Raw genomic sequence first — 56,066 nt, 5'->3', positions numbered from 1 at the left:
GGCGTTGGCCGGCACGCTCAGCATCGTCACGACGAGGCCTGACGAAGCGGCGACGACAGCGGTACGACGGCCGACGGTCCCCATCTGCTCCGACGCGGCCGAGGCGAGCTCGGTCAGGGGCGTCGACGGTCGACGCGCTGCGCGATGGCGGGCGCGAGTGGTGCTCACGGTCACGTGGTGCCTCTCCTGTCGCCTGCGAGGTGAGCTGTCGGGTTCGGGTGGGAGAACACCCGGCCGCCGTGACGATGGAGCTGTCACTGCGACTTCACCCCAAGGACACCGAACTTCCGGTGCCCGAACTTGGGTCCCCCGCCCCTGCCGGCGGTTGTACGGAACCTCGAAACGGCGGCAGGGCTAGGCGTTCCGCTCGAGGGCTTCCACGGAGGAGGGTTCCGGGAAGCAGGTCGAACGTACAGGACCCCTCCCGCGATTGTCACGTTCCGATCACGAACCTGTGCGGCGTAACTGGACGCTCGTCCTGAACGGACATGGCTGACCTGCGCAGATGCACGTCACAGCCGTGGGAGCGCGCACATCCGGGCACGTCCGGACATGTCGCCGGAGGGTCGGATGTCCGCCATCCGGGCGTCATCGGGGCGTCGCACGTGCGTCATCTCACACACGACTCGCCGCCCGCCCCCGGGACGCAGGACGGCCCCGCTCCCGTCGGGGAGCGGGGCCGCCGGCGGCTCTCGGCAGGGTCAGGGCGCGCCGACGAAGATGTGCCGCGCGACGTCCTCGGGCAGGTCCAGCACGGTCTGCGAGCCCGGCGCCCCGACCGTGACGACGCCCACGCCGCGCTCGATCGCGATCTCGCTCCCGGGACGCACGCCCGCCTCGGCCAGCCGGGACAGCAGCTCGACGTCCACCTGGAGCGGCTCGGCGATGCGAGCGACGACCGCACGCGCCCCGTCGCCGTTGCCGTCACCGTCGTACGACGTGAGCGGCGTGACGCCGTCGAGGAAGCCGACGCGCGTGACGTCCTCCCCGATCTCGGCCAGACCGGGGATCGGGTTGCCGTAGGGGTCGAAGTGCGGGTGGTCCAGGAGCGACGCGAGCCGCTTCTCGACCCGCTCGCTCATCACGTGCTCCCACCGGCACGCCTCCTCGTGGACGTACGGCCACTCCAGGCCGATGACGTCCGTCAGCAGGCGCTCCGCGAGCCGGTGCTTGCGCATCACGCGCACCGCCTTGGCGTAGCCGGCGTCCGTGAGCTCCAGGTGCCGGTCCCCCGTGACGACCACGAGCCCGTCGCGCTCCATCCGGGCCACGGTCTGCGAGACGGTCGGTCCCGAGTGGCCGAGCCGCTCGGCGATCCGCGCGCGCAGCGGCGTGCGACCCTCCTCGGTGAGCTCGTAGATCGTCTTGAGGTACATCTCGGTCGTGTCGATCAGGTCGCTCACCGCACTGCCTCCCGCGTCTGTTCTGCACGGCTCGCTCATCACGAGCCACGCGCTGTGCACAGGTTAGTTGGTCGGACCGACGCTCCGGGGGCAGGACGGCCTATTCTCGGGCCGTGCCTGCTGCTCACGACGCCCCGCCCGCGATCACCCTCCCCGCGCACCTCCTGCCGCGGGACGGCCGGTTCGGCTCGGGGCCGTCCAAGGTGCGCAGCGAGCAGCTCGACTCGCTGGCCGGTGCCGGTGCCGCCCTGATGGGGACGTCGCACCGCCAGGCGCCCGTCCGTGCGCTCGTGGGCCGGGTGCGCGCGGGTCTCGCGGCGCTGTTCGACGCGCCCGACGGCTACGAGGTCGTGCTCGGCAACGGCGGCTCGACGGCGTTCTGGGACGTCGCGACGCTGTGCCTCGTGGAGCGGCGCAGCGCGCACGCCGCGTTCGGCGAGTTCGGCGCGAAGTTCGCCGCCGCGACGGCGCGCGCGCCGTTCCTCGACGAGCCGGTCGTGACGACCGCCCCTCCGGGCCAGGTCGCCGTGCCGGCGCACGCCGAGGGCGTCGACGTGTACGCGTGGGCGCACAACGAGACGTCGACGGGTGTCGTCGCACCCGTGCGGCGGGTCGCCGGCTCGCGTGACCAGGGCGCGCTCGTGGTCGTCGACGGGACGTCGGCGGCCGGCGGGCTGACCGTCGACGTCGCACAGACCGACGCCTACTACTTCGCGCCGCAGAAGTCGTTCGCGTCCGACGGCGGCCTGTGGCTGGCGTTCCTGTCGCCCGCCGCGGTCGAGCGCGCCCGGCGCCTCGAGCTGTCCGACCGGTGGGTGCCCGAGTTCCTGTCGCTGACCGCCGCCGTCACGAACTCGCGGCTGGACCAGACGCTCAACACCCCGGCGATCGCGACCCTGTGGCTCCTCGCGGAGCAGGTCGACTGGATCCTCGCGCAGGGCGGGCTCGCGTGGGCCGCGGAGCGGACCGCGACGTCGGCCGGCCACCTGTACGGCTGGGCGGAGGCCCGCGACTGGGCGACGCCGTTCGTCACCGACCCCGACGCCCGCTCGACGGTCGTGGCCACCGTCGACCTCGCACCGGAGATCGAGGCGGCCACCGTCGCATCGGTGCTGCGGGCCCACGGGGTCGTCGACGTCGAGCCCTACCGCAAGCTCGGCCGCAACCAGCTGCGCGTCGCGATGTACCCCGCCGTCGACCCGGACGACGTCCTCGCGCTCACGGCGTGCATCGACCACGTCGTCGACCAGCTCGTCTGAGCCGCACCGTCCCCCCGGCTCACGGCCGGACGACGACGCCCGCCCCGTGGATCACGGGGCGGGCGTCGTGCTGCTGCAGGCCCGTCGGCGCCGGCGGCCCTGCGAGGGGCCGCCGGCAGTCACGGGGTCAGGCGGAGTGCGAGCCGCGGCGGCGGGCGACGAAGGCGAGCACCAGGCCGCCCACGGTCACGAGGGCCACGGCACCGATCAGGAGCGGCGCGGCGTCGGTGCCCGTCGCGGACAGGACCTCGTTGCTGGCCGCGAGGACCTCTGCACCGGGCGGGTTGGTCGCGCAGTTGGGGCTCGACGGCGGGTACGCGACCGACACGGTCGCCTCCGGGTTCACCTGGAAGAGCACCGAGACGGCCGGGCGCACCCAGTCGAACTCGTCACCCTGGACCCAGGTGCCGTCCGCGAGCTGCCGCCAGCCCGGCCAGTCTGCGCCCTTCCCGTCAGGCCCGACGACCGCACCCGGCCACAGGACCGTGCCGCTCAGCGGCAGGCCGGACTGGACGACGTTCGCGCCACCCGGGTTGAGCCACGTGATGGTCACGGTGGTGTTGGGGCTGCCGATGGCCTCGGCCACGTAGCGGAGCTTCGGCACGTCGTTGTCGCAGACCGGCGACAGCAGCGTCAGGTGCAGCTCGCACGGCAGCGGGACGCCGTAGTCGTCGGTCTCCCCGAGGCAGCCGAACTGGCCGCCCGTCGGCGTGACCGCCGGCGTCGTGGCCTTCGGCGTGGCGGACGGCGAGGGCGCCTGGGTGGCCTCCTGCGATGGGTCGACGGCCGCGAGCGCGACCCCGGGGGCACCGAGCGCGACGCCGGCGGTCAGGGCCGCGATGACGCACGCCCTCAGGATCTTGCTCATGACGAAACCCCCTGCGGAGGACCGGAACTGACCGAATTGCCCTCATCGTCCCGTGCGTAGGCTCCGGCAGACAGGGGCAGAACGGGTGATTTCGGACGACGACCGGGCGATCTCTGGCCCGCAGCAGGTCAGGGGCGTGCGGGCGCGCGTCAGGGGGCGGAGCACGACGCCGAGACGAACCCCGGCGACGCCACCGTCGGCGTGGTCCACACGTCGACCCGGCCGTCCCGCACGGGGACGTCGAACCGGAACGTCTGCCGGGCGCCGGGCGCCAGGACCGACTGGACGACCTCCACCTCGCGACCGTCCGTCTCGGCGGTGGCACCGCCGACGTACCCGTCGTCGAGCCGCACCGCACCCAGGTTCGCGCCGACGGGCGCGTACACGGACACCGTCGAGCCGGCCGAGCCGGGTGCGACGGCCGCCGAGTGGCCCAGCACGTACGGCGGTGCCGACATGATGTCGGCCGGCGGGTCGTACGACAGGTCGACGCGGATCGTCGCCGTCGGGTCGTCACCGGTGCACCGCAGGTCCTCGACCGTCACCGTGCTGCGCAGGTAGTAGTCGACCTTGCCCATCGTGGCGTCGTTGAGGAAGACGCCCGTCGCGTCGCCGGCGTCGCCCGTGAGGAAGGCCGCGCCGAGGTTCGTGGCGGCCAGGCGCCGCTGCTCGTCGGGGTGCGCGGACCAGACCCGGATCCGGCCGTCCTGGCCCTGCTCGGCGGCGGCCTCGGCGAGGCGCAGCGGGTCGGCGGTCGTCGTCGTGAGCTTGCTGAAGATCGTCGCGGCGACCGACGTGAAGAAGCGGTCGCCGTCGAGGGCGTCCGGGAAGCGCAGGTAGGAGTCGCGCAGGACCGTCGGGATCATCGTGTCGGCGGTCAGGCGCGTGCCCTTGCCGCCGTCGGGGACGGTCACCGGCCCGAGGACCCTGAGCAGGCCCGCGACCGCCACCGGGTCGGTCGCGACGACGCCGTCCACGTCGTCGCCGACGCTCAGCTTCCAGCGGGCGGCCAGCAGCTCGGCCGACCGGGGGAAGTCGGGGGTCTGGACGGCGTTCTGCACGTTCTTGCCGAGGCCCGGGCCGGCGGTCGCGAGCTCGGCGTCGGTGAGCGGCAGGACGGGCTCGGCGAGCCCGCGCAGGTCGTTCGTCGAGAGCTGGGTGCCGATCGACAGCAGACCGTCGTCCGCGTGCACGAGCACGAGGCTGCCGACGATCCCGCCCGCGCTGCGCAGCTCGGCCGAGTTCAGCGCCACCACCAGGTAGGTCCGGGGACCGTCCGCGCCGAGCATCGACGGCAGGAGCGCGGTGGCCTCCGCCCCGCCGCCGAGGACGCCCGAGAGCTTTGCGAGCGCGTCCTGCGCGTCGCGCACCGGACCGGCGAGCGCGCCGACGAGCTCGTCGGTGTCGATGGCGTCCACGCGCGTCTGGGCGGACCGGGCGACCGTCGCGGCGTCGGCGAGCGACGGTGCGGCGGCGGCCAGCGGCGCGAGCACGATGCGTCCGTCGGCGTCCCGGATGCCCGTCCCCTCACCGACGAGCGCGGTCAGGTCGGCGGCCGCGGGCAGCGCGTCGTGCGTCACGTCGTCGAGCGCCGCCGACAGCGTGCTCACCGCGGCCAGCTGCGGTCCGATGCGTGGCAGGTGGGAGGCGGCGCGCCACACCGGGTCGTGGGACGCGGCGCGGGCCCGCGCGGTGGCGTCCTGCGCGGCGGCGAGGTCGGCGCCGAGGCGGGTGGCGTCGCCCTCGTCGATGCCGTGCTGCACGTCCGCCACGACCGCCTTGGCGTCGAGGAGCCCGGCGGCCGCCTGGTAGCCGCGGAACATGAGCCACCCGGCCAGCAGGGCCAGCACGAGCAGGACGAGCGCGACCACGAGGACCACCCGTCGCAGCCGGTGGCGACGGGGCGGCGGGGCCGTGTCCACGACCCCGCCGTCGTCCCCGTCGACGTGGGGGCTCTCGGCCGGCCCTGGTCGACCCTCCTCGACCACCACCGGGCCCGCCCCCTCGTCCTGACCACCCACGGGGCGATCGTGACATGTCGGGCAGAAAGGTCGATACGGCAACCGGGCATGTTCACCCGGACCGCCGCACAGGTTCAGCCGGGCGGCGGCGACCCGGTGGTGTCAGGCCGCGGTCTGCGCGTCGGCGGCCTCGAGGGCGCCGCGCGGCTCGGGCACCCGGCCGACGCCCGGCTCGTACCGGTACACCTCGAGGTGAGGGCGGGCGAGCACGTGGTAGCGGACCCTGACCTGCCAGTGCCGGCGGGCCCACAGCGCGGCGCCGCTCGCGACGAGCAGCGCGGAGATCGAGCCGACGCCGATGGACCAGCGGGCGCCGAAGGTCTCGCCGATCCAGCCGACGATCGGGGAGCCGATGGGCGTGGCCCCGAGGAACACCATCATGTAGAGCGACATCACCCGGCCACGGACGGCCGGGTCGGTGCTCATCTGGATCGTGGCGTTGGCCGCGGTCATCATCGTGAGCGACGCGAGCCCGACGGGGATGCACGCCACCGCGAACGACACGTAGGTGGGCATGAGGGCCATCACGCCCGTCGCGAGCCCGAACCCGAACGCGGCACCGATGACGAGACGGACGCGCGGGCGGTCGCGCCGGGCGGCGAGCAGGGCGCCCGTGAGCGACCCGATCGCGAGGATCGAGCCGAGGATCCCGTACTCCCCCGCGCCCTTGCCGAACTCGGTGCGCGCCATCATCGCGCTGGTGAGCTGGAAGTTGAGGCCGAACGTCGAGACCACGCCGACGACGACCATGATGACGAGGATGTCGCTGCGGCCGCGCACGTACGCGATGCCCTCGCGGAGCTGGCCCTTCGCGCGGGTCGTCGTCGGCATGCCGTGCAGCTCGGAGGTCCGCATCCGGGTCAGCGACAGGATCGTCGCGGCGAACGTGACCGCGTTGATGAGGAACACCCAGCCGGTGCCGACGGCGGCGATGAGCAGGCCGGCGACGCCGGGACCGATCAGCCGGGCGGCGTTGAACGAGGCGCTGTTGAGGCCGACCGCGTTGGCGAGCTTGGCGCCGGGCACGAGCTCGGCGACGAACGTCTGGCGCACGGGCCCGTCGATCGCGGCGACGCAGCCGAGCAGCGCGGCGAACACGTAGACGTGCCAGAGCTCGGCGTGCCCGGACATGACGAGCGCACCGAGCCCGGCGGCGAGCAGCCCCATGCCGCCCTGCGTGGCCATGAGGAGCTTGCGGCGGTCGACCCGGTCGGCGAGCAGCCCGGCCCACGGGGACAGGACGAGGACGGGCGCGAACTGCAGGGCGGTCGTGATCCCGACCGCGACCCCGGAGTTGTCCGTGAGCTGAGTGAGCACGAGCCAGTCCTGCGCGACGCGCTGCATCCAGGTGCCGACGTTGGCCACCAGTGCGCCGGCGAACCAGAGCCGGTAGTTGCGGAACCTCAGGCTGTCGAACGTGCTCACGACTGGGCGATCCTCCGGAGCAGCTCGATGGCGTCCGTGAGGAGCCGGCGTTCGTCGGCGCTCATCTCCTGGAGGCGCGCCGTGAGCCAGGCGTCGCGGCGGCGGCGGGTCTCGGCGACCTCGGCGACGCCGTTCTCGGTGAGGCTGACGACGACCTGACGACCGTCGGTGGGGTGCTCGGCCTTCTGCACGAGACCGAGCTCGACGAGGCCGTTCACGGTCCGCGTCATGCTCGGCGGCTGGATGCGCTCGATCTCGGCGAGCTGGCCCGGGGTGAGCGGGCCCTTCTTGGTGAGCCAGAGCAGGACGTTGTACTGGGGGTCCGTGAGGCCGGCGGCTCCGCGCTCCTGCCGGATGCGGCGCGCGGCCTGGCCGAGGGCGACCCGGAGCTCTCCGGCGAGGGCGTTGGTCGGGGGCATCTGCTTAGCGTAACTCATTACCTTGCGTAATGACAGGCGGCCGGCGAGTGGCGCCCTCCGGCCAGAAGTGGCGCGGCCCGTCCGGCGCGCCCAAGGTGGATCATGACCGTCGCGAGCGCGATCAAGGCCCGGACGCCGGTCCCCGTGCGGCGCGCGCTGCGACGCGTCGAGCGCCGGGTCCGGCCCGTCACGACGGCGGTCACGGCGCCGGTCCGGCGCCACGTGCTCCGCACGGTGATCCGCGACCTGACGGCCCAACGCCCGCGGATCCCCACCGCGCGCCAGGCCCGACGGCTCGCCTGGGGGTGGGACAACCCGCGGGCGGCGGCGAACGTCGACTACGTCCGGGCGGTCGCCTGGCTCGCCGGCAGGTCCGACGGCCCGATCCTCGAGTGCGGGAGCGGCCTGACGACCGTCGTGCTCGCCGTCTACGCGTCGCAGCCCGTGGTGTCGCTCGAGAGCGACCCGGGATGGCACCGCAGGATCCGGACGCTCCTCGACGACATCGGGCTGGCCGCCGACGGCCTCCACCTCGCTCCCGTCGAGCAGCACGACGGGTTCGAGTGGTACCGGGTGCCGTCGGGCCTCCCGGAGCGGTTCGCGCTCGTGGTGTGCGACGGCCCGCCGGGGCTCGGTCGCGAGGGCGGTCGCGTCGGCCTGCTGCCCGTCATGCACGACCGGCTCACGCCCGGCTGCCTCGTGCTGGTCGACGCCCACATGCAGCAGGCGGAGACGTTCGCGCTGACGACGTGGCAGGACGAGTACGGCCTCGAGCCCGCGCGGCGGTTCGGCACCGCCCTGGCCCTGCGCGTCCCCGGCTGACCAGCCCGTGCGACCGTCGTGGACGGGCGCCGCCTGTCAGCCCGCCACCGGCACCCCGACGGTCCGCGGCGCCGCCGGGTCCGCGAGCAGCCCGCCGTACCCCCGGACGCGCTGGGCCGCGTCGGCGGCGGCACCGAGGATCTCCGCACGGCGGCCCACCGCGTCGCACAGGAAGTCCGCGACCTCGTCCGCGCTCATGCCCGAGGCGTCGGCGCTCACGCCGTCGATCCCCGCCGCCGCCATGCTCCGCCCGATCTTGAGGTCCGGGTGGGAGAACACCGAGACGGGCACCGCCCCCTCGGTCGTCCCGAGGATGAGCGCGTGGAGACGGTCGCTCAGGACGAGCGCGGCCGTCGAGAGCTGCGCGCGCACCCGCACCTCCTGCCCCCGGTGCTCCACGTCCGCGGGCCACGGCAGGTGCTCGCCGCCGAGCCGTGCCGCGAGCTCCTCGTTGACCGGGCCGTCCCGCCTGACCTGGACGAACGTGAGCGGACGCAACGACAGCCGACGGCACGCCAGACGGACCCCGTCCACCCAGGCGTCCGACACCCCGGACCCGCCGGACCGCAGCGAGACCGCCAGCACGTCGCGCGGACCCGGCTCCCGGACGACGCCGAGCTCGCGCCCGTCCTCGCCGAACGCCCAGTCCGGCCCCGTCGTCCCGCCCAGCACCCGCGACGACTCGGCGTCCCGCCAGATCATCGGGGACGCCACGAGCGCCAGCCGGCGCACCGCGGCCAGACGCTCGTCCGACGGGTTCCGCGCCCCGACCCCGACCCAGGCGAACCGGCTCCCCCGCCGGCGCCGCAGCCAGTCGATCACCCGCTCCCGCAGCAGCCGGACGGCCCCCTCACGGTCCCCCCGGCCCTCACCGTGCACCTCGCCGGCCGGGCCGAGATGCAGGACGCGCCCTCGGCACAGCGCAGCGAGCAGGGCCAGGCCCCACCTCCTGCGCGACGAGTACAGCGCGACCCCCGGCGGTGCGGCGAGCCCGTCGACGTAGCCGGCCGACTGCCCCACGACGAGCGCGTGGCACCGGCCCAGCCCCGCGACGTCGTGCAGCAGCCGTCGCCGCAGGACCACGTCCCCGATGTTGTCGTCCTGCCCCGTCAACGAGAGGAAGACCGCCCGCCAAGGGGTTGTCCGACCGACCACCGTGCCTCCAGCGCGTTCGGGAACGTCCACTTGACCCTATGGTGTGGAGTTGTGGCGCAACAGGGTGCGCCGCACGGATCCTCGTCGGTCGCACGCCGCCGCGCGGGCGTCGGCGAGGTCCGGACAGGGGGGCCTGTTGACCACGTCCGACGAGGGCACCGATCCGCGCACCCGCACGCCTGCGGACGACGAGCAGATCTCCTCCTCGACGACACCCCCAGCGACGACCGCGACGACGACCACCCCCGCGCTCGCCGGTGTCGCCGCGCGCGGCGCCGCCGTCACGATGGGCAGCCAGGTCGCCGGCGCCACGATCCGGTTCGCGAGCCTCGTCGTGCTCGCGAGGATGCTGACCCCGCACGACTACGGCCTCGTCGCCATGGTCGCCGCCCTGATCGGCATCGGTGACCTGTTCCGCGACTTCGGGCTGGGCAACGCGGCGATCCAGGCGCAGCAGCTGTCCCGTCCGCAGCGCGACAACCTGTTCTGGATCAACACCGGCCTCGGGCTGCTCGTCGGCGCCGTCATCGCGGCCTGCGCGCAGCCGATCGCCCGCTTCTACGACGAGCCCGCGGTCGCGCCCGTGGTCGTCGCGCTGTCGGCCACCCTGCTGCTCAGCGGGCTGAGCACCCAGCACCGCGCCAGCCTGATGCGCGCGATGCGCTTCACGCGCGTCGCCGCGATCGACCTGGTCGCGCTCGGGCTCGGGCTGGCGGCCGCCGTCGTCGCCGCGCTCGCCGGGCTCGGGTACTGGGCGCTGGTGATCCAGGAGCTCGTCCGGGCGTCCGTCGCCTGCCTCGGCGTGACGGCGTCGGCGCGGTGGTGGCCCGGCCTCCCCCGCCGGGGCGCACAGATGCGCGGCCTCGTCTCGTACGGCGCGAACCTGCTCGGGACCTACCTCGTCGCCTACGCGAGCCGCAACGTCGACTCGGTCGTCATCGGCGCCCGGTTCGGCCCGACCGCGACCGGCCTGTACAACCGGGCGTTCGGCCTGATGAGCCTGCCGATGATGCAGATCAACGCCCCGGCGACGCGCGTCGCCCTGCCGGTGCTGTCCCGCCTCGTGCCGGACCGCGCGAAGTACCGGCGCTACCTCCTGGCGGGCCAGACGATCCTGCTGCACATCACCGTGCCCGTCTTCGTGCTCGGCATCGTGCTCGCCGAGCCGCTCGTCCGGCTCGCCCTGGGCGAGACGTGGATGGGTGCGGTGCCGATCCTGCGGGTGCTGGCGATCGGTGGCCTGTTCGACATCGTGGCGTTCCCGACCGGCTGGGTGTTCCAGTCGTCCGGAGCGACCCGCTCGCAGCTGCGGTTCGTGCTCTCCACGCGGCCGCTCATCATCGTCGCGGTGCTCGTCGGGTCGCACTGGGGCGTGATCGGCGTCGCGGCCGGGTACGCGGCGGCCACCACCGTCGTCTGGCCCACCGGCCTGCTGTGGGTGACGCGAGCCGTCGGGGCGCCCGGGCGGGCCCTGTTCGCGAACGGCCTGCGCGCGGTCGCGGGCTACGTGGTCTGCGGCGCGCTCGCCTGGGTCGTCGTCGAGCAGGTCCCGTCGAGCGCGCTCGTGACGATCCCGACGGCCCTCGTGACGTTCGCCGCGGTGGCGGCCGTGCTGGCGCTCGTCTGGCGACCGTTCGGGAGGGACCTCAGGCTCATGCTCTCCAGCCGCACGCTGCTCGCACGGCGGGGCGAGGTCGCCGTCGACCGGCCGGCCACCGCCGGGACGGCCGGAGGTGCCCGGTGACCGGCGTCCCCGACGTGCTCGTCGTCCTGCACACGCTGCGCGCCCCGGACGGCACGACGCGCTACGTCGACCACATGCTCGAGTCGGCGCCCACCGGGGTCGAGCCGTGGACCTTCTCGTGGCGCCGGGCGCTGCTCGCCCGCTACGACGTGCTGCACGTGCACTGGCCCGAGACGCTCGTCCGGCACCCGTCGCGCCCGCTCCGGGCCGCCCGGTACGGGCTCCTGCTGCTCCTGCTGCGCCGTCTGCGCGCCCGCCGGGTCGCCGTCCTGCGCACGGTCCACAACCAGCAGCCCCACGAGTCCGGACACCGGTGGGAAGGGCGAGCCCTGCGCAGGCTCGACGAGCGCACCGACTTCTGGATCACGCTCAACGACTCGACGGACGTGCCCGCCGGTGCGGCCGCGATGACGATCCCGCACGGTCACTACGTCGGGCGGCTGGCCGACGGCGAGCTGCCGGCCGCCGAGCACGGCCGGCTCCTCTTCTTCGGGCTGCTCCGCCGCTACAAGGGCGTCGAGCGGCTCGTCGACCTCGTCCCGGACCTCCCGGACGACCTCACGCTGCGCGTCGTCGGCAAGCCCGTGGACGCCACCGTGGCGGACCGGGTCCGCGACGCGGCGCGACGCAGCGACAGGGTCACCGCGAACCTGGCGTTCGTCCCGGACGACGAGCTGGCGGCCGAGGTGAGCCGCGCCGAGCTCGTCGTGCTGCCCTACGAGGAGATGTTCAACTCGGGCGCCGTCCTCGTCGCCCTGTCCCTGCGACGGCCCGTGCTCGTGCCCTGCTCGCCGACGACCCGCGCGCTCGGGACGGAGGTCGGACCCGGCTGGGTGCACCTGTACGACGGTGAGCTGCAGCCCGACGACGTCGTCCGAGCCGTCGCCGCGACCCGCGCGGGCGAGCGGCCGCCGCCGGACCTCACCGCCCGGTCCTGGGCGGACGTCGGTCGGCGGCACGCCGTCGCGTACCGCCGCGCGCTGGAGCTCCGCCGAGCGACGCCGCGCGGGGCGTCCCTGGTCCGCGACGGGGACGGGTGACGTGACCCGCAGCGACGTGCAGGTCGTGCACTGGAACCCGCGCCGCTGGACACGTGCGCCGCTCGGCGTCCTGATCAGGCACCGCGGCCGCGTCGGGAACTTCGGGGACCTGCTCGGGCCGGCGATCGTCCGGAGGCTCGTCGCGGACGCCGGTCTCTCGCACGCCCGGCCGGCACCCCGCCGGCTGGTCACCGTCGGGTCGATCCTGCGCCTCGCCCAGGACGGCGACACGGTCTGGGGCACCGGGGCGAACGGCAAGTCGGTCGCGGAGCCGTACCCCTTCACCCACCTCGACGTGCGCGCCGTCCGCGGGCCGCTCACGCGCGCGCTGCTCGAGAGCAAGGGGATCGACGCGCCGGCCGTGTACGGCGACCCCGGGCTGCTCGTCGGCATGCTGTGGCCCGACCTCGCGACGCTGCGCGACCCGTCCGGGCCGGTGCTCGTCGTGCCGAACTTCCACGAGCTGGCGACCCGGCGCCTGCGGCCCGGCGAGCTCGACCCGCGGTCGGACCTCGACGTCTGCCTGCGCCGGATCGCCCGCAGCTCCCTCGTGGTCGGGTCGTCGCTGCACGGGCTCGTCGTCGCCGAGTCGCTGGGGATCCCGGCACGGCGCGTCCGGTACGTCTCCGAGCCGTCGTTCAAGTACGACGACTACTACGCAGGGACCGGACGGGAGCAGCACACGCCCGCGAGCTCGGTCGCCGAGGCGCTGGAGATGGGCGGCGAGGCCGGTCCGCGCTGGGACCCGGCCGCGCTCGTCGCCGCGTTCCCCCGCGACCTGTGGCTCAGCTGACGGCGCGCCGGCAGGCCGCCTCGAACGGCGGACGCGCCGCCTCCACCGTGAAGGACGCGAGCGCGTGCGCACGTGCCTGCCCGCCGATCGCCTCCCGCACGGCGGGGTCCGCGAGGACGCCGAGCGCGTCCGCCAGCTCCGCCGCCGACCCCGGGCGCACCAGGACGCCCGCACCCCCGAGCGCCCACCGGACCGCGGGCAGGTCGGTCGCCACGACGGCGCGCCCCAGCAGCATCGCGTCGACGAGCTTCGCCGGGAGCTGGCCGCGGGCGAAGACGGAGTCGAGGCTCGGCACGACCACCACGTCGGCCGAGGCGGCGAGGTCGAGCCCGCGCGTCATCGACGTCTGACCGATCCACTCCTCCCACGGGTGGGCGTCGCGTGGCGGGTCGGCCGTGACGACCAGCCGGTACCCGTGCGACTGCGCCCGCTGCACCGCGTGCCGGAGCACCGGCAGCCCCTTGTGCGGCCGGTTGGTCCCGATGAACGCGATGACCGGCGCGGACTCCCGCGGGCTCGCGCCCGGGCCGGGGTCCACCCGGGCGTGCGGCACGACCTCACCGCCCCACGTCCTCCTCAGCACCGGGTTGCTGACGGTCGTCGGGACGCGCCGCGCGGCGGAGCTCATCCTCTTGAGGTCGGCGACCCGGCGGTGCTGCAGGAGGGAGCGGGCGGACCGGACCGCGGGTCGCTCCCAGGACAGGACGTACTCGATGTCGGGGTCGTCGATGTCGAGGAGCAGCGGCCGGTCGAGCTCCTCGCAGACCCGCAGGGCGGCACCGAACGACCACGGGAACGGCTTCACGGCGATCGTGAGGTCGCTGTCCCGCACGACCTCGCGCAGCACGCGGTCACCGGCGACGGCGGGGGTCCGGCAGTCGTCCGCGAACGGCGTCCCGCGCAGCGGCGCCCAGACGTCGTCGCCGCGGGTGGACACCACGGTGACGTCCCAGCCGAGCGCGCGGCACAGCAGCCACAGCGCGTACGTCCGTCCCAGCGAGTTGGACCCGAGGTCGGGCGTGACCATGGCGACGCGCATCGGCTGCGCCGTCATCGGCTCACCTGTCCGGGGTCGGGGGCCGCGATCGCGGGTCGGACGTCGAGCGGGCGACGTCGTCCGCGCACGGCGTCCCCGGCTGCCGCCACGGTGGTCAGTGCGACGGAACGCAGCGCCGTCAGGGTCGCCGGCAGCCCCGGTCGCCCGAGGTGCCAGCCGGTGGCGACCGCACGGACCGCCTGCCACGGCTGGTGGGACCGGCGCGCGTACGCGACCGGCTTCGTGAGGAAGAAGTCGCCCCGGGCCCGCGCGCTCACGTCCCGCAGGTGCGCGACGGCCCACCGCCGCGACTCGTCGGCGCCGATGCTGCCCGACACGGTGCTGCTCCTCTCGACCGGCACGTGGTACTCGACGCACGGCTCGGCCGGCTGGACGACGCGGACGTCGGGGAACCGCCGCTCGACGTCGACGAGCCACTGCAGGTCCTGGTGGAACCGCAGCGACGTGTCGAACGGGACCTCGACGGCCAGCCGCCGCGGGAACAGGAGGGTCGACGCCTGGACGAACCCGCGCCCCTCGACCAGCCGCCGCTTGCACAGGACGTAGTCGGTCAGCCGCTCCCCGGGCCGCATCGGCTCGGCGGGCCAGACCTTCGGCGCGGACCCGTCGGCGAACACCGCCCGGACGCGGGCGGTCACGAGCCACGGGACGGCGCGGGCGTCGATCCCGGTCGCGCGCAGGTGGCGGAGCTGGACGTCGACCTTCCCGGGCAGCCACGCGTCGTCGTCGTCGAGGAGCGCGACGAGGCTCCCCTGCGCCGCCGCGATCCCGGCCGCCCTCGCCGCGTTCCCGCCGGCCCCCGGGCCGACGCGCAGCGTGCGGACCCGCGGGTCGTCGGGCAGGTCCAGCGGTGCCGCGGTGTCGGCGGCGACGAGGACCTCGCGGACGGGCGGCCGCTGGTCGAGCACGGAGACGACCGCGTACAGGAGCGACGCCCGGCCCGTGGTCGGGACGACGACCGAGATCTGCGACGCCTCGAGGCCCGTGTCATCCGGCGTGTCATCCGGCGTGTCATCCGGCATCTCATCCGACACGTCATCCGGCAGGTCATCCGGCACTGCGCCACCCCCGGTCCGAGTCGACGTCCGTGCTGCCCGCGGACGCTCCGCGGGCGAGCTCCTCGACGGCGTCGTCGAGCTGCCGCAGCGTCCGGACGTCGGTGAAGGCGGACGCCCGGTCCCGGGCGCGGCGGCCGAGCGCCGCCCGACGCTCGGGGTTCACGCAGAGCGCCCGGGCGGCCGCCGCCAGGGACTCGGGCCGGCCCGCCTCGTGGTACGCGGCACCGTCCGGCCCGGTGATCTCGACCTGACCCCCGACGGCCGAGGTGACGACCGCCATCCCGGCCGCCGCGGCCTGGGCGACGACCTGGCCGAACGGCTCGGGCCGGACCGTGGTGTGCAGGAGGACGTCGTGGGACGTGAACAGGCCCTCGGGCCGCGGCACGTGGCCGGCGAAGGTCACCGGCAACCCCTCGGCGGCCGCCCGCAGGCCTGCCGCGTAGGCGCCGTCGGCCGGTCCGGGGGCGCCCGCGACCGTGAGGTGCACCGGCGGCACCGCGCCGTCCCCGGTCAGGCGCCGCACCAGGTCGACGGCCAGGTGCGCCCCCTTCCAGGGGGCGAGCTTGCCGACGAACAGCAGCCGGACGTCGCCACCGTGCGTCGTCCGCTCCGCCGCGAGCAGCGGGTCGAGCCCGCAGACGGGGTACGCGACCCTCGTCGGGACGCCGCCCAGCCGCGCCGGCACGGTGCCCGCCGTCCAGCGGCTGTTCGCGAGGAACCCGTCGAACCGGGGCAGCACCGCGCGGAGGGCGACCTGACGCTCGACGCCGCCGAGCGACGCGGGGCTCAGGTCCATCCGGAGGTAGCAGAGCGTCGTCACGCCCCGCGGTCGCGCCAGCGCGACGGCGACGGCGGCCCGGAGCCCGTTCGCGACGACGACGTCCGGGCGGGCGGCCTCGATCTCCCCGCGCAGCGTCCGGGACCCGAGCACCAGCCGGCCGACCGACGACGCCCCCACCGCGCTGCGCCGCACCGCAGCGCCCGCGGCCTCGAGGTCGTCAACCACGGGTCCGCCCTCCAGGAACAACGCCGAGTGCGCGTGCCCCGACGCGCCGGCGAGCACCCGCGCCAGGCCGAGCTGACCACCGCCGGGCGTGCCGCTCGGGTCGACGTGCAGCACGGCGAGGCCCGTCACCGGCGCGCACCCGTCTCGTGGGCCTCCCGCGCACCCGGCAGCTCGTCCGCAGCTCCATCGCCCTCCGGCGGTCCTGCCGCGGCGACGATCGGCAGCGCGGCCGCGAGCGCCGGGATGAACCACGTCGGGAAGTAGGCGTACGTCGAGTCGACGGCGGCGAGGGCAGCAAGAGCGGCGAAGACCACGCGCCACTGCGGGCGCCCCACCACGAGCACCCACGCCGCCGAGAACAGCAGGGCGATGCCGACGAGCCCGTGGGCCGTCACCAGGCCGATCGCGCCGTCGGCCCCGTAGGGCGTCCGGGCCCCGACGAGCCAGTCCGCGGGCGACATCGACTCCATCGCCGCCGACCACGTCGCCACCCGACCGGCGCCGCCGCTGCGCACGAGGCCCGAGACGGCGTACCGGTCGGTGAGTGCGGGCTGCAGCACCAGGCCGGCGACGGCGGCCCCGGCGACGAGCGCGAAGATCCGCACCTTGCGCAGCGTCGACCCCCGCGCGAGCGCCAGGAGCGCCAGCCCGACGACGGCCGCGAGCACCGCGGCCCTCGACCCCGACAGGACGATGGCGAGCGCGGCGGCCGCCGCGAGCACGCGGTCGTGGGTGCCGGCCCGTCCGCGCGCGATCCGGGTGACGGCGACGAGCAGGAACACGACGGCCGTCGCCCCGAAGATGTTGCCGTTCTGGTACGTGCTCATGATCTTGCTGTAGTCGGTCTCGCCGCCCGAGATCACGTTGTGCTTCTCGCGGTACGAGTCGCCCCACGCGATCGTCAGCCCCGGGACGGCCGTCCGTTCGATCCCCCAGAAGAACTGCACGACCGCGAACCCGGCGGCGAGGAGGAAGCCGCGCTCCATCCACGTGGCGAGCCTGCGGTCGCGCAGCTCGATGCTCGTCGCCACCAGGAGCATCACCAGCGGGATCGTCGACCACGCGACGTACGCGAGCTTGTCTCCGAGCTCGGTCGTGCCGAACGTCCGCGCGACCCGCACGAGCACCCACATCAGCGCGCAGAACACCAGGAGGACCGTCGTCGGGCGCCGGCGGGTCCGTCGCTCCGCCGTCAGGGCCAGCAGCCCGAGGGCGAGGACCGAGCCGAAGAGCAGCACCGGGACGGGGAAGTCGCCGACCTTGATGCCCGCCTTGGGGAAGGCGACCGTGAGGAACGCGAGCGCCAGCGCGGTCTCGTACGGCCGGGTGGCGCACGCCAGCACCCCGACGAGCACGACCACGAGGCCCACGGCGAGGAACGGCTGCCCGGCCGCCATCGCCAGCAGCCCGGCGACGAGCACGAGCCCGCCGAGCACATCGGTGACGAACCGGTGACCGCCGCCGCCCACCCGCCCGGCGCCGACCGCGAGAGCGCCCGGGGCGCGCGTCAGGGGCCGCGTCACCGCTCCTGCTCTCCGTCGAGCCGGGCGGGGCCGCCGACCGGTGCGCCGTGCGCGGACAGCCACGTGCGGATCTCGTCGATGAACCGTTCCCGCCGGAACCGGACGGCGTGCTCGCGGACCCGTCGCCGGTCGAGCGCGGCCGCCCGCACGAGCCCGTCCCGGACCGACGCCGGCGAGGCCACGTCCACGAGCTCGCCGGACACGCCCGGTCGCACGCTCTCCGACGCGCCGCCCTCGCGGTTCGCGACCACCGGGCACCCGCACGCCATGGCCTCGACCGGCATGATGCCGAAGTCCTCGACGGGCGGGAAGACGTACACGGTCGCCCGCTCGTACAGGGCGAACAGCAGCGCGTCGCGCGGGGCGTCGACGAACCGGACCGGGACCGTCGCCCGCGCCGCCCGCTGCACGAGCTCGTCGCGCAGCGGGCCCGAGCCGGCGATCACGACCGGCACCCCGGCCGACTCCCCGGCGGCGATGACGAGGTCGAGCCGCTTGTAAGGAACGAACCGCGACGCACCCAGGACGAACGTGCCCGGCAGCGAGTCGAGCAGCTCCCGCTCGTCGGCGGCGAGCTCGTCCGCCCACGACGGGACGCCCTGGATCAGCTCCACCTCGACCGGCGGGTGGATGACGACGGCGTCGCGGTCCCACGCGGCCGCGATCCGCTCGCGCACGAAGGCGCTGTTGGCGGCGAGGGCGACGGGCTCCTTGGCCCGCCGGCGGTCGAGCGGTCGCAGCGGGGCGGACACCGCCCGGACGGCCCACGCCGACCCGCGCGCGTCGAGCTCCGGGTTCCAGATGTAGCGCGCGGGCGTGTGCACGTAGGCGAACTTCGGCGCCGCCGGCCCGGCGAACGAGACGTGGTGCGCGAACAGGTGGGTGCTGGCGAGGACCCAGTCGTACCCACCGGCGGGACGGCCGCGCCAGACGAACGGCATGATCGGCAGGGCCATCGCCTTGTGCCGGCGCAACGGGGAGCGGCCGAGCCACGTCTCCCGCACCGGGCGCGTCCCGAACCGGTCGGGGGCGTCGTTCCACAGGCACAGCAGGTCCGCGTCCGGGAAGCCGGCGGCGAGCGTCTCGAACACCTTCTCCGAGCCGCCGGTCCGGGCGAGCCACTCGTGCACCAGCACGCCGCCCACGTCAGCGGACCCCGGGCGCGCCACGCCGCCGCCTGCGGATCCATGCCCTCGTCTCGAGCATCATCGACAGCCCCCCTGATCGCCCTGGGTCTCCCCCGTTGCCAGCGCGAACTCTCGTCAGGGTAACGGCCTGCCGCGCCGCCGGCACAGCAAGCGGAGCGGGGCACGGTCTCCCGTGCGGGAGCGGTCCGGATCGGACGGATCGGGCACAGGACGCCGCCGGGAACGCGTGAGAGCATGGGCCGACCAGCGGGGGTTGGCCGGTGTCGGCCATGGCGGGGGGAGCTGCCGGGTGGAGCTGCGCGAGTACGTCTCGATCCTGCGTGACCGATGGTTGACGGTGGTCCTGTTCACCGTGCTCGGGCTGGTCGGCGCGATCGCCGCGACCGCCGTCGCCACCCCGGAGTACACCGCGACGACGAAGACGTTCGTGTCCGTCCAGGCGGGCGACTCGGTGGGCGACCTGGTGCAGGGGTCGACGTACTCCGCGAACCAGGTCAGGTCGTACGCGCAGCTCGCGACGATGCCGGCGGTGCTGGACCCGGTGATCGAGGAGCTCGGCCTGAGGACGGGTTCCCGGGCGCTCGCGGGCTCGATCACGACGTCGGTGCCGCAGAACACCGTGATCATCTCGATCGCGGTCCGCGACGGCGACCCGCAGCAGGCCGCGGCGATCGCGAACTCGGTGGCCGACCACCTCGCCAAGGCCGTGGCGGAGCTCGCACCGACCCCGGCCGGCGGCAACGACCCGATCCACATCTCGACGGTGTCGGAAGCGGTGCCCCCGGCCTCGCCCAGCTCCCCGGACCCCGTCCTCAACATCACGATCGGCCTGCTGCTCGGCCTGGCCGTCGGGGTCGCGGTCGCCGTCGGGCAGGAGCTCCTCAACACCCGCATCCGCACCGAGGAGGACCTGCGCCGGGTCACCACCGCGTCCGTGGTGGGGTCGATCCCGCTCGACGCGGGCGCGGAGCTCAGCCCGCTCATCGTGCAGGGCAGCCCGCAGAGCCCCCGGTCGGAGGCGTTCCGCCGGCTGCGGACGAACCTGCAGTTCCTCGACGTCGGCGAGCGGTCGCGCGCCATCGTGCTGGTCTCCGCGATCCCGGCGGAGGGCAAGTCGACGACCGCGATCAACCTGGCGATCACGCTCGCGGACGCCGGCACCCGCGTCGCGCTCGTCGACGCCGACCTGCGCCGCCCGAGCGTGGCCCGGTACCTGGGCCTCGAGGGCGCCGTCGGGCTGACCACGGTGCTGATCGGCCGGGCCGCGCTCGAGGACGTCCTGCAGCCGTGGGGCAACGGCCACCTCGACGTGCTGCCTGCGGGCGAGATCCCGCCGAACCCGAGCGAGCTGCTCGGGTCGCAGGCGATGTCGACGGTGCTGAAGGAGCTCGTCGGGATGTACGACGTCGTGCTCCTCGACACCGCGCCGCTGCTCCCGGTGACCGACGGGGCGGTGCTCGCGAAGCTCGCGGGCGGCGCGCTCGTGACGGTCGGCGCGGGGACCGTGCACCGTCATCAGCTCGCCGAGGCCCTCGGCGCCCTGGAGTCGGTGGACGCCCGGGTGCTCGGCGTCGTGCTCAACAAGCTGGCCCGCCGGCAGGGCGACCGCTACCCCTACTACGACTACTACGCCGCGACGCCGTCCGAGGAGACGACGTCGAAGCGGCCGACGTTCCCGGCCGGTCCGCGGCGTCACGCCCGGGAGCACAGCCCGGCGGGCGCGGCGCGCGGGTGGCGCGGCGAGCGGGTCTCCGAGCCGGAGCCGGTCCCCGACCCGGAGTGAGCCGGACGTAGCTCGGGCCCCGGAGGACGCGTCCTCCGGGGCCCGAGCTGTCGGACCGTGCGGTCCGCTAGACCGTGCGCCTGCGCTGGCGGGCGACGAGGACCGCGCCGGTGCCGACGAGCAGCACCGCACCGGCTCCCGCCGCGAGCGGCAGCACGTCGATGCCGGTGGCGGACAGGCCACCCGCGGCCGTCCCGGTCGCTGCGGACGTGAGCCCGCCGGCGGCCGTGCCGGTGCCGGTGGCCGGCACGACGACCGTCTGCGTCGTCGAGACGCCGCCGGACGAGACCGTCACGTCGTAGACGCCGGGGACGGTCAGGGCAACGTTCGCGTCGACCGTGCCGTCGGCGTTCACGGCGACCTCGGCGGACTTCGTGCCGCTGATCGTGATGGCGCTGTCCGGCGTCGCCGGGTTGCGCGAGGTGACGGTGATCAGGGCGGTCTGGCCGGGGATGAACCCGGTGCAGACGATCGTGAAGATGATGCCCTGCTGCGTGATGACGATGTTGATCGTGCAGCTGATCACGATGGGCGGATAGGCCGCCGACGCCGCGGCCGCTGGGGCCAGGGCCAGTGCGGCTGCGGTGACAGCCGTCGCGACGAGTCGTGCCTTCATGGCAACCCCCCCAGGTGCGCGTGCTACGAGATGGAGCCCGTTCCGCTGTGCCAGGTTTCTCACGATAGCGAGGCCCGTCCGGCTCGCACACCCTGAGGCGATCAGCACGTTCGTCGTCCGGCGTGTCTGTTACCTGAGTGAAACGTTTGCGTGACTGCACGCTGCAGAAACTGCTTGCGAGGTCCTACGGACACATGTCCGGAAAATCTCAGGATGTGGACGATCCGCCGCAGCGGGTCCCCGTCACGACCGGCGCAGGGCCGAGGACCGTCGGGGTCGACCGGACCACCGGCACCCCCCGCTGGCCGGGCCCGGACACCATCTCGAGCTCCAGCGTGAACGACTGCCCCGGGGCGAGCTTCACCGTGCGGGCACCCACCGCCAGGTCGTCGTGGAACTGCGAGAACAGCCCGGGCGACCCGGTGCTCACCGTGTGCGACACGATCGACCCGCCGGTCGGCGAGTAGACGAGCACGTTGGTCCAGATCTCGCCCGGCGGTGCGATCTTCGCCGCCCGGCCGGTCAGCCAGTCCGGGAGGTCGGCGGCGTCCGCGGGTGCCGTCGACGTCAGGGTGAGCGTGACGTCCATCGTCTGGCTGCCGTCCGGCCGGCAGCCCGTCTGCTTCAGCGTGATCGCCGGCTGCAGGTAGTAACCCATCTTGTCGGCGTTCGCGTCCTCGAGGTACACGCCGACCACCGGCGACTCCCCGCGGTGCCCGACGAGCTCGCCCGCGAGCACCGTCCCGGTGATCAGCTGCTGCTCGCGCGCGTCCGCCGACCAGACGTTCAGCCGGCCGTCGCGCGCCGCGACCGCGAGCGCGTCGACGAGCTTCGCCGACCCGCCCACACCGGCCATCAGGGCGTCGAACACCGTGCGGGCGGCCGACGAGAAGAACGCGTCCTGCGCCTGCGAGTCGTCCGTCTCGAGGTACACCTTGTGGAGGAGCAGGTCCTCGGCGTTCTCCGCGCTCAGCGTGCGGCCGTCGGCCAGCGTCACGGGGCCGGTCGCGCCCAGCACCGCCGCGAGCGCGCCCGGGTCGACGGACATGACGCCGTCGACCGAGCCGCCGACCTTCTGCGCCCAGATCGCCCGGGCGAGCTCGCCCGTGCGCGGGAAGTCCGGGGTGAGCGTGGCGTCGAGCATCGTCTCGCCGAAGTCGGCGCCGAACAGGGCCGTCTCGCCGTCCGTGAGCGTGAGCGGCGGCTCGGCCAGACCGCCGAGCCCGTTGCCCGCCCGGTCGTCGGAGATCGTGACCCGGCCGTCGTCCGCCGTCAGGAGCAGGACCGACCCCGGGATGCCCCCGGTCGCGCGCGGCTCCGCGTTGTTCTGCACGAGGAGCAGGTACGTCCGCGGCCCGTCGGCGCCGAGCATCGCCGGCAGGAGCTGGACGGCCCGGGAGGCCGTCGCGGTCGTCTCCGCCACGCCCGACACCTGCGAGCGCAGCTCCTCCACGGGCGCGGCGACGAGCCCCAGGAGACGGCTGGTGTCGATGGCGGCGAGCCTGTCCTCCGCGGCCGTCACGGCCGTGTCGGCGGCGACGACCTGGGGTGCGACGTCGGCGATCGGCTCGAGGTCGATGCGACCGTCGACGGGGGCCAGCGTCGTGGGGTCGATGACGTCGGCCGCGTCGACGAGCGCCGGCAGCGCGTGCGTCGCGAGGTCGTCCACCACGTCGGCGACCGTCTGCACGGCCCGCACGTTCGGGCCGACCCACGGCAGCGCACCGACGACGGACCACTGCACACCGGTCGTCGCGTCCCGGGCCGCGGCCGCGTGCCGCTGCAGGTCGCGCACCGTGGCCTCCGACCGCTCCGTCTCGCCGGCCTGGACCTGCGCGCGCAGCGCCACGACGTCGTCGGCCGACGACTGCAGCTCGTCGCGGGCCGTGAGCGCGTTCATCCCGACCCACGCCGCGCACACGACGACGAGCACCACGAGCCCGGCGGCGCCGACCACGCCCCACAGCACCAGGCGCCTGCGGTTCGCCTTGCGACGGGCCTGGCTGCGTCGCGCCTCCGAGTCCGGGTGCTGCGGGGGCCGCTCCGGCAGCACCACCGACGACCACCGGTCGCCCCATCGCGGATCCGTCACGTCAGGCCCCCCGTCCGTCGTGTAGAGCGATGCTAACCACGCGAACCGGGACAAGCAGCGCTCAGGCGTGCCCGAGGAACACCTGGGAGCACACCAGGACGTCGTCGTCACGGGCGCACCCGACACCGAGCTCGTCGAGGTCCGTCGCGAGCAGGTTGGCGCGGTGGCCCGGCGAGCCGAGCCATAGGTCGACGACACGCCGCGCGGTCCCCGCGCCGCGGCTGAGGTTCTCGGCGACCTCGCTCGACGGGCACGCGGCGAACACCGGGTCGAGCGGGGCGTGCTCCAGGTCGTGGCCGACGAGCGCCTGGGCGCGGGCGACGGCCTGGGTCGCCGCGCAGTCGGACCAGGCGAGCGCGGCGAGCCCCTGCGCGGCCCGGGCGTCGTTCGTGCCGACGAACAGCCCCTCGGCGTACGCGCCGGGGTCGACGTCGGCGGACCACGGCGCGTCGGGGTCCGCGACGACAGGCCCGGCAGGCTCCGCCGCGGTCGGTGCGGGGGTGGCCGGCGGCGGTGCCGCCGTGGGTGTCGCGTCGCGGGTCGCCGGCGGCATCTGGATGGTCGTCGACGCGTCGGTGCCGGGCGCGTCCCGGTCGCGGACCACCAGGGCCACGGCGACGCCGGCGAGGAGCATCCCGACGACCACGAGCACCCACCCGACGCGCGCTGAGCCCTCGGCGCCCCCCGCGCCCGAGCCTCGGGTCACGGCCGTCCGAGCGCCCGGTACGTCCAGCCGGCGGCCCGCCACGCCCGCGGGTCGAGGACGTTGCGGCCGTCGAGGATGCGGCGGTGCGCGACGACCTCGCCGAGCTTGTCGGGCTCGAGCGCCCGGTACTCGGCCCACTCGGTGGCGAGCAGCACGACGTCGGCGTCCTCGGCGGCCTCGAGGGCGGTCTCGGCGAACCGCAGGTCCGGCCACTTGGCGCGTGCGTTGACGATGCCCTGCGGGTCGGTCACGGTGACGTGCGCGCCCTGGAGCTGCATCTGCGCGGCGATCGACAGCGCCGGCGAGTCGCGCACGTCGTCGCTGTCCGGCTTGAAGCTCGCACCGAGCACGGCGACGCGGCGGCCGACGATCGAGCCGTGGCACACCTCCCGGGCGAGGTCGACCATGCGGACCCGGCGGCGCATGTTGATCGAGTCGACCTCCCGCAGGAACGACAGCGCGTCGCTCACGCCCAGCTCGCCCGCGCGGGCCATGAACGCGCGGATGTCCTTCGGCAGGCACCCGCCGCCGAACCCGAGCCCCGCGTTGAGGAACCGGCGGCCGATGCGCGCGTCGTAGCCGATCGCGTCCGCGAGGCGGGTCACGTCGGCGCCCGTCGCCTCGCACAGCTCGGCCATCGCGTTGATGAACGAGATCTTCGTGGCGAGGAACGAGTTGGCCGCGACCTTGACGAGCTGGGCCGTCGCGTAGTCCGTGACGACGAGCGGCGTCCGGTCGGCGAGCGGCGTCGCGTACACCTCGTCGAGCACCTCGCGGGCCGCGACGCCGACGGGGGTGGGCTCGCCGTCGTCGTCCGTCGGCAGGCCGTAGACGAGCCGGTCGGGGTGCAGCGTGTCCTTCACGGCGAACCCCTCGCGCAGGAACTCGGGGTTCCACACGAGCACCGCGCCGGTGCCCTCGAGCCGAGCCGCCAGCGCCTCCGCGGTCCCCACGGGGACGGTGGACTTCCCGGCGACGACGTCGCCCGGCTTGAGGTGCGGGCTCAGCTCGGCGAAGGCCGACTCGACGTACGTGAGGTCGGCCCGGAACTCGCCGTGCACCTGCGGGGTGCCGACGCACAGGAAGTGGACGTCCGCCGCCGACGCCTGCGACATGTCGGTGGTGAACCGCAGCCGGCCGGTGGCGCGCACCTCCGCGAGCAGCTCGGGCAGGCCCGGCTCGTAGAACGGCGCCTCCCCCGCCTCGAGCAGCTCGACCTTGCGGGGGTCCACGTCGATGCCGACGACGTCGTGGCCGAGCTTGGCCATGCAGGCCGCGTGCACGGCGCCCAGATAGCCGCAGCCGATGACCGAGATGCGCACGTTCCCCCCAAGGGTGGTGAAAGCCGACGAATGCCCCAGGGCCCCTAACGTACGGTGTGCCGCGTGCGCATGGGACCGCCGAGCAGGCGAAAAACGGCCGCCGCCCTGGCGGTCTACCTCCTGCTCGTCGCACGCGTGACGCTCTGGCCGGAGCCCGCCCCCGACGGCGCGTTCGACGTGGTCCGCGCGGTCGTGCGGTGGCTGTCGGACCGCGGGTGGCCGGTCACGTACGCGGGCGTCGAGGCCGTGAGCAACGTGCTCATGTTCGTGCCGTTCGGGCTCCTCGTGGGCCTGCTGGTGCGCCGCTGGTGGGTCGTCGTGCTGCTCGGGCTGGCGACGTCCGCCGCGATCGAGCTCGCCCAGCTGGCGTTCCTGCCGACCCGGGTGCCGACCGTGCAGGACGTCGTGCTGAACACGCTCGGGGCCGCGACCGGCGTGCTGGCGCTGCGGCTCGCGGCCCGGCGCGTCCCGGCCCGGCGCGCGGACGCCCGACGCACGGGGGCCGGACGCACGACGGGCCGGCGCCCCCCGCAGGAGGAGCCGGCCCGTCGAGGTGCCGCCGACGTCAGCCGATGAGGGTCTGGATCGGGCCGCGCACGAAGTACAGGACGAACAGCGCCGTGATGACCCACATGAGCACGTGGATCTGGCGGATCTTGCCGGTGAACGCCTTGATCACCACGTAGGTGATGACGCCCGCGCCGATGCCCGCCGTGATCGAGTACGTGAACGGCATGAGGACGATCGCGAGGAACGCCGGGATGGCGACCTCCGGGTTCTTCCAGTCGATGCCGAGCACCTGCGTGACCATGAGGTAGCCGACGACGACGAGCGCCGGGGCGGCAGCCTCGGACGGGATCACGTCGACGAGCGGGGCCAGGAACGTGGCGAGCAGGAACGCGATGCCCGTGACGACCGACGCGAACCCGGTGCGGGCGCCGTCGCCGACGCCGGACGCCGACTCGATGTAGCTGGTGTTCGACGAGACGCCCGCGGCGCCACCGGCAGCGGCCGCGATCGAGTCGACGACGAGGATCCGCTGGACGCCCGGGGGGTTGCCCTTCTCGTCGAGCAGGCCCGCCTCGCCGCCGACGGCGACCATCGTGCCCATCGTGTCGAAGAAGTCCGCGAGGAGCAGCGAGAACACGAGCAGCACGACGGCGACGATGCCGATCTTCGGGATCGAGCCGAAGAGCGAGAAGTGGCCGAGGAGACTGAAGTCCGGGGTCGCGAAGAACGCGTCGGGGAGCTTCGGGACGTTGAGCGACCAGCCGCTCGGGTTGTCGACCTTGGACCCGACGGACGCGATGGCCTCGACGACGATCGCGAGGATCGTCGTGCCGATGATCGAGATGAGGATCGCGCCGCGGACCTTCTTGACGATGAGGATGATCATCGCGAGCAGGCCGAGCACGAACACGAGCACGGGCCACGTCGAGAGCGAGCCGTCGATGCCCATCTCCACGGGCGTCCCCCCGCCCGGCGGGACGCGCACGAAGCCGGCGTCGACCAGGCCGATGAACGCGATGAACAGGCCGATGCCGACGCTGATGGCCGTCTTGATCTCGATCGGCACCGCGTTGAACACGGCCTGCCGGAACCCGGTCAGGACGAGCCCCAGGATGATGAGCCCCTCCATCACGACGATGCCCATCGCGTCCTGCCACGACATGTCGGGCAGGGCGGCGATCGAGAAGGCGACGACGGCGTTGAGGCCGAGGCCCGTCGCGAGCGCGAGCGGGAAGTTCGCCACGACGCCCATGAGGATCGTCAGCACGCCCGCGACCAGGGCGGTCGTCGCCGCGATCGTCGCGAAGTCGGCGAGGTTGTTCCCCGTGCCGTCCTTCACGCCGCCCAGGATGATCGGGTTGAGCACGATGATGTAGCTCATCGTGAAGAAGGTGACCAGACCGCCGCGGATCTCGGTGCCGATCGTCGAGCCGCGCTCGGTGATCTTGAAGTAGCGGTCGATGGCGTTCTTGGGTGGCGCAGCGCGTTCGGCCTGCGCAGTGGGGGTGGGGGTCGAGGCCATGCGGCGAAGTGTAGGAGACACAGGACCTTCACAGACCCCCTCCACGGCGTGCCGCAACACGGGCGTCACATGCGCTATCCGGGGCCGTCCGGGTGACGAGACAGGGCCCGACCTGCGCCTTGGGCCGAACGGGTGGCGCACCCACCCGTTCGGCGCAGCGTCCACGTCTGTCAGACGCACACCGACGTGGGGTGCGTCACAGCGTCCCTCCACCACGGTCACGTTCTCGGCATCATGGTCCCCGTGACCCCCGATCCTCTTCGCGTGCTCGTGGTGTGCACGGGCAACGTGTGCCGCTCCCCCGCGGTCGAGCGCGTGCTCGCCACCGGGCTGGGCGCCGCCTACCGCGGCAAGCGCCAGCGCGGTGCGCTCGCGCCGGCGATCGAGGTGTCGAGCGCGGGGACCGCGGCGATGGTCGGGGCGCCGATGACGCCCGAGACGGCCCAGATCGTCACCGCCCTGGGGCACGACGCCGAGGGGTTCCAGGCCCGCCAGCTGACGTCGTCGTTGGTGCAGCGCGCCGACCTCGTCCTCGCCCTGACCCGTGACCACCGGTCGGCCGTCGTCGAGCTGCACCCCGGGGCCGTGCGCCGCACGTTCACGCTGCGCGAGCTGGCCCGGCTCTCCGGGCTGGTCGAGCCCTCCGAGCTGCCCGGCGCGGGTGCCACGACCGCCGACCGGCTCAGTGCTCTCATCCCCCTCGCGGCCGCCCGGCGCGGCCTCGTCCCGGCCCTGCCGGCCGACGACGACGTGCCCGACCCCTACGGCCGCGGCGAGTCCGCCTACCGCAAGACCTTCACGCTGCTGGTGCCCGCCGTCGAGACGGTGGTCGCTGCGGTCCGGCGCTGACTGCAGTCACGGTCCTCTTGCGCGACCGGACGGCATCGGGGATCGTCGTTGCTCTGACCGACTCGTCCCCGCCCCCGAGGGGCCGGCGGACGGTCCCGGGATGACAACGGTTCGGGGGGCCCGTGGTCGAGATCCAGAGCGTCCAGAGAACGTCCAGCAGAGGGCCTTCGCGTGGCGCGGACGACCGTCGTCCGTGGCTGCCGGGGTACGTGAGGGTCCTGCGCGTCGGTGATGCGCTCGCGATCACCGTCGCCGTCGTCGCCGCCTACCTCGTGAGGTTCGGTGCCGACGACCGCGCGGTCGCGGGCTCCTTCTCGCCGACCTACCTCGCCGTGTCCGTGATCCTCGTCGTGGTCTGGTTCGTCGCCCTCGCGTCCGCGCACGTGTGGGACCGGCGCGTCCTGACGCTCGGCTCGGGCGAGTACACCGCCGTGTTCACCGCGACGTGGCGGCTGTTCGCGGTCGTCGCGATCGTCCTCTACCTCGCCAAGCTCGACGTCGGCCGGGCGTTCCTCGCGATCGCGTTCCCGCTCGGTCTCGCGCTGCTCCTGCTCGAACGGGTCGTGTCCCGGCGGTGGCTGCGCGCCCGCCGCAACCGGGGCGAGTGCCGCACTCCCGTGCTCGTCGTCGGCCAGCGCGAGCACGCCGAGGGCCTCATCCGGGAGGTGGCGGCCGACACGTCACGCAGCCTCGGGGTGGTCGGCGTGTGCGTGCCCGGGGGCGTGCCAGGACGCGGCGAGCAGGTGCTCGGCGTCCCCGTCGTCGGCAACCTCGCGAGCGCCGCGCACGCCGCGTCCGACGTCGGTGCCCAGGCCGTCGCGGTGACCGGGTCCGACGAGCTCACCGCGGCCGTCGTCCGCCAGCTCGGGTGGGACCTCGAGCAGACCGACACGGACCTGCTCGTCGCGGGCGCCCTGACCGACATCGCCGGCCCCCGGATCCACGTGACACCGGTCGCCGGGCTGCCGCTCATGCAGGTCGACCCACCCCGCTTCGCGGGTCCCCGGTACGTCGTGAAGTCCGTCGCCGACTGGTGCGGCGCGCTCGTCCTCACCGTGCTGCTCACCCCGGTGCTGCTCGTCATCGCCGTCGCCGTCGTGACGACGAGCCGCGGCCCGGTCTTCTACCAGCAGGCCCGCATCGGCCGGTCGGGCACCACGTTCCGCATGCTCAAGTTCCGCACGATGGTCGCGGACGCGGACGCGCACGTCGACGAGGTCATGGCCGAGGGCCGCTCCGGGCTGTTCTACAAGCGGCGCGACGACCCGCGCGTCACGCGCACCGGCCGGTTCCTGCGCCGCTACTCGCTCGACGAGCTGCCCCAGCTGCTCAACGTGCTGCGCGGCGACATGAGCCTCGTCGGGCCCCGGCCGCAGGTCGCGAGCGAGGTCGCGCTCTACGACCGCGCCGCCCACCGGCGCCTGCTCGTCAAGCCGGGCCTCACCGGCCTGTGGCAGGTCTCCGGGCGCTCCGAGCTCAGCCCGGACGAGTCCATCCGCAAGGACGTCTACTACGTCGAGAACTGGACCCTGTTCGGCGACCTCGTGATCCTGATGCGCACCGCCCGCGCCGTCGTCGCCGGCCAGGGCGCGTACTGAGCCCCGGGACGCCCGGCGCCCTTGGGTCCCCGGCACCGTGGTGGCGTAGCCTCCCACCGTGCCCCTGATCCCCCGCGCCACCCGGACCCCGCCCGCACCGGTGCCGGTGGACCTGGGCCGCGTGATGCTCGTCGGGACCGCGCTGTGGCTCGTCGCCCTCGCCGTGTGCACGGTGCTCGCCGCCGTCGGGACGGCGACCTGGATGCCCGTGTGGGTGTGCCTCGCCGGGATCGCCACCGGCGCCTTCGGGTGGGACTGGGCCCGGCGGCACCGGACCACCCCGCCGGACGTCGCCCCGCCCGCCTGACCGTGCGCCGATCGGGTACCACCGGTCAGGCCGGGGGCGGGCCGGACGCCGGTTCACGGTACGGTCCCCGCATGAGCGTGCTGGTGACGGGCGGAGCCGGGTACATCGGCGCCCACGTCGTGCGGGTCCTCACCCGGGCCGGGCACGACGTCGTCGTCGCCGACTCGCTGGCCACCGGACGCGCGGCCCGCATCGGTGCGGCCCCCCTGCTCCGGGTCGACCTCGCGTCGGCCGGCGCCGTCGAGCCGCTCACCCGGTTCCTCGAGGACCACCGGGTGGACGCCGTCATCCACCTCGCCGCGCTCAAGCGGGCCGACGAGTCGGTGGACCAGCCCGCGCGCTACTACGCGCAGAACCTCGGGGCCCTGACGACCGTGCTGCTCGCCATGCGGAGCGCCGGCGTGCGGGACATCGTGCTGTCGTCGTCCGCGGCCGTGTACGGCGAGCCGACGACCGACCTCGTCCCGGAGTCGCACGACACCCGACCGCTCACGCCGTACGGCGCGACCAAGCTCGGGTGCGAGGACCTGCTCGGCTGGTCCGCCGCCGCCGGCGACGTGCGCGCCGTGTCGCTGCGGTACTTCAACGTCGCCGGCGCCGGATGGCCCGACCTCGGCGACGACGGGACGACGAACCTCGTCTCGATCCTCGTCGACCGGGTGCTGCGCGGGACGCCGCCCGAGATCTTCGGCGACGACTACCCGACCGCCGACGGCACCTGCGTCCGCGACTACGTGCACGTGCTCGACCTCGCGGAGGCGCACGTCGCCGCGCTGGAGCGGCTGCGCACGTCGGGGGTCCCGCACGAGGTGTTCAACGTCGGCACCGGTGCGGGGACCTCCGTGCGTGAGGTCGTCGACCGGCTCGAGCAGACCGTCGACCGCCCCCTCGGCGCCGTCGTGCGCCCCCGCCGCACCGGCGACTCCGCGAGCGTGGTCGGCGCCGTCGACGCCTTCCAGCGGGCCACCGGGTGGCGGGCACGCCGGACGCTGCAGGACATGCTGGTCTCCGCGCTCGAGGCCCGGCGGGCGACCGCCGGCGTCGACTGACGGGATCGACCCCGACCCCGACCCCGACCCCCGGCGCCGGCCGGAGGTCAGAGGACGAGCAGCGAGAACCCGCCCCGGCCGTAGCCGGCGACCTCGACGTCGAGGTCGCACCGGGGCACGAACGCGGCCACCCACTGCGCCACGTCAGCGGGCAACGGGTGCCCCGGCTCGTAGACCGTGTCGAGCCGGACGTGCGGCGCGCCGTCGGCGTTGAACAGCGCCGACATCACGTTGAGCACCTCGCTGGCGTTCTCCAGCAGGTTGTCGGGCAGACCGCCGTGGTTCGCCGCCTGCTGCGCGAGCCGCACCGGGACCAGGCCCAGCGCCGCCCCGACGTACGCCCCGAGCGGCACGTCGAGCAGCACGATGCCGCTCAGCGCCATCCGGTTGTCCGTGTACACGCCGACCAGGTTGCCGTCCCCGACCGCCGGGTCCTGCATCTTGCCGGTCGCGTAGACCTCGACCTCACGGCCGACGAGGCTGTGCAGCAGGTCCTTGACGTCCTTCGGCGTGGCCAGCGGCGTGTCGGCGCTCATGCGAGCACCGGCTCGATGACCTCCCGGAAGGACTCCGGGGTGAAGGGCTTCGAGATGAGGAACAGCGCCCCGGCGGCCTCGGCCGTCGAGCGCATCTCCTCCGAGCTCTCCGACGTGACGAAGCCGAACGGGGTCTGGAACCCCTCGGCACGGAGCTGGTTGAGCAGCTCGATGCCGTTCACGTTCGGCATGTTCCAGTCGGACAGCACCACGTCGGGCTCGTCGGCGCGGACCGCCTCGAGAGCCTCGGCGCCGTCGGACGCCTCACGGACGTCCCAGTCGTAGCCGGCCTGGCGCAGCGTACGGATCACGATCTGGCGCATCACGCGGCTGTCGTCGGTCACGAGGACGCGGATCATGCGGAGCTCCTTCCAAAGGTGCGGGCCCGGCTGCGGGGGATCGCCCGGGGCACCGTGGTCGTTGTGGTCACGGCTGGTCGAGGGTGGGGAGCGCCCAGATCTCGACGACGAGCGGGCGTCCGCGCCATGCGAGCGCGACACCGTGCATGAGGACCGCGTCGGCGGTGAGCGGCAGCTCCGCGGCGACCTCGGGAAGACCCAGCTTGCCGCCCTCCGGGAGGAGCGCCTTGACGTTGCCTCCGACGACGTTCGCGAGCTCACCGACCGCGTCCGCGAGGTCCGCGTCGGACACCTCCTCGTCCGCGGACATGCCGAGCAGCGCGCGCGACAGGTTGTGCGCGGTGGGCGTCTCGGTGCGCAGCGCGGCGCGACCCGACCACGGACCACGCAGGTCCACCCACGCCACGACGGGCTCCGCCAGGACCGGGGGCTCTCCGACCCACGACTCCAGGAACCCGGCTTCACCGTCGATCATCGACGAGAAGATGTCCCGGGCGATGACCAGGACCTGGTCGACCTCGACCTCTGCACTCATGCGAGCTCCTTGACTGAAACGAGTCCGAGCAGCTCCAGCTTGGCCCGGAGCTCCTCTGGGGTGAACGGCTTGATCAGGTACTCGTGCGCACCTGCCGCAAGGGCGCGCACGATCTGGGACTGCTCGGCCTCGGTGGTCACCATCATCATCGTGATGTTGCGCCACTGACGGTTCTTGCGGACGGCGGCGACGAGCTCCAGACCGTCCATGACCGGCATGTTCCAGTCGATGCAGAGGAGGTCGAAACGGTCGTCCTCCTCGAGGACGGCGAGGGCCTCCTCTCCGTGCTCGGCCTGCAGGACCTCGAAGCCCTGCCGTTCCAGGATCCCGGCGACGATCCTGCGCATCGTGCGCGAGTCGTCGACCACGAGTGCTCTCATCGGGTCTCTCCTCTGACAGGGGCGGGGGTGATAGGGCGGATGACCGGGGCGGGCACCCCGGCGGGGACATGGGCTGGACGTGCGTGCGGAAGGACACCCGGGGGTGCCGTCCGGGGGACGGCCCCGGTGAGGGGGCCGCGAGCGGCGGGCAGGACGACAGGCACGGGCGAGGTCGCGGTGGGCAGCCCCCAGGCGGGGACCCGGGGGACCGCGCGGTAGACCGCCCCCCGTTCGAGGGGCACCCGTTCCCAGCCGTCGTCGAGACCGATGGTGGTCTCCGCTGCGCCCAGGACCAGGAACCCGCCGGGGCGCATCGCGGCCAGGACGTGCTCGAGGACCTGACGCTTGACGGGCAGGTCGAAGTAGATGAGCACGTTGCGCAGGAACACCACGTCGAACTGGCCGCCGAACGCGGGCGGCTCCAGCAGGTTGTGCTTCAGGAACGTGACCTGACGGCGCAGCTGCTCGCGGACCCGCCAGCCGGTGCCCTCGGCGTCGAAGTAGCGCACGAGCATCGACGACGGCAGGCCGCGGTTCGTCTCGATCCGCGAGTACTCCCCCGCGGCGGCCCTCTCGAGGACCGCCGTGTTGAGGTCGCTCGCGACGATCTCGACGGACGTGTCGGGTCCCACGCAGTCGGCCAGCGTCATGGCGATCGAGTACGGCTCCTGGCCCGTCGAGCACGCCGCCGACCACACGCGCAGCCGCGGCAGCGAGCCGTTGGGGCCGCGCAGCGCCGGCACGATGTGCTCGGTGAGCAGGCGGAACGGCGTGCCGTCCCGGAAGAACGACGTCTCGTTGGTGGTGAGGGCCTCGACGACGGCCTGGACGTCGGCCGGCCGCTCGGCGACCCGCAGGTCACGGACGTACGCGTCGACGCGCGGGTGCCCGGCCTCCTTCGCGAGCGGCTGCAGGCGACCCTCGACGAGGTACTCCTTGCCGGCGTCGAGCTGGATGCCGGCCCGGCGCTGCACGAGGTCGGCGACGTAGGTGAACACGTCAGGAGACAGGCTCATCGCGTCCCACCCCCCGCCGTCCCCGCTGCGCTGCCTGCCAGCTCGAGCACCAGCTCCACCGCGGCGGGGATCTCCGCCATCGGCAGCACCTGGTGCGCGAGGCCGGCGGTCGCGACCGCACCCGGCATCCCCCACACCACGCTCGACGCCTCGTCCTGGACGAGCACCGTGCCGCCCGCCTGCACCACGTCCTCGCAGCCGGTCCGCCCGTCGGCGCCCATGCCCGTGAGGACCACGGCCAGGACCTCGCCGCGCACGGCGCGGACCGCGGAACGGAACAGCGCGTCGACCGACGGCCGGCAGAAGTTGATCGGGGCGTCGTCCGAGATGCCCGCGCGCAGGACGCCCGTGTGGGTGTCCACGACCAGGTGGTGGTCGCCCGGGGCGACGTACACGTGCCCGGGCAGCAGCTCCTCGTCGGCGACCGCCTCGTGGACCCGCGCGGGTCCGACCCGGTCGAGCCGCGCCGCGAGCTGGCGCGTGAACACCGGCGGCATGTGCTGCACGACGAGCACCGGCACCGGCGGCGGCGCGGTGAACGAGCCGAGCAGGCGCGACAGCGCGTCCGGGCCACCCGTCGAGGCGCCCACGAGCAGGAGCTTCACGCCGTGCCGGCTCGCGTCGTCGCGGACCACGACCTCCGGCCGCTCCGGGCGCTTCGCGCGCGGCACCGGCAGGTCCGGCCCGGCGTCCACCGCGGTGTCGCGCGGGACGAGGGCGAGGATGCGCGGGACCAGGTCCTTCGCGACCTGCGCGAGGCCCTCGCGCACGCTGCCCATGCCGGTCGGCTTCGTCACGTAGTCGGTCGCACCCGCCGCGAGCGCGTCGAGCGTCGCCGCCGCGCCACGCTCCGTGAGCGTGGAGAACATGATGACGGGCATCTGGTGCCCGGCGGCGCGCAGCGCCCGGACGGCGCCGATGCCGTCCAGCTCGGGCATCTCGACGTCCATCGTCACGAGGTCAGGACGCAGCTGCTCGACCTTCGCCTGCGCCAGCCGGCCGTTCGCCGCCCAGCCGACCACGTCGATGCGCGGGTCCGCGGACAGGACGTCGCTGACGATGCGGCGCACCACGACGGAGTCGTCGACCACGAGCACCCGGATCGGCATCATGCGTGCCCCCCGGCGGGTGCACCCAGCAGCGAGCGGACCGACGCGACCGTCTGCTCGGCCGGGCCGTCCGCGTCGCGCGTCACGACCGGGACGTCGGCGAGCCGCGCCATCGCCAGGACCTCGCCCAGCACGGCGTCGTCGACCGCGCGCACGACGAGCGCGTCGGCGCCGTCGTCGAGCATCGCACGCACCTGAGCCACCTGAGTCCCGGGGTCGTCCCCCGCGTAGTCCGTCCGGACCCCGAACCCCGCCGACGTGAGGCGGTGCGTGAGGTCCTCGCCGTCCGCACGGGTGTGCGGTCCGGCACTGCTGGAGAGGGAGATCCCGACGAGCTGCGTGGACGCGAGCTGGGCCGCAGCATCCTGCGACATCGCTCCCCCGCCCTGGCGGCCTGCGAACGCGGCCGCCAGTGCGACCGCGACCAGCGCCGCGCATGTCCCTCGTCGCGACATCCGTGTCTCCTTCGTGTCCGCCAGGTCGTCCGTGACCCGCGGTGACGTCGTGCCCGGGTGCGCCTCGCGGCGCCCCGACCAGGACTAGTAGGTGAACGACGCGACGCGCTCGCGCAGGTCGTTCGACATCCGGGCGAGCTCGGCGACCGAGTCCCCCATCTGCGTGAGGACCTGCGAGCTCGTCGCCGCCGACGTGGCGACGCCGGTGATGTTCGTGGCGATCTCGCCCGAGCCCGTCGCGGCCTCGATGACACCGCGCGACATCTCGTTCGTGGTCGCCGTCTGCTCCTCCACCGCCGAGGCGATGGTGAGCTGGTAGTCGTTGATCGAGGCGATGATCGCGCCGATCTCCCCGATGGCCGCGACGGCCCCCGTGGTGTCCTGCTGGATGGCCTCGACCCGGCGGGCGATGTCCTCCGTGGCCTTCGCCGTCTCCGACGCGAGCTCCTTGACCTCACCGGCGACGACCGCGAAGCCCTTGCCGGCCTCCCCGGCGCGCGCCGCCTCGATCGTCGCGTTGAGCGCCAGCAGGTTCGTCTGCTCCGCGATCGACGTGATGAGCTTGACGACCTTGCCGATCTCCTGGCTCGACGAGCCGAGGCGCGACACCGAGTCGTTCGCGGTGGACGCCGCACCGGTCGCGGCCTGGGCGACCTTCGCCGCCTCCGTCGCGTTCTGGGCGATCTCGCGGATGCTCGCACCCATCTGCTCCGCACCGGCGGCCACGGCCTGCACGTTGCGGGACACCTGCTCGGCGGCCGCGGCCACGACACCGGCCTGCACGGACGTCTCGTCCGACCCGGCGGACACCTGGCTCGACGCGGCCGACAGCTGCTCCGCGGCGGCGGCGACGTCCTCGGCGGTCTGCACGACACCCTTGAGGGTCTGCCGGACGCCGCGCTGCGCCTTCGCGAGCGCGTCGGCCATCTGGCCCATCTCGTCGCGCGACGAGTTCGGCACGTTCATCGTGAAGTCGCCGATCGCCATCGCGTTGAGCGCACGGCACACGCCCCACACCGAGTTGCGGATGCCGGCCGACATCTTGATGCCGAGGAACAGCGCGACCGCGAGACCGAGGACGATGCTGCCGGCGAGGATCAGGCCGGCCTGGGTCGCACGGCCCGTCGCGGCGTCGGCGACGGCCGAGACGCTCGCGTTCGTCTCCTCCTGCACCGTCTCGATGTCCGCGGAGACCAGGTCCACGGCCGGCTGGCTGAGAGTCTTGACGTTGATGTTGTAGGCGGTCGTGTCGTCCTTGAGCGCCGGCGGAACCAGCGACTTGTCCCGGATCGCGATCCACGACTCGTAGTCGGTGACGAACGCCTTCCACGCCGCCGAGCCGTGCGCGGCGTCGGTCTTGGCGTAGGCGGCCATGGCCGTCTCCATCGCCGCGTCGTTCTCGTCCTGCTTGTTGACCCACTCCTGCTCGAGCGCCTTGTTGTTGATGGCGGCGAGCTGGGCGACGATCAGGCGCGCGTTGAGCTGGCCCGCGTCGATCTCGTCCCGCAGGCTCGACACGTGGTTCTGGATCTCCGCGAGGTCCTTCACGTCCTGCGACGCGCGGTTGAGGGAGACGTACGCGAACGCGCCGGAGCCGGCGGCGACGACCGCCATGAGGCCGAGCAGGGCCAGGATCTTGGTCTGGACACCCAGGTTCGCGAAAGCGAAGCGGCGTCCGCCGCCGCTCTCGCGGGAGGTCTTGCTCATCGGGGGGCTCCTCGGTAGTTCTGGTCGTCGCCGTCGACGTTCCGATCGGTCGGCGGGGCGCAGGTCTGAGAGATCGCGGGCGGTCCGTCCCGTCCGCGGTCGACGATCGTCAGGCGGCAGCCGCGGCCTGGTCGACGTCGAGGACCAGCAGGAGCCGGTCGTCGAGCGTGCACGCGGCGCGGATGAGGGTGCGCAGGTCGGGGTCGAGCGTGTCCGGCGGGTTCTCGACGCGGTCCGCCGGCACGTCGACGACGTCGCCGATCTCGTCGACCAGCAGGCTCACGGGCTCCCCCGCGACCTGGACGACGACCATCATCGGGTCGGCGTCCTCGTCGAGCTGCGGCAGGCCCAGCCGGGGACGCAGGTCCACCGTGAGCACGACCTGACCGCGCAGGTTCACCAGGCCCGCGATGCCCTTCGGGGCGAGCGGCACACGCGTGCGCTCGTGCCCCCGCAGGGCCTCCTGGACCCGCAGGACGTCGACGCCGTACAGGCCGTCCGCCACCGTGAAGGTCACGTACCGGGCCATCAGGCCACCTCCCGCTCGTCGATCTCGTCCTCGTAGAACTGGTCGTCGGCGGCGAGCACCGCGGCCCGGACGTCGAGCAGCTCGGTGACCCGGCCGTTGATGACCGTCGAGCCGATCAGGCCCCGGTCGTCGATCTCCGAGTGGTGGTCCACCTGGTCCTCGACGATGTCGACGATCTCCTCGACCACCAGGCCGACGCTGCGCTCGCCGCGCGTGTAGACGACGAGGAGCATCTCGTCGGTCGCCTCGGCGCGGGCGCCCAGCAGCCGGTCGAGCCGGGCCAGCGGCAGGATCGTGCCGCGGTACTGGATGACCTCGCGGCCGCCCACCATCTCGACCTCGTCGGACCGCACGTGCTCCAGGCGGGCCACGGACGCCAGCGGCATCGCGACCCGGCGGTCGTCGCCGATCTCCGCGACCAGCAGCTGGGCGGCCTCGACCTGGTCGGACGCCGCGGCCTGCGCCGCGCTGAGCAGCGAGCCGCTCTGGCCGCGCTCGACCTCGAGCAGCGTGCGCCGCGCGACCGCCTGGATGTCGAGGATCAGCGCCACGCCACCGTCGCCGAGCACCGTGGTGCCCGAGTAGATGCCGATGGACTTCAGCTGCGTCGCGAGCGGCGTCACCACGATCTCCTCGGTGGTGAGCACGCGGTCGACGAGCAGCCCGAACCGGTTGTCGTCGGCGCCGACCACGACGATGACGCCGTCGGCGTTCTCCAGCGCCTGACCCCGTCCGAGGCCCAGGACCTCCGCGAGCGACACGAGCTGCAGCAGCTCGCCCCGCAGGCGGTACACCGGTGCCGTCTGCACGTACTCGATGGCCGACTCCGACCGCGCCGAGTCGAGTGCGACGAGCTCCAGCACGTGCACCTGCGGCACCGCGTACACGTCGCCGTCGACCTCCACGGTCAGCGCCGGCAGGATCGCGAGCGTCAGCGGGATCCGCAGCCGCCACACCGTGCCGACCCCGATGGTCGACTCGACGTCGACCGTGCCGCCGATCGCCTCGACCCGGGTGCGGACGACGTCCATGCCGACACCGCGGCCGGACACGTTCGTCACGGCCTCCGCCGTCGAGAAACCCGGCAGGAACAGCAGGTTGAGCAGGTCGCCCGTGCTCATCGCCGCCACCTGCTCGGCCGTGCGCAGCCCCTTCGAGACCGCCTTCGCCGCGACCTTCGCCGGGTCGATGCCGGCGCCGTCGTCCCGCACCTCGACGACCACTTGGCCGCCCGCGTGCGACGCGCGCAGCTCCAGCAGGCCCTGCGAGGACTTGCCCTTGGCGACGCGGTCGGCGGGCGACTCGATCCCGTGGTCCACCGCGTTGCGGACCAGGTGCGTCAGCGGGTCCTTGACCGCCTCCAGCAGGCCACGGTCCAGCTCGGTGTCGCCACCGGTCAGCTCCAGGCGGACCTCACGCCCGCACGCCGACGCCAGGTCGCGCACGACGCGCGGCATCTTCGACCACACGTGCTCGATGGGCTGCATGCGCGTGCGCATCACGCCGTCCTGCAGCTCGGTCGCGATGAGGTTGATCTGCTGCGCCGACCGGGCGAGGTCCGCGTCCTGCGCCGCACCCGCGAGCCGGCTGAGCCGGTTCCGGGCCAGCACGAGCTCGCCGACCTGCCGCATGAGCTGGTCGAGCAGGTCCACGTCCACGCGGATCGAGGACTCCGCCGCGGTGCGCAGCTGGCCGACCTCCTCGAGCGGGGCGGTCGACAGCTCCTTGACCGGGACGTACTCGGCGACCGGCTCCAGCGCGGCGGCGGCCGCTGTGGCGAGCGCCTGCTGGGCGGCGGCGTGGAGGGCCGCGTCGGCGTCCTCCTGCACGTGGGCAGCGGGTGCCGGGGCGGGGGCCTGCGGGGCGGGGGCCTGCGGGGCCGGCGCCGGCGTGGCGGGGACCGGGGGCGCCGCGGCCAGGGTCTCGACCGTGGCCGAGACGGGGGGTGCGGTGCGCTTCGCGATCTTCGCCCGCGGCGTCTTGGCCTTCGGCTTCGCCTCCGGCACGGCGGGGGCCGCCGGCGCGGGCTCGGGCTCGGCGGGGCTCTCGACGACGGGCACAGCGACGGGCACAGCGACCGGCGCCGCGACGGGCTCGGAAGCCCAGGCGACCGGAGGCTGCGGGGCGACCTCGGCCGCGGGGACCTCGCGGGGGTGCGGGACCTCGGCGGTCTTCCCCTCCTGCACGGCGACGATCGCCGCGATCGCGCTGTCGACGTCGACGCCGCCCTCGGTGCCGTCGCGCTCGATGACCGCGAGCAGCGCCCGGACCGTGTCGACCATGCGCAGCAGCACGTCGGTCGTCGCGTGGTCCATGGACCGCTTGCCGTCGCGCAACTCGACGAGCAGGTTCTCGCCGACGTGCGTGAGCCGCTCGAGGTTGCCGAACGCCAGGAAGCCGCTCGTGCCCTTGATGGTGTGGATCGTCCTGAAGACGCTGCTCAGCAGGTCCCGGGCGCCCGGAGTCTCCTCCAGGGCCACGAGGTCGCGGTCCAGCTGGTCGAGGTTCTCATGACTCTCGACCAGGAACTCGCGGACGATCTCGTCGATGTCCTCCACGCATGCCTCCCCGCCGAAGGGCGAGCGGCACACCTTCGGTACCCCACCTCATCGGTCGGGGGATGCCTCCGTTGAGGGGTCGGAGGAGGGCTGTGCGGGAGGAGTCGGGACGAGCTTGCGCAGCGCCGCGGCGGTGCTGTCGTCGGCCGCGACGGCGTCGACGTTCGCGGCCGTGACCGCGTCGAGGACCTCCGCCCGGTGCACGCGCACGTGCCGCGGGGCGTCGATGCCCAGCTTGACCCCGTCGCTGCGGACCTCGATGACGGTCACGACGATGTCGTCACCGATCACGAGGCGCTCCCCGACGCGTCTGCTGAGCACGAGCATGCCGCGACACTACCCCGGAGGGTGCGCGGACCTCCCGCGCGGCGCGCGCCCCGCGGCGCCCTCGACGAGGGTTCGCCCGCTGCGTCCCGCCGCGTCAGGCCGACGTCGCCACGCGGCGGGCCGTCGCCGTCATCGTCGGGCCGTGGTCGGCGACGAACGCGTCCCGGGCGGCGGGGTCGATGCGGCCGATCTCACGCAGGGCCGTGCCGAGCGCGGTCTGCACGAGCTTCTCCGGGTCGGCGGCGACGAGGGTGCAGATCCGCAGCGGGTCCGCGACGTCGCCCGCCCGGATGATCGAGAAGGTCGCGACGACGGCCGTGCGCCGGTGCCAGACGTCGTCCGACGCCGCGAGCACGAACAGGGGTGCCCGGTCGCCGTCCCGCAGGTGCAGGCCGACCACCCGAGGGGCCGACCGGTCGATCAGGTCCCACGTCACCATCCGGTCGAGGTGGTCCATCCAGACGTCGTACAGCGCCCGACGGCCGTCGGCGTCGATCCGCGGCGCGCGGGCCCGGAAGTCCAGGACCGCGGCACCGACCATCCGCGCCTCGTACTCGTCGCGCTCCAGCAGCGCGGCGACCTCCGGCAGCGGCAGCGTGCGGTGCGCCTTCGCGATGTCGAAGACCGTGCCCATGCGGACGCCGATCACGACGAGCGGGACGCCGTCCAGCCGGCGGCTCGTGGTCGCGTGCTCGCCCGGGTCGGCGTGCCCACGCAGCGCGGCCAGCACGTCGGCGGCGCTGCTCCCGGGCACCCGCCCACCTTCGCGGCGCACCTCGCGCCCCGTCAACGCGCGCCACACGCCCGCCACACGCCCGAGGCGACTGTCCGGGGTCAGTCCCAGCGGGCGGTGTCGCCGAGGGCCTGGCTCAGGGCGGCCGCCCACGCGACGGTCGTCGCGGGGACGCCGTCGATCCACGCCACCGGGATGCCGAGGGCCAGGGCGGCGCCGGGCTCGGCGGTGTCCAGGAGGCCGCGCATCGCGACGGCGTCGACCGACGACGTGACCGAGCGGATCCAGCGGCGTGCGTCCGCGGTGCGGGTGCGCGCGTCGACGACGGCCCACACCTGGTCCGGCTCGCACGCGCGGACGAGCGCGGCGGCCGCGGCACGGTCCTCGGGCTCGGGCCCGACCGCGAGCGCGACGACCCACGGGTGGTCGGCGCTCGTCGCACCGGCCCGCCAGGTGGCAACCTGGTCGGGGCTCGCCATCCGGGCGCCGGCGCGGGTCCGGCCCGCCGTGCGCGGCCGTGCACCGCCTGCCGGCCGGACGGCGTCCGGGCTGAGGCGCAGACGCTCGGCGAGGAGGGCGGCGACCGCGTCGGCGTCGTCGTCCGCACCGATGACGACGAGCACCGAGCCGGGTGCACGCGGCACCGGCGGGGCGGCGGGGAGGTCGGCGAGCACGCTCGACAGCGTCACGCGCGGGGCCGTCAGGAGGCGCCGCGGGACGCCGATCTCGGCGAGGGCGTCGTGCAGGCCGTCGTCGTGCGCGTCGTCGCCGCCCGGGGCGGCGTCGGCCACCCGGTCGGGCGCCCGGTCCGGCACCGCGGCGAGCGGCACGAACGGCACGGGATCGGGCTCGGGTTCCGGCACGACGGTCCTCGACACGAGCGCAGCGACCGCCTCGGCGGTGACGGCGGGCATGGCCGTCCCGGCGGTCGCGACCAGCGCGGCCCGCTCCTCGCCGTCCGGCAGGTCCGGGACGTCGCCGTCGACGAGGCCGCTCACCTTCTCCAGCACGGCGGCGAACTCCGACCGGCTCGACAGCCGTCCGGCGGGCAGCTCGGAGCGGTCGGGAGCGCCGTCCAGACCGGCGTCGGCCTCGTCGGCGGCCGCCAGCAGCGCCGCCATCCCGCCCTCGGGCACGGCACGCAGCGCGGCGCGCGGCTTCGCGACCGGCTCCGGCGGCACGTCGACGGTGATCTCGTAGCGCTCACGCGCGAAGAACCCGCCGAACCCGCCGGACCGGATCCGCTCGGCGCGGACGATGCGGGCCGTCGGGCCGAGCTCGGAGCGCACGTGCGCCATCAGCTCTGCCAGGTCGGCACCCTCAAGCAGCAATCGCGTGGTCACCGCGCACCACCCCCACGGTCTCGACGGAGACGCCCGCGCCGGTCACCTCGGCGTAGGACAGCACGGGGAGGCGGGGCAGGCCGAGCGCGACGAGCCGGTGCAGCGCCGGTCGGATCGCGGGTGCGCACACCAGCACCACGGCACGGCCGTCGGCCTCGGCGGTCGCGACCGACGAGCGCAGCTGAGCGAGCACCGCGTCCAGGCGGTGCGGGTCGACGAGCAGGTGCGTGCCCTGGTCGCCGGGCCGCAGCGACTCGACGAGCGACTGCTCGAGCGCCGGGTCGAGGGTGAGCACGCGGATGACGCCCTCCTGGACGTAGGACGAGGCGAGCGCCGGGCCGAGCGCCGCACGGGCGGCCTCGACGAGCCCCTCGGGCTCCGTGGAGACCCGGGCGCGCAGCGCGAGCGCCTCGTAGATGCGGCCCAGGTCGCGGATCGGGACCTCCTCGGCGAGCAGGCCCTGCAGCACGCGCTGCACCTCGCCGAGGCTGAGCAGGGACGGCACGAGCTCCTCGACGACGGACGGGTTGACCCGCTTGACCGACTCGGTGAGGACGCGCACGTCCTCCCGGCCGAGCAGGCGTGCGGCGTTCTGCGTGATGAGCGCGCCCAGGTGCGTGATGAGCACGGAGACCCGGTCGACGACGGTCGCGCCGGACATCTCGGCGGCGTGCCGCAGCTCGGCGGGCACCCACTTGCCGGGCAGGCCGAACACGGGCTCGTGCACCGCGGTGCCGGGCAGCGACGACAGGTCGTCGCCGAGCGCGAGCATCCGGCCGCCGGGCGCCTCGCCGCGGCCGACCTCGACGCCGGCGATCTTCACGACGTACGTGGACCTGGGCAGGTCCACGCTGTCGCGGGTGCGCACGGGCGGCACGACGATGCCGAGCTCGAGGGCCGTCTTGCGGCGCAGGCCACGGACGCGGGCGAGCAGGTCGGCGTCGGGGCCGGCGCCGACGAGGTCCACCAGGTCGGGGGCCAGCAGGATCTCCAGGGTGTGCACGCGCATCTGCTCGATGAGCTGCTCGGGGGTGTCCGCCGGGGGCGCGGTCGGGGACGGCAGCGCGGCCTTCTCGGCGGCGGCGGCGTCCTTGGCCTGCGTGGCCTTGGCACGCTGGGCGGCGAAGATCAGGGCGCAGCCGACCAGCATGAACGGGAGCTTCGGCATGCCGGGCAGCAGGGCCAGCGCGACCGCGCCGCCGCCCGCGATCAGCAGGGCCGTGCGGGACTGCATGAGCTGCTTCGCCGCGGCCGTGCCGAGGTCGCCCGAGGCGGTCGCACGGGTCACGACGATGCCCGTGGACACCGACAGCAGCAGCGCGGGGATCTGGGTGACGAGCCCGTCGCCGATGGTCAGGAGGCTGAACCGCTGCAGCGCGTCGCCCGCGGACATCTTCATCTGCACCATGCCGATGACGAAGCCGCCGACGAGGTTGATGACCGTGATGACGATGCCGGCGATCGCGTCGCCCTTGACGAACTTCGAGCCACCGTCCATCGCACCGTAGAAGTCGGCCTCGGCGGCGACGTCCGCCCGGCGCTGCCGCGCGGTGTCCTCGTCGATGAGCCCGCTGTTGAGGTCGGCGTCGATGGCCATCTGCTTGCCGGGCATCGCGTCGAGCGTGAACCGGGCCCCGACCTCCGCGACACGGCCCGCACCGTTCGTGATGACCGCGAACTGGATGACCACGAGGATCAGGAAGATCACCAGGCCGATGACCAGGGAGCCGCCCACCACGAAGTGGCCGAACGCGTCGATGACCTGACCGGCGTACCCGTCGCGCAGCACGAGCCGGGTGGACGCGACGTTGAGCCCGAGCCGGAACAGCGTGAACACGAGGATCAGCGACGGGAACACCGAGAAGTCGAGCGGCCGCTTCACGTACATCGAGGTGAGCAGGATGACGAGCGACGCGGTGATGTTCACGGCGATGAGCACGTCGAGCAGCGGCGCGGGCAGCGGCACCACGAGCAGCAGCACGATGCCGACGACGCCCGCGGGGACGGCCATGGGGGCGATGGACCGGGACTTCATCGGGTGGTCTCCTGCGGGGCGTCGACCGAGGTCGGCCGGGGGTGAGGCCGGCGCGCGGCGCGCGCGACGGCCTTGTGGTCGGTGGTGTCGTCGGCCGGCAGCGTCGACCCGCCGGGCGCGCGGTGCTGGCCGGCGGCCATGCCGCGGCGGCGCAGCGACATGACGAACGCGAGGACGCGCGCGACGGCGGTGAACAGGTGCGAGGGGACCTCCTGGCCGAGCTCGCACGCGGAGTGCAGGGCGCGGGCCAGCGGGACGTCCTCGACCATCGGCACGCGGTGCTCGGACGCCTCGGCGCGGATGCGCGCGGCGACGGCGCCCGCGCCCTTCGCGACGACGCGCGGTGCGCCGGTGCCCGGCTCGTAGCGCAGCGCGACGGCGACGTGCGTGGGGTTGACGAGCACGACGTCGGCGTTCGCGACCTCGGCCATCATCCGGTTGCGGCTCATCGACAGCTGCTTGGCCCGGATCGCGCCCTTGAGCATCGGGTCCCCCTCGGTCCGCTTGTGCTCTTCCTTGACCTCGCGCAACGTCATGCGCGTCTGCTTGCGGTTGCGCCGCGCGACGACGACGACGTCCATGACGGACAGCAGCACGCCGGCGCCGATGCCGAGGCGCAGCAGGTTCGCGGTGCCCGAGGACGCGGTGCCGAGCAGGTGCGACAGCGGCAGGCTCCCCGAGGCCATGAGCATCGGGACGAGCGCCTGCACGGCGGTGAGCAGCACGAGCGCGACCACGGCCGTCTTGAGGACCGTCTTCGCCGCCTGCCACCACGCCTGCATGCCGACGAGCCGCTTCACGGCACCGCCGAGCTTGAGGTGGTCGACGTGCAACGTCATCCGGCGGGGCCGGTAGCCGCCCTGCGCCATGCCGACGGCGAGCGTGACCCCCACCAGCACCACGAACAGCGGCGCGAGCGTGGTCAGCACCGAGCCGAGCGCGTCGCCGAGCACCTGCACGGCACCTTCGGGCGTCGGGTCCTGCGCGACGGCGCGCACGCCCGCGAGCTGGTCGAGGGCCGCCGCCTTGCCGCGGGTCAGCACCATCGGCAGCATCACGGCGGCGGCCGCGAGGCCCACCCACGCCGACAGGTCCTGCGACCGGCCGAGCTTGCCCTTGCGGTGGACGTCCCGCATCCGCTGCGGGGTGGCCTTCTGGGTCCTGTCCTGCCCGTCGCTCACGGCAGCACCCCCAGCAGCTGCTCGACGGACCGGCCGGTCAGCGCGTGCACGACGCCGGGCAGCGCGAGGAACGCGAAGGACCCGAACGCGAGCGTGAGCAGGATCTTCAGCGGGAACCCGAGCGCGAACGCATTGAGCGCGGGCGCGACGCGCGTGAGCAGACCGAGCCCCACGTCGGCGAGGAACAGCACGACGACGAGCGGCCCCGCGATCTGCAGCGCCGCGACCATCATCTGCGTGAGCCCGGTCGTGAGGGTCGCCGCGAGCGGCCCCGGGTCCATCAGCACGCCGAGCGGCAGCGCGTCGAACGTGCGGACCAGCCCGCCGAGCACGACCTGGTAGCCGTCGCTCACGAACAGCAGCACGAGGGCCGCCATCTGGTACAGCCGCGAGAACTGGGCCCCGCTCGTCATGCTCATCGGGTCGTACGCGGCGGCGATCTGGAACCCGCCGAACATGTCGATGAGGCTGCCGGCGGACTGCACGGCCGAGAACACCAGGTACACGAGGAACCCGAGCCCGGCGCCGATGACGGCCTGCCCGACGAGCGCGCCGACGAACATCCCCGTCGTGTCCGACGGCAGGGGCGCCAGACGCGGCCCGACGGCGAGCGCGAGCCCGAGCGCGAGCATCACCTTGACGGTCGCCGGCACCGCCCGGGCGGCGAACGGCGGCGCGATCGCGAGGAACGCGGCCATCCGCACGCCCGCGAGCATCGTGGTCTCCACCAGGGAGACCGGCAGCGTCACCGCGATCGGGTCCATGTCAGCCCCCGACGAGCGTCGGGATGCGCTCGAACAGGTCGTGCGTGAACGTCACCAGCTCGGAGATCATCCAGTGCCCCGACACGACGAGGGCGATCGCGACGGCGATGGCCTTCGGCACGAAGCTGAGGGTGACCTCCTGGATCTGCGTCACCGACTGGACGAGCGAGACGGCGAACCCGACCACGAGGGCCGTGACGAGGATCGGGGCGGCGAGCTTGGCGGCGAGCACGAGGGCGTCGACGCCGACGTCGAGGACCGCGTTGGTGTCCATCAGCCGCCTCCCGCGTAGGAGCCGACGAGGGACGTGACGACCAGCCCCCACCCGTCCACCAGCACGAACAGCAGCAGCTTGAACGGCAGGGAGATCATCACGGGCGGCAGCATCATCATGCCCATCGACATCAACGACGCCGACACCACGAGGTCGATCACGAGGAACGGCACGAAGACGACGAAGCCCATGATGAACGCAGACCGCAGCTCGCTGAGCAGGAACGCGGGAACGAGGGTCGCGAACGACACGTCCTCGTGGGTCTCCGGGTTCTCCTGGTGCGCGGCCCGGGTGAGCAGCGCGAGGTCCTGCTCGCGGGTGTGGTCGAGCATGAACTCGCGCAGCGGGTCGCCGCCGGACTCGACGGCCTGCGCGAACGTCTTCTCGCCGTGCAGGTAGGGCTGGATGCCGTCGCTGTTCACCTGGCTGACCGTCGGCGCCATCACGAACAGGCTGAGGAACAGCGCGAGGCCGGCGAGCACCTGGTTCGGCGGCACGCCCTGCAGGCCGAGCGCGTTCCGGGTGAACGACAGGACCACGAAGATCTTGGTGAAGCTCGTCGTCATGAGCAGCAGCGCCGGGGCGACGGACAGCAGCGTGATGCCGAGGAGCACCACGATCGAGCTGGACGGGGTGCCGTTGACGCCGTTCACGGCGACGGAGACGGTGTCGCCCGTCGCCGGTGCGGTGGGCGAGGACGGGGCCGCCGGGTCGGTCGGCGCGGCGGACGCGGCCGCGGCGCTCGTCACGAGCCCGACGGTGACCAGCGCGGCGACGAGCACCACGCGGCGGACCGGCGACGAGCGCACGAGGTCGCGGAACGCCGGGAACCGGCGCTCCGGGCGGGCGGCCGTCACCGGCGCACGGTCCTGTCCTGCAGGGCGCGCACGGCCTGCCGCCACGTCGCGGGCGACAGGACGGAGCCCTGCAGCGGTGCGGGCCGCAGCGCGTCGGCGACGCCGGTGGGCAGGTCACCCGACCGCTGCTTCGGCACGGACGGCTTCGTCGGGACCTTCGGGGCCTTCGGGACGACCGGTGCGGGCTGGATCTCCGCGACCGGCGACAGCTCGGTCAGGAGGTTGACCTGCTGCTCGCCGTACCCGACGAGCAGCCGGCGCGAGCCGACGGCCACGACGGCGACACCGGAGTGCCGGCCGACCGACTGACGGCCGACGACCTGGACGTGGGCCTCACGCGAGCTGCCCGCCGACCGACCCTGACCGCCCCAGCGACGCCCCACGTACCAGATGAGGGCGATCACGCAGGCCAGGGACAGCAGGACGCGCAGCGTCAGCATGAGACCGTTCATCAGCCGACCTGCTCCCCGCCGGCGACGATCTCGGTGACGCGGATGCCGTACACCTCGTCCACCACGACGACCTCGCCGCGCGCGACGAGCCGGCCGTTGACCATGACGTCCGCGGGGCTGCCCGCGGTGCGGTCGAGCTCGAGGACGGCGCCGGGCGCGAGCTCGAGGACCTGGCGGACGGGCAGCCGGGTGCGGCCGATCTCCGCGGTGAGCGTCATCTCGACGTCGTAGAGCATCCGCAGGTTCGCGCGCGGCGTCGGCACCTGCGACGTCGTCGGGGTCGTGACCCGCGCGCCGCGGACCCGCACCGCGAACCACGCGACGGGCACGTCGCCGGCCGTGAGCGCGTACACCTCGGTGTCCTCGGCGAGCACCTTGGACACCGGCTCGGTGCGGACCGTCTCCAGCACGCCGGAGCCGAGCGCGCGCGACGCCGCCTCCAGGGCCGGGCGCAGCGCGTCGACCGGCGCGAGCGGGGTGCCCGCCTCGACCGCGGCCGCGACCGCGTCGGCGACGGCACCGTCGGCGACGACGGCGAGCTCCGCGCTCGGCGAGCCGACGAACGAGGCGACCATCGCGGTCGAGTCGACCGGCACGTCGGCGAACGACGCGGGGACCGCGACGAGCGGCACGCTCGACGGGACGAGCGTGGCGGCGGCGTCGGCGGCGGCCTTCCCGAGGGTGGTGGTGGCGATGGTCATGCGGGGATCTCCTCGACGGTGACGACCTGGCAGGCGAGCCGGGACCCGTGGCTGCCGGCGGCGGCACGGGCGAGCACGACCCCGTCGACGACCACGTCCAGCGGGTCCGTCGACAGGTGGGACAGCGGCAGCACGTCGCCGACGGCGAGGTGCACGACGTCGCGCGGGTGCACGACGACGGGAGCGAACCGCACCGCGACGTCCACGGGGACGTCCTGCACGGACCGCTCGAGGTCGGCGTGGGCGAGCGCGGCGACGCGCTTCTCCTCGTCCGACCGGGTGTTCGCCCCCTCCTTCGCGCGGAGCGCGCCGAGGAGCAGGTCGGACGGGACCATGAACGTCATGACCTCCTCGCGCTCCCCCACGCGCAGCGTGAAGCTCGCGACGAGGACGGTCTCCTGCGCGGCGACGGCCTGGACGAACTGGGGGTTGTACTGGACGCCGCGCACCGACAGCGCGAACGCCGTCACACCGGCGAAGGCGTACTCGAGGTCGCCCAGCGCGTGCGCGAGCAGGTCCTTCACGAGCGTCCACTCGATCTCGGTGAGCTCACGGCCCTCGCGGTCGTCGCCGCGGCCGTCGCCACCGAACAGGTAGTCGACCCACACGAGCATCGCGCCCACGGGCATCTGGACGACCGCGGTCTGCTTGTTCTGGTCGATCGTGCACAGGACCATCGCGGTCGGTGCGGGGAGCTGGCCGACGTACTCGTCGTACGTGCGCAGCGAGATGTCGTCGAACGTCACCTGGCAGACGACCCGCAGGCGCGCGGTGAGCTGGGTGCCGAACTGGCGGGCGACCCGCTGGAACGCCATCTCGAGGTGGCGGGCGTGCTCGCGGGCGAGGGTGAGGGGCCGACGGAAGTCGTAGGGCTCCGGCTCGGTGCTGCGGGGGCGCCGCGAGGTCCCCTGGTGCGTGGTCACGAATGGCCTATCGGCGGGCGCACGACGGATGTGAGCATCCACCGTGACGAGAATCTCCGCGCCGACCCGTCCTGGGTCGGTCCTGCCGTGGTCGCTCGTGCTGAGCGAGGAGGTGGCGGAGCGGTGCGGCGCCCTCCATGGCGCCCCGGGTCGCCGGCGTCGTGCCGGCCTACTGCGTGACGAAGTTCGTCAGGTAGACGTCCATCACCTCGCCGTCGTACTTCTCGTCGAGCTCCTTGACGAACTCGGCCTTCAGCGCCGCCCGGGTGGCCGGGTCGGAGATCTCCGCGACGGTCCGGCCCGAGTACAGCGCGATCGCCGTGTCGAGCGCCCGCGACGTGTCGGGGGCCTCGACCGTCTCCTTCGTGAGCTGCAGGCCGAAGCCGATGCGCAGGTAGTGGCCGTCCGCGAGGTTGAGGCTCACCGGGTCGACCGTGACGACCGCGCCGGGCTCGGGCGCCTTCACCGTCGGGGTCCCGTCGCCCCGCAGGAAGAACCAGTACCCCGCCCCGCCGGCCAGCAGGACGATGAGCAGCCCTGCGATGAGGACGGGTCGGCGCACCTTGAACTTGCGCTTCTTCGCCGGCTCCGGCTCCGGGGTCGGGTTCGGCACCGACGACGCGCCGCCGCCGATCTTCGCCCCGATCTTCGGGCCCGAGATGACTCTCTGCTCGATGGGCATGTCTACGCTCCTGCCGTCAGCGCGGGGATGAGAGCGCGCACCTGCTCAGGTGCGCTGCTGAGGATGACGAGGTCGACGCGGCGGTTCGCGGCCAGCGCCTCGGGCGAGCCGTCCGCCATGAGCGGACGCGTGTCGCCGAAGCCGACGGCCATGATCCGCCCGCCGGGCATGCCGTCCGCCTCGACGAGGTGCCGCAGCACCTGGGTCGCACGGTCGGCGGACAGCTCCCAGTTCGTCGGGTACCGGCCGGACACAGGGATGTTGTTGGCGTGGCCCTCGACGGACACGTTCTCGCCGAGCCCGACCATCATCGGCGCGGCGATGTCGAGCACGCGCACGGCCGTCTCCGTCAGCTCGGCCCGGGCCGGCGCGAAGAACACGTCGTCGGCGACGAGCCCCATGACGAGGCCCCGCTCGTCGATGCGGAACCGGACCACGCCGTCGAGCCCGTTCGCAGCGAGCGACGCCGCGATGGCGTCGCGGATCTGCTCCAGGTGCGCGGCCTCCGCCTGCGCCGCCGCGAGCACCGCGGGGTCGACGGTCGAGTCGGGCGTCTGCGCCGGCGGCACCATCGGGTCGGCCGCCTGCAGGCCCAGGCCGTTCTCGGCGTTCACCATGCCGGCCGTGCCGGTGGCGGGGGTGTTCTCGGTCTGCGCGCTGTGGCCGTCGAGGTTGCCGGCCGTGCCGTCGAGCACCGACGGGGACGTCGTGGTGTCCATGAACCCGGCCGACAGCGAGTCGCGCAGGGCGATGTACTTCTCCTGGTCGACCTGGCTGATCGCGAACAGCACGATGAACAGCGCCATCAGGACGGTGATCATGTCGGAGTAGCTGATCAGCCACCGCTCGTGGTTGACGTGCTCCTCCTCGACGTGGCCCCGCCTGCGCGGGCGTCCGCCGAGCGTGCTCACGCCGCGGCCTTCGCCGTCGGCTGGTCGGCCAGCAGGCTGCGCAGGCGCTCACCGACGAGACGCGGGTTGGCCCCGGCCTGGACGGCGAGGAGGCCCTCGAGCGTCATCTCCATCTGCGTGCACTCGAGGTCCGAGATCCGGCGGATGCGGGTCGCCAGCGGGAGCCACACGGTGTTCGCGGACAGGATGCCCCACAGCGTCGCGACGAACGCGGCCGCGATGGAGTGCCCGAGCTGCGCGGGCGCGGCGAGGTTCTCGAGCACGTGCACGAGCGAGATGACGGTGCCGATGATGCCGATGGTCGGCGCGTAGCCGCCCATGTCCTGGAAGTACTTGGCGTGCATCCGCTCGCGGGCGCGCTTCGTCGCGATGCGGTCCTCGAGGATCGTGCGCAGGTCCTCGGGGTCGGTGCCGTCGATCGCCGCCTGCAGGCCGCCGCGCAGGAACATGTCGGGGATGTTCCGGGCCGCGTCCTCGAGCGCGAGCAGACCCTCGCGCCGGGCGCGGTCCGCGAGGTCGATCAGGGTGTCGACGGTCTGCGACGGGTCCGGGACGGAGGCGCGCAGCGCGCGGGGGACGGCCGCGAACGCACCCTTGACGTCGCGCAGGGTGTGCCCCGCGAGGCCGACACCGAGCGTGCCGCCCCACACGAGCAGCAGCGGTGCGGGCAGCAGGAGCGCCATCGGGTCGGTGCCCTCGATGGTCATCGCCCCGAAGATGGCGGCGAACGCGACGCCGAGTCCGATCAGTCCAGCCGGGTCCATCAGATGCTCCTCGGTCGGATCGGCACGGCGGGCGCCAGCGGTGCGGCCGACGCCTCGTCGACCTCCTCGGGGAGGTCAGGCACCAGCTCCATGTACGGCGACGACTGGATCTCCCGCGCCCGCGCCAGGATCGACGCCCGGTGCTCGTTGATCCGCGCGATGACCTCGTCCATCGACTCGACGACGATGTACTTCGTCCCGTCGATGAGGCTGAGGATCGTGTCCGGGGCGCTGTCGATCCGCTGGACCAGGTCGGGGTTCACCCCGATCTGTCCTCCGTTGAGGCGCGTCACGACAATCACGGCGTTACCGTCCCTGGTCACCTGGTTCCTGCGGGGCTGCTCCCGCCGAGAGCCCGTCCGTGGGCCCTTCGACCCACTGATCGGCGAGGCCGCCGCCGTGATGAGGGAAACGTGCCCGTGCGAGCAGGTCCGGGTGACGTCCGGGACCGATAGGTTCCCGGGCATGGCGCGCCGGCAGGACCTTCAGGACGTGGAGCTCGTCGAGGCCGAGGACGACCTGGCGGAGGCGCCGCCAGGAGCGCCGACGGGCCCACCCACCGCCCGGTCGGCCCGGCGGCGGTGGCTGGTGGCGGGGGCGCTCCTGACGGTCGCCGTGGTGGCCGTCGCCGTGAACCAGCGGGCGTCGACCGCCAGTGAGGACGCGGCCGTGGCGCGGCTGGCGAAGGTCCCGGGGGTGCTGGCGCCGGTCGACGACTCGCTCCAGGTGGTGCGGCGTCTCACGCAGGACGACCTCGCGGAGCTCGCCGAGACCTCGGGCGGTGTGCTCCGGCGCGCGGCCGACGGGTCGCTGTCGTACCGCTGGTCCGCGCCCGGGTCCGCCGGGTGGACGACCCAGCTCCTGCCTCCCGACCCGGGGCTCGCGGACGGGGTGCTCGTGCGGTCCGCCAGCGCCTGCGAGACCGACGAGATCCCGATGGCCGACCCGGCGTCCGCCTTCCGCGCCGTGTGCCTGGTCGCGGACGGCGGCACGGTGTACGGCGAGGACGGCGCCGCGATCGCGACGGTGCCGACGACCGCCGTCTCCGTGGTGGTGCTGTCCGTGGCGGACGGGTCCGTCGAGACGCGGTGGCCGGTGCCGTCCGGCGACAGCCTCGCCCTGATGCCCGGCGGGCTCGTCGTGGTCGGCGGGCAGGTGGGCACCTCCGCGGTCGCGACGGGGTACGACATGCTCACGGGCGCCGAGCGCTGGAGGTACGAGCAGGACTCACCCGTGGTGTCCGGCGGACCGGGGACGGCGGGGCCGGGCGTGTCCGTGTACCGCGCCGGGGACGTCGTCGCGTTCGTCCCGCCCGACCGGACGCACGTGCTGCTCTCGACGGACGGCGCACCGGTCCGGTCCGGCCTGATCGACCCCGACGCCTCGTCGTGGGGAGCAGGCAAGGACCCCCGCACGGGCCGGCTCGTGATCACCGAGGGGAGCACACGCGGCTCGACCCGGTCGACCTACGTCGCACCGGACGGCGACCCGGCGGGCGACCTGGTCACCGACGGCCGACCGCTCTACGCGGCGCTGGACGACGGGAGCGTGCCCGACCGGGTCCTCACGGCCGACGACGACGCCGTGCACGGCACCCGCCTCACCACCGGGACCAGCTGGTCGGTCCACGTCGACACCCCGGGGTCCGCCCTCGTGCTGCGGGGACGCGTCCTCGTCTCCGGTGCGCACGGCATCACGGCGGTCGACGGCGCGTCCGGCCGCGTCCTGTGGCGCACCGTGGACGAGCCCGGGCTCAGGCCCGGCGTGCTGATGACCGACGGTCGGCACGTCCTCGTCGCGTTCGAGCGGGCCGGGCCCGACGCCGTGGCCGCGCTCGTGGCCCTCGACCCCGCGACCGGCGCGGAGGTGTTCCGTGCGCCGTACCCGGCCGGCGTCGAGCAGGTCGCTCCGCTCGGCCGGCACCTGACCGGCACGGACGCCGACGGCGAGCCCGTCCTCCTGGAGTGACCGCGCCCGGTCGGCGGCGCTCCCCGGCGCAGGGCCGGGGCCCGTGGCACCCGCGGGTGGTGGGGGCCGGGGTCAGGGTCGGCGGGCGACCCCGAGGAGCGGCAGGTAGAGGTCGTCGACGATCTCGACGATGACGTCGTCGGGCACGCGGCCGAGCCGCATGAGCACCTCGTGCCGGTACAGGTCGAAGGCGAGGGTGCGCCGGCGGGGTGTCAGGTGCTCGCTGCTGAGCTCGCCGCGGGCGACGGCGCGGTCGAGGATCACGTCGACCGACGTGGCGCGCCCGCCGATCACGGAGTCGCGGAACTCGGCCGGGCTCGTGCCCGTCTCCTGGAAGTAGCCGGTGAGGTAGGCGGTGAGCAGGGCCGTGGAGTCGACGCGCTTCTCGTTGGCCTCGCGGAGCAGCCCGACGATGTCGTCGCGCAGGTTCCCCGTGTCGGGGACGTCCATCCGCTCGTGCCACAGCACGTGGGCGGCCGCGGCCCGGACGAGGTCGGCCTTGCTCGCCCACCGGCGGGCGATGACGGGTCGGCTCGTGCCGGCCCGCTGCGCGACGGCCTCGAGGGTGAACGCCCCGTAGCCGCGGTCGACGAGCTCGGCCCAGGCGGCTTCGAGGAGCGCCTCCTCGAGCTCGGTGCCGCGTCGCCGCTTCGGGCCGTCCGGGTCGTCAAGATGCACTTGCGCATCTTAGCGCGCCCGACGTACGGTGCGGATAAGAAGCAGCCACGCATCTTATTCAGGAGCCCACCCATGTCCCAGAGCACGGCGACGGACGAGCGCGCGACCACCGCGATCGACCCCGAACTCAAGCGCCTCGCGACCGCCGTCATCGTCGGCGGCATCGCGGTGATCCTCGACACGACGATCGTCAGCGTCGGGCTCCACGAGCTCGGCGCCTCCCTGCACGCGACCGTCTCGACGATCCAGTGGGTCAGCACCGCGTACCTGCTCGCGATGTTCGTGACGATCCCGCTGTCCGGGTGGGCGCAGGGCCGGCTCGGCAGCAAGCGGCTCTGGCTCGTCGGGCTGTCCGTGTTCCTGCTCGGCTCGGTGCTGTGCGCCACCGCGTGGGACGCGACGAGCCTCATCGCCTTCCGCGCGGTCCAGGGCGTCGGCGGCGGCGTCCTCATGCCGCTGATGACGACGATCCTCATGCAGGCCGCCCGCGGGCGGAACCTCGGCCGGCTCATGGCGACCGTCAGCCTGCCCGCCGCCCTCGGCCCGATCCTCGGCCCCGTGGTGGGCGGCCTGATCCTGCACACCTTGTCGTGGCCGTGGCTGTTCCTCGTCAACCTGCCGCTCGGCGTCGTCGGGCTCGTGCTCGCCGTGCGCCGCATCCCCCGGGACGTCCCGGGCCGCCGGGCACCGCTCGACGTCGTCGGCGTCCTGCTCGTGTCCCCCGGCATCGTCGGCGTGATCTTCGGGCTCACCCAGGTCGGCGAGCTCGGCGGGTTCGGCCATGCCCGCGTCGTCGTCCCGCTGGTCGCCGGCCTCGCGCTGCTCGCCGCGTTCGCCGCGTGGGCGCTGCGCCGCGGCGATCGGGCCCTCATCGACGTCCGCCTGCTGCGGCACCGCGCCCTCGGCACGTCGACCGTGCTGCTGTTCCTCACCGGGACCGCCCTCTACGGCGCGATGCTCCTGCTCCCCCTCTACTGGCAGCAGGTCCGCGGCGAGGACGCGCTCGGCGCGGGTCTCCTGCTCGTCCCGCAGGGCGTCGGGGCGCTCGCGTCACGCACCCTGTCCGGGCGGCTGACCGACGCGATCGGCGGCCGGTGGGTCGCCGTCGGCGGGTTCACCGTGCTCGCGCTCGCCACCGTCCCGTTCGCCCTGTCGACCGAGCACACCAGCACGTGGCTGCTCATGGCGACGCTC

Annotated in this window: 56 protein-coding genes and 1 riboswitch (2 of these 57 cut by a window edge); of the genes, 13 read left to right on the top strand and 43 right to left on the bottom strand. The window is 74.0% G+C overall.

Going from position 1 to position 56,066, the window contains the following annotated elements; genetic code table 11:
- Both Cch01nite_RS17105 and Cch01nite_RS17100 read right to left on the bottom strand, forming a co-directional pair.
- A protein-coding gene (locus Cch01nite_RS17105) for a C40 family peptidase (RefSeq protein WP_203757665.1) crosses the window boundary here: on the bottom strand, positions 1 to 174 show its 5' end (the start). 600 nt of this gene lie to the left of the window's left edge; the window shows 174 of its 774 coding nt (coding positions 1-174); its start codon is at positions 172 to 174; its stop codon lies off the left edge, out of view.
- Positions 175 to 176: 2 nt separating this feature from the next.
- Positions 177 to 334: riboswitch (cyclic di-AMP (ydaO/yuaA leader) on the bottom strand.
- A 367-nt stretch (positions 335 to 701) separates the two neighbouring features.
- Positions 702 to 1,403 (bottom strand): iron-dependent transcriptional repressor DtxR, encoded by a 702-nt coding sequence (locus tag Cch01nite_RS17100; protein ID WP_203757663.1) that lies wholly within the window; start codon positions 1,401 to 1,403, stop codon positions 702 to 704.
- 113 nt (positions 1,404 to 1,516) lie between these two features.
- Here Cch01nite_RS17100 and serC point away from each other — a divergent pair, with 113 nt between their 5' ends.
- Positions 1,517 to 2,662, top strand: coding sequence for a phosphoserine transaminase (serC, locus tag Cch01nite_RS17095; RefSeq protein ID WP_239070844.1), 1,146 nt, complete (start codon positions 1,517 to 1,519; stop codon positions 2,660 to 2,662).
- A 127-nt stretch (positions 2,663 to 2,789) separates the two neighbouring features.
- On the opposite strand, the gene Cch01nite_RS17090 is transcribed toward serC, so the two are convergent.
- From Cch01nite_RS17090 to Cch01nite_RS17075, 4 genes are all read right to left on the bottom strand, one after another.
- Positions 2,790 to 3,530: a peptidase gene (locus Cch01nite_RS17090; protein ID WP_203757662.1), complete on the bottom strand. Its 741-nt coding sequence runs from the start codon at positions 3,528 to 3,530 to the stop codon at positions 2,790 to 2,792.
- 149 nt (positions 3,531 to 3,679) lie between these two features.
- Positions 3,680 to 5,551: a DUF4012 domain-containing protein gene (locus tag Cch01nite_RS17085; RefSeq protein WP_203757660.1), complete on the bottom strand. Its 1,872-nt coding sequence runs from the start codon at positions 5,549 to 5,551 to the stop codon at positions 3,680 to 3,682.
- A gap of 102 nt (positions 5,552 to 5,653) precedes the next feature.
- Positions 5,654 to 6,976, bottom strand: a complete 1,323-nt coding sequence (locus Cch01nite_RS17080; RefSeq protein WP_203757658.1) for an MFS transporter — start codon at positions 6,974 to 6,976, stop codon at positions 5,654 to 5,656.
- Positions 6,973 to 7,395, bottom strand: a complete 423-nt coding sequence (locus Cch01nite_RS17075; protein ID WP_203757656.1) for a MarR family winged helix-turn-helix transcriptional regulator — start codon at positions 7,393 to 7,395, stop codon at positions 6,973 to 6,975. The genes Cch01nite_RS17080 and Cch01nite_RS17075 overlap by 4 nt, the downstream gene beginning before the upstream one ends.
- Positions 7,396 to 7,497: 102 nt before the next feature.
- Between Cch01nite_RS17075 and Cch01nite_RS17070 the strand changes: the two genes are divergently transcribed.
- Positions 7,498 to 8,217: a hypothetical protein gene (locus Cch01nite_RS17070; protein ID WP_203757654.1), complete on the top strand. Its 720-nt coding sequence runs from the start codon at positions 7,498 to 7,500 to the stop codon at positions 8,215 to 8,217.
- A gap of 36 nt (positions 8,218 to 8,253) precedes the next feature.
- Here the strand turns inward: Cch01nite_RS17070 and Cch01nite_RS17065 are convergent, their stop codons facing one another.
- A complete protein-coding gene (locus tag Cch01nite_RS17065) occupies positions 8,254 to 9,372 on the bottom strand; it encodes a polysaccharide pyruvyl transferase family protein (protein ID WP_203757652.1) in 1,119 nt (372 codons plus the stop codon).
- A gap of 136 nt (positions 9,373 to 9,508) precedes the next feature.
- Between Cch01nite_RS17065 and Cch01nite_RS17060 the strand changes: the two genes are divergently transcribed.
- Genes Cch01nite_RS17060 through Cch01nite_RS17050 form a run of 3 tightly spaced genes read left to right on the top strand, consistent with a single transcriptional unit; the run spans position 9,509 to position 12,949 of the window.
- Positions 9,509 to 11,116, top strand: coding sequence for a lipopolysaccharide biosynthesis protein (locus Cch01nite_RS17060; protein ID WP_203757650.1), 1,608 nt, complete (start codon positions 9,509 to 9,511; stop codon positions 11,114 to 11,116).
- The gene (locus Cch01nite_RS17055; protein WP_203757648.1) at positions 11,113 to 12,156 is read left to right on the top strand and encodes a glycosyltransferase; all 1,044 of its coding nucleotides are present in this window, start codon (positions 11,113 to 11,115) and stop codon (positions 12,154 to 12,156) included. Before Cch01nite_RS17060 ends, Cch01nite_RS17055 begins: the two co-directional genes overlap by 4 nt.
- Position 12,157: 1 nt before the next feature.
- Positions 12,158 to 12,949 carry a polysaccharide pyruvyl transferase family protein gene (locus Cch01nite_RS17050; RefSeq protein ID WP_239070841.1) on the top strand — a complete coding sequence of 264 codons (792 nt, stop codon included), beginning with the start codon at positions 12,158 to 12,160 and terminating at the stop codon, positions 12,947 to 12,949.
- On the opposite strand, the gene Cch01nite_RS17045 is transcribed toward Cch01nite_RS17050, so the two are convergent.
- The 5 genes from Cch01nite_RS17045 to Cch01nite_RS17025 are packed head-to-tail and all read right to left on the bottom strand — an operon-like array spanning position 12,942 to position 18,729.
- A complete protein-coding gene (locus tag Cch01nite_RS17045; protein WP_203757646.1) occupies positions 12,942 to 14,003 on the bottom strand; it encodes a glycosyltransferase family 4 protein in 1,062 nt (353 codons plus the stop codon). The genes Cch01nite_RS17050 and Cch01nite_RS17045 overlap by 8 nt on opposite strands.
- Entirely contained in the window at positions 14,000 to 15,028 is a 1,029-nt protein-coding gene (locus Cch01nite_RS17040; protein WP_203757644.1) for a glycosyltransferase, read from the bottom strand. The genes Cch01nite_RS17045 and Cch01nite_RS17040 overlap by 4 nt, the downstream gene beginning before the upstream one ends.
- 25 nt (positions 15,029 to 15,053) lie before the next feature.
- A complete protein-coding gene (locus Cch01nite_RS17035) occupies positions 15,054 to 16,199 on the bottom strand; it encodes a glycosyltransferase (RefSeq protein ID WP_203757642.1) in 1,146 nt (381 codons plus the stop codon).
- A complete protein-coding gene (locus Cch01nite_RS17030) occupies positions 16,196 to 17,593 on the bottom strand; it encodes an O-antigen ligase family protein (RefSeq protein ID WP_203757640.1) in 1,398 nt (465 codons plus the stop codon). Before Cch01nite_RS17030 ends, Cch01nite_RS17035 begins: the two co-directional genes overlap by 4 nt.
- Positions 17,590 to 18,729 (bottom strand): glycosyltransferase, encoded by a 1,140-nt coding sequence (locus tag Cch01nite_RS17025; RefSeq protein ID WP_203757638.1) that lies wholly within the window; start codon positions 18,727 to 18,729, stop codon positions 17,590 to 17,592. Before Cch01nite_RS17025 ends, Cch01nite_RS17030 begins: the two co-directional genes overlap by 4 nt.
- A gap of 301 nt (positions 18,730 to 19,030) precedes the next feature.
- Between Cch01nite_RS17025 and Cch01nite_RS17020 the strand changes: the two genes are divergently transcribed.
- Entirely contained in the window at positions 19,031 to 20,524 is a 1,494-nt protein-coding gene (locus tag Cch01nite_RS17020; RefSeq protein WP_203757636.1) for a tyrosine-protein kinase domain-containing protein, read from the top strand.
- A gap of 67 nt (positions 20,525 to 20,591) precedes the next feature.
- On the opposite strand, the gene Cch01nite_RS17015 is transcribed toward Cch01nite_RS17020, so the two are convergent.
- The 4 genes from Cch01nite_RS17015 to Cch01nite_RS17000 all read right to left on the bottom strand — a co-directional run bounded on the left by Cch01nite_RS17015 (position 20,592) and on the right by Cch01nite_RS17000 (position 25,260).
- Entirely contained in the window at positions 20,592 to 21,140 is a 549-nt protein-coding gene (locus Cch01nite_RS17015) for a hypothetical protein (RefSeq protein WP_203757634.1), read from the bottom strand.
- Positions 21,141 to 21,348: 208 nt separating this feature from the next.
- The gene (locus Cch01nite_RS17010; RefSeq protein ID WP_203757632.1) at positions 21,349 to 23,232 is read right to left on the bottom strand and encodes a DUF4012 domain-containing protein; all 1,884 of its coding nucleotides are present in this window, start codon (positions 23,230 to 23,232) and stop codon (positions 21,349 to 21,351) included.
- Positions 23,233 to 23,293: 61 nt separating this feature from the next.
- Positions 23,294 to 23,938, bottom strand: a complete 645-nt coding sequence (locus Cch01nite_RS17005; protein WP_203757630.1) for a CAP domain-containing protein — start codon at positions 23,936 to 23,938, stop codon at positions 23,294 to 23,296.
- On the bottom strand, positions 23,935 to 25,260 hold the full coding sequence (locus tag Cch01nite_RS17000; protein WP_203757628.1) for a UDP-glucose dehydrogenase family protein: 1,326 nt from the start codon (positions 25,258 to 25,260) through the stop codon (positions 23,935 to 23,937). The genes Cch01nite_RS17005 and Cch01nite_RS17000 overlap by 4 nt, the downstream gene beginning before the upstream one ends.
- Before the next feature lie 69 nt (positions 25,261 to 25,329).
- Here Cch01nite_RS17000 and Cch01nite_RS16995 point away from each other — a divergent pair, with 69 nt between their 5' ends.
- A complete protein-coding gene (locus tag Cch01nite_RS16995; protein WP_203757712.1) occupies positions 25,330 to 25,836 on the top strand; it encodes a VanZ family protein in 507 nt (168 codons plus the stop codon).
- Here Cch01nite_RS16995 and Cch01nite_RS16990 read toward each other — a convergent pair.
- Positions 25,826 to 27,292 carry an NCS2 family permease gene (locus Cch01nite_RS16990; protein ID WP_203757626.1) on the bottom strand — a complete coding sequence of 489 codons (1,467 nt, stop codon included), beginning with the start codon at positions 27,290 to 27,292 and terminating at the stop codon, positions 25,826 to 25,828. The two genes, Cch01nite_RS16995 and Cch01nite_RS16990, sit on opposite strands and share 11 nt — an antisense overlap.
- Before the next feature lie 243 nt (positions 27,293 to 27,535).
- Between Cch01nite_RS16990 and Cch01nite_RS16985 the strand changes: the two genes are divergently transcribed.
- From Cch01nite_RS16985 to galE, 4 genes are all read left to right on the top strand, one after another.
- Positions 27,536 to 28,141 carry an arsenate reductase/protein-tyrosine-phosphatase family protein gene (locus Cch01nite_RS16985; RefSeq protein ID WP_239070832.1) on the top strand — a complete coding sequence of 202 codons (606 nt, stop codon included), beginning with the start codon at positions 27,536 to 27,538 and terminating at the stop codon, positions 28,139 to 28,141.
- A 209-nt stretch (positions 28,142 to 28,350) separates the two neighbouring features.
- Positions 28,351 to 29,739 carry a sugar transferase gene (locus Cch01nite_RS16980; RefSeq protein WP_203757622.1) on the top strand — a complete coding sequence of 463 codons (1,389 nt, stop codon included), beginning with the start codon at positions 28,351 to 28,353 and terminating at the stop codon, positions 29,737 to 29,739.
- 58 nt (positions 29,740 to 29,797) lie between these two features.
- Entirely contained in the window at positions 29,798 to 30,046 is a 249-nt protein-coding gene (locus Cch01nite_RS16975; RefSeq protein ID WP_203757619.1) for a DUF2530 domain-containing protein, read from the top strand.
- Between the two features lie 71 nt (positions 30,047 to 30,117).
- Positions 30,118 to 31,095: a UDP-glucose 4-epimerase GalE gene (gene galE, locus Cch01nite_RS16970; protein WP_203757617.1), complete on the top strand. Its 978-nt coding sequence runs from the start codon at positions 30,118 to 30,120 to the stop codon at positions 31,093 to 31,095.
- Positions 31,096 to 31,142: 47 nt separating this feature from the next.
- Here the strand turns inward: galE and Cch01nite_RS16965 are convergent, their stop codons facing one another.
- From Cch01nite_RS16965 to Cch01nite_RS16845, 25 genes are all read right to left on the bottom strand, one after another.
- Positions 31,143 to 31,631 carry a hypothetical protein gene (locus tag Cch01nite_RS16965; RefSeq protein WP_203757615.1) on the bottom strand — a complete coding sequence of 163 codons (489 nt, stop codon included), beginning with the start codon at positions 31,629 to 31,631 and terminating at the stop codon, positions 31,143 to 31,145.
- Positions 31,628 to 31,990: a response regulator gene (locus tag Cch01nite_RS16960; RefSeq protein ID WP_203757613.1), complete on the bottom strand. Its 363-nt coding sequence runs from the start codon at positions 31,988 to 31,990 to the stop codon at positions 31,628 to 31,630. The genes Cch01nite_RS16965 and Cch01nite_RS16960 overlap by 4 nt, the downstream gene beginning before the upstream one ends.
- Positions 31,991 to 32,057: 67 nt before the next feature.
- Positions 32,058 to 32,525 (bottom strand): chemotaxis protein CheX, encoded by a 468-nt coding sequence (locus tag Cch01nite_RS16955; protein ID WP_203757611.1) that lies wholly within the window; start codon positions 32,523 to 32,525, stop codon positions 32,058 to 32,060.
- The gene (locus tag Cch01nite_RS16950; RefSeq protein ID WP_203757609.1) at positions 32,522 to 32,905 is read right to left on the bottom strand and encodes a response regulator; all 384 of its coding nucleotides are present in this window, start codon (positions 32,903 to 32,905) and stop codon (positions 32,522 to 32,524) included. The genes Cch01nite_RS16955 and Cch01nite_RS16950 overlap by 4 nt, the downstream gene beginning before the upstream one ends.
- Positions 32,902 to 33,921 (bottom strand): CheR family methyltransferase, encoded by a 1,020-nt coding sequence (locus Cch01nite_RS16945; protein ID WP_203757608.1) that lies wholly within the window; start codon positions 33,919 to 33,921, stop codon positions 32,902 to 32,904. The genes Cch01nite_RS16950 and Cch01nite_RS16945 overlap by 4 nt, the downstream gene beginning before the upstream one ends.
- Complete coding sequence (cheB, locus tag Cch01nite_RS16940; RefSeq protein ID WP_203757605.1) at positions 33,918 to 35,033, bottom strand: chemotaxis-specific protein-glutamate methyltransferase CheB; 1,116 nt, start codon at positions 35,031 to 35,033, stop codon at positions 33,918 to 33,920. The genes Cch01nite_RS16945 and cheB overlap by 4 nt, the downstream gene beginning before the upstream one ends.
- Positions 35,030 to 35,485 carry a substrate-binding domain-containing protein gene (locus Cch01nite_RS16935; protein ID WP_203757603.1) on the bottom strand — a complete coding sequence of 152 codons (456 nt, stop codon included), beginning with the start codon at positions 35,483 to 35,485 and terminating at the stop codon, positions 35,030 to 35,032. Before Cch01nite_RS16935 ends, cheB begins: the two co-directional genes overlap by 4 nt.
- Before the next feature lie 84 nt (positions 35,486 to 35,569).
- Complete coding sequence (locus tag Cch01nite_RS16930) at positions 35,570 to 37,192, bottom strand: methyl-accepting chemotaxis protein (protein ID WP_203757601.1); 1,623 nt, start codon at positions 37,190 to 37,192, stop codon at positions 35,570 to 35,572.
- Positions 37,193 to 37,301: 109 nt separating this feature from the next.
- Complete coding sequence (locus tag Cch01nite_RS16925; protein WP_203757599.1) at positions 37,302 to 37,721, bottom strand: chemotaxis protein CheW; 420 nt, start codon at positions 37,719 to 37,721, stop codon at positions 37,302 to 37,304.
- The gene (locus tag Cch01nite_RS16920) at positions 37,721 to 40,279 is read right to left on the bottom strand and encodes a chemotaxis protein CheA (protein ID WP_203757597.1); all 2,559 of its coding nucleotides are present in this window, start codon (positions 40,277 to 40,279) and stop codon (positions 37,721 to 37,723) included. The genes Cch01nite_RS16925 and Cch01nite_RS16920 overlap by 1 nt, the downstream gene beginning before the upstream one ends.
- Before the next feature lie 48 nt (positions 40,280 to 40,327).
- Positions 40,328 to 40,606: a carbon storage regulator CsrA gene (csrA, locus tag Cch01nite_RS16915; RefSeq protein ID WP_203757595.1), complete on the bottom strand. Its 279-nt coding sequence runs from the start codon at positions 40,604 to 40,606 to the stop codon at positions 40,328 to 40,330.
- Positions 40,607 to 40,700: 94 nt separating this feature from the next.
- Complete coding sequence (locus Cch01nite_RS16910; RefSeq protein ID WP_203757593.1) at positions 40,701 to 41,360, bottom strand: DNA alkylation repair protein; 660 nt, start codon at positions 41,358 to 41,360, stop codon at positions 40,701 to 40,703.
- An 80-nt stretch (positions 41,361 to 41,440) separates the two neighbouring features.
- Positions 41,441 to 42,682 carry a hypothetical protein gene (locus Cch01nite_RS16905; RefSeq protein ID WP_203757591.1) on the bottom strand — a complete coding sequence of 414 codons (1,242 nt, stop codon included), beginning with the start codon at positions 42,680 to 42,682 and terminating at the stop codon, positions 41,441 to 41,443.
- Positions 42,660 to 44,717, bottom strand: a complete 2,058-nt coding sequence (gene flhA, locus Cch01nite_RS16900; RefSeq protein ID WP_203757589.1) for a flagellar biosynthesis protein FlhA — start codon at positions 44,715 to 44,717, stop codon at positions 42,660 to 42,662. Before flhA ends, Cch01nite_RS16905 begins: the two co-directional genes overlap by 23 nt.
- Complete coding sequence (locus Cch01nite_RS16895; RefSeq protein WP_203757588.1) at positions 44,714 to 45,898, bottom strand: EscU/YscU/HrcU family type III secretion system export apparatus switch protein; 1,185 nt, start codon at positions 45,896 to 45,898, stop codon at positions 44,714 to 44,716. Before Cch01nite_RS16895 ends, flhA begins: the two co-directional genes overlap by 4 nt.
- A complete protein-coding gene (locus tag Cch01nite_RS16890; RefSeq protein ID WP_203757586.1) occupies positions 45,895 to 46,662 on the bottom strand; it encodes a flagellar biosynthetic protein FliR in 768 nt (255 codons plus the stop codon). The genes Cch01nite_RS16895 and Cch01nite_RS16890 overlap by 4 nt, the downstream gene beginning before the upstream one ends.
- 1 nt (position 46,663) lies before the next feature.
- Positions 46,664 to 46,936: a flagellar biosynthesis protein FliQ gene (fliQ, locus tag Cch01nite_RS16885; protein ID WP_203757584.1), complete on the bottom strand. Its 273-nt coding sequence runs from the start codon at positions 46,934 to 46,936 to the stop codon at positions 46,664 to 46,666.
- Positions 46,936 to 47,793 (bottom strand): flagellar type III secretion system pore protein FliP, encoded by an 858-nt coding sequence (fliP, locus tag Cch01nite_RS16880; RefSeq protein WP_373309955.1) that lies wholly within the window; start codon positions 47,791 to 47,793, stop codon positions 46,936 to 46,938. Before fliP ends, fliQ begins: the two co-directional genes overlap by 1 nt.
- Complete coding sequence (locus Cch01nite_RS16875; RefSeq protein WP_203757582.1) at positions 47,790 to 48,245, bottom strand: FliO/MopB family protein; 456 nt, start codon at positions 48,243 to 48,245, stop codon at positions 47,790 to 47,792. Before Cch01nite_RS16875 ends, fliP begins: the two co-directional genes overlap by 4 nt.
- Positions 48,245 to 48,946 (bottom strand): flagellar motor switch protein FliN, encoded by a 702-nt coding sequence (gene fliN, locus Cch01nite_RS16870; RefSeq protein ID WP_203757580.1) that lies wholly within the window; start codon positions 48,944 to 48,946, stop codon positions 48,245 to 48,247. The genes Cch01nite_RS16875 and fliN overlap by 1 nt, the downstream gene beginning before the upstream one ends.
- A complete protein-coding gene (locus Cch01nite_RS16865; protein WP_239070828.1) occupies positions 48,943 to 49,869 on the bottom strand; it encodes a flagellar motor switch protein FliM in 927 nt (308 codons plus the stop codon). Before Cch01nite_RS16865 ends, fliN begins: the two co-directional genes overlap by 4 nt.
- Before the next feature lie 169 nt (positions 49,870 to 50,038).
- Entirely contained in the window at positions 50,039 to 50,551 is a 513-nt protein-coding gene (locus Cch01nite_RS16860; protein ID WP_203757578.1) for a flagellar basal body-associated FliL family protein, read from the bottom strand.
- A 2-nt stretch (positions 50,552 to 50,553) separates the two neighbouring features.
- Positions 50,554 to 51,462, bottom strand: a complete 909-nt coding sequence (locus tag Cch01nite_RS16855) for a flagellar motor protein MotB (protein ID WP_203757576.1) — start codon at positions 51,460 to 51,462, stop codon at positions 50,554 to 50,556.
- On the bottom strand, positions 51,459 to 52,226 hold the full coding sequence (locus Cch01nite_RS16850; protein WP_203757574.1) for a motility protein A: 768 nt from the start codon (positions 52,224 to 52,226) through the stop codon (positions 51,459 to 51,461). Before Cch01nite_RS16850 ends, Cch01nite_RS16855 begins: the two co-directional genes overlap by 4 nt.
- Positions 52,226 to 52,528 (bottom strand): flagellar FlbD family protein, encoded by a 303-nt coding sequence (locus Cch01nite_RS16845; protein ID WP_203757572.1) that lies wholly within the window; start codon positions 52,526 to 52,528, stop codon positions 52,226 to 52,228. Before Cch01nite_RS16845 ends, Cch01nite_RS16850 begins: the two co-directional genes overlap by 1 nt.
- A 163-nt stretch (positions 52,529 to 52,691) precedes the next feature.
- On the opposite strand from Cch01nite_RS16845, the gene Cch01nite_RS16840 reads away from it, so the two are divergent.
- The gene (locus Cch01nite_RS16840; RefSeq protein ID WP_203757570.1) at positions 52,692 to 54,194 is read left to right on the top strand and encodes an outer membrane protein assembly factor BamB family protein; all 1,503 of its coding nucleotides are present in this window, start codon (positions 52,692 to 52,694) and stop codon (positions 54,192 to 54,194) included.
- Between the two features lie 72 nt (positions 54,195 to 54,266).
- Here Cch01nite_RS16840 and Cch01nite_RS16835 read toward each other — a convergent pair whose 3' ends face one another.
- A complete protein-coding gene (locus Cch01nite_RS16835) occupies positions 54,267 to 54,872 on the bottom strand; it encodes a TetR/AcrR family transcriptional regulator (protein ID WP_203757568.1) in 606 nt (201 codons plus the stop codon).
- Positions 54,873 to 54,944: 72 nt separating this feature from the next.
- Here Cch01nite_RS16835 and Cch01nite_RS16830 point away from each other — a divergent pair, with 72 nt between their 5' ends.
- A protein-coding gene (locus Cch01nite_RS16830; RefSeq protein WP_203757567.1) for an MDR family MFS transporter crosses the window boundary here: on the top strand, positions 54,945 to 56,066 show its 5' portion. It continues 297 nt past the right edge of the window; the window shows 1,122 of its 1,419 coding nt (coding positions 1-1,122); the start codon lies at positions 54,945 to 54,947; its stop codon lies off the right edge, out of view.

Source organism: Cellulomonas chitinilytica (assembly GCF_016862675.1).
In the GTDB taxonomy this organism is placed as follows: domain Bacteria; phylum Actinomycetota; class Actinomycetes; order Actinomycetales; family Cellulomonadaceae; genus Cellulomonas; species Cellulomonas chitinilytica.
The sequence above is the reverse complement of the archived record's forward strand: the minus strand, read 5'-3'. Positions and strand labels throughout refer to the sequence as shown.

Bases quoted from the DNA above. Each gene is read 5' to 3' on its own strand.
- Cch01nite_RS17075 (WP_203757656.1), bottom strand. From the start codon at position 7,395: ATGCCCCCGACCAACGCCCTCGCCGGAGAGCTCCGGGTCGCCCTCGGC.
- Cch01nite_RS16945 (WP_203757608.1), bottom strand. From the start codon at position 33,921: ATGAGCCTGTCTCCTGACGTGTTCACCTACGTCGCCGACCTCGTGCAG.
- fliN (WP_203757580.1), bottom strand. From the start codon at position 48,946: ATGACCATCGCCACCACCACCCTCGGGAAGGCCGCCGCCGACGCCGCC.
- Cch01nite_RS16955 (WP_203757611.1), bottom strand. From the start codon at position 32,525: ATGAGTGCAGAGGTCGAGGTCGACCAGGTCCTGGTCATCGCCCGGGAC.
- Cch01nite_RS16875 (WP_203757582.1), bottom strand. From the start codon at position 48,245: ATGAACGGTCTCATGCTGACGCTGCGCGTCCTGCTGTCCCTGGCCTGC.
- Cch01nite_RS17090 (WP_203757662.1), bottom strand. From the start codon at position 3,530: ATGAGCAAGATCCTGAGGGCGTGCGTCATCGCGGCCCTGACCGCCGGC.
- fliQ (WP_203757584.1), bottom strand. From the start codon at position 46,936: ATGGACACCAACGCGGTCCTCGACGTCGGCGTCGACGCCCTCGTGCTC.
- Cch01nite_RS16925 (WP_203757599.1), bottom strand. From the start codon at position 37,721: ATGGCCCGGTACGTGACCTTCACGGTGGCGGACGGCCTGTACGGCGTC.
- Cch01nite_RS16960 (WP_203757613.1), bottom strand. From the start codon at position 31,990: ATGATCCGCGTCCTCGTGACCGACGACAGCCGCGTGATGCGCCAGATC.
- Cch01nite_RS16950 (WP_203757609.1), bottom strand. From the start codon at position 32,905: ATGAGAGCACTCGTGGTCGACGACTCGCGCACGATGCGCAGGATCGTC.
- flhA (WP_203757589.1), bottom strand. From the start codon at position 44,717: ATGAAGTCCCGGTCCATCGCCCCCATGGCCGTCCCCGCGGGCGTCGTC.
- Cch01nite_RS16930 (WP_203757601.1), bottom strand. From the start codon at position 37,192: ATGAGCAAGACCTCCCGCGAGAGCGGCGGCGGACGCCGCTTCGCTTTC.
- Cch01nite_RS16840 (WP_203757570.1), top strand. From the start codon at position 52,692: ATGGCGCGCCGGCAGGACCTTCAGGACGTGGAGCTCGTCGAGGCCGAG.
- Cch01nite_RS16995 (WP_203757712.1), top strand. From the start codon at position 25,330: ATGGGACCGCCGAGCAGGCGAAAAACGGCCGCCGCCCTGGCGGTCTAC.
- Cch01nite_RS16890 (WP_203757586.1), bottom strand. From the start codon at position 46,662: ATGGACCCGATCGCGGTGACGCTGCCGGTCTCCCTGGTGGAGACCACG.
- cheB (WP_203757605.1), bottom strand. From the start codon at position 35,033: ATGATGCCGATCCGGGTGCTCGTGGTCGACGACTCCGTCGTGGTGCGC.
- Cch01nite_RS17040 (WP_203757644.1), bottom strand. From the start codon at position 15,028: ATGCCGGATGACACGCCGGATGACACGCCGGATGACACGGGCCTCGAG.
- Cch01nite_RS17070 (WP_203757654.1), top strand. From the start codon at position 7,498: ATGACCGTCGCGAGCGCGATCAAGGCCCGGACGCCGGTCCCCGTGCGG.
- Cch01nite_RS16850 (WP_203757574.1), bottom strand. From the start codon at position 52,226: ATGGACCCGGCTGGACTGATCGGACTCGGCGTCGCGTTCGCCGCCATC.
- csrA (WP_203757595.1), bottom strand. From the start codon at position 40,606: ATGCTCGTGCTCAGCAGACGCGTCGGGGAGCGCCTCGTGATCGGTGAC.
- Cch01nite_RS17015 (WP_203757634.1), bottom strand. From the start codon at position 21,140: ATGAAGGCACGACTCGTCGCGACGGCTGTCACCGCAGCCGCACTGGCC.
- Cch01nite_RS16965 (WP_203757615.1), bottom strand. From the start codon at position 31,631: ATGAGCGCCGACACGCCGCTGGCCACGCCGAAGGACGTCAAGGACCTG.
- Cch01nite_RS16935 (WP_203757603.1), bottom strand. From the start codon at position 35,485: ATGTCGCGACGAGGGACATGCGCGGCGCTGGTCGCGGTCGCACTGGCG.
- Cch01nite_RS16860 (WP_203757578.1), bottom strand. From the start codon at position 50,551: ATGCCCATCGAGCAGAGAGTCATCTCGGGCCCGAAGATCGGGGCGAAG.
- Cch01nite_RS17045 (WP_203757646.1), bottom strand. From the start codon at position 14,003: ATGACGGCGCAGCCGATGCGCGTCGCCATGGTCACGCCCGACCTCGGG.
- Cch01nite_RS16990 (WP_203757626.1), bottom strand. From the start codon at position 27,292: ATGGCCTCGACCCCCACCCCCACTGCGCAGGCCGAACGCGCTGCGCCA.
- galE (WP_203757617.1), top strand. From the start codon at position 30,118: ATGAGCGTGCTGGTGACGGGCGGAGCCGGGTACATCGGCGCCCACGTC.